This window comes from Helicobacter sp. MIT 00-7814 (assembly GCF_003364115.1).
Taxonomy (GTDB): Bacteria; Campylobacterota; Campylobacteria; order Campylobacterales; family Helicobacteraceae; genus Helicobacter_F.
On record NZ_NXLL01000009.1, the window covers coordinates 1 to 57,671 of the forward strand.

Annotated in this window: 49 protein-coding genes and 1 tRNA gene (1 of these 50 running past the window's edge); 30 read left to right on the forward strand and 20 right to left on the reverse strand. The window is 42.1% G+C overall.

What is annotated here, in order from left to right; all coding sequences use genetic code 11:
- From CQA49_RS10270 to CQA49_RS03980, 7 genes are all read left to right on the forward strand, one after another.
- On the forward strand, window positions 1-115 hold a 115-nt coding region (locus CQA49_RS10270; RefSeq protein ID WP_408938908.1), incomplete at its 5' end, for a hypothetical protein.
- 148 nt (window positions 116-263) lie between these two features.
- The gene (locus CQA49_RS03955; protein WP_258864180.1) at window positions 264-848 is read left to right on the forward strand and encodes a bifunctional 2-polyprenyl-6-hydroxyphenol methylase/3-demethylubiquinol 3-O-methyltransferase UbiG; all 585 of its coding nucleotides are present in this window, start codon (window positions 264-266) and stop codon (window positions 846-848) included.
- 24 nt (window positions 849-872) lie between these two features.
- Window positions 873-2,222, forward strand: coding sequence for an MATE family efflux transporter (locus tag CQA49_RS03960; protein ID WP_115574675.1), 1,350 nt, complete (start codon window positions 873-875; stop codon window positions 2,220-2,222).
- Window positions 2,223-2,390: 168 nt separating this feature from the next.
- Window positions 2,391-7,865 carry an alpha-2-macroglobulin gene (locus tag CQA49_RS03965; protein ID WP_115574676.1) on the forward strand — a complete coding sequence of 1,825 codons (5,475 nt, stop codon included), beginning with the start codon at window positions 2,391-2,393 and terminating at the stop codon, window positions 7,863-7,865.
- 183 nt (window positions 7,866-8,048) lie between these two features.
- The gene (locus tag CQA49_RS03970; protein ID WP_115574677.1) at window positions 8,049-8,738 is read left to right on the forward strand and encodes a prepilin peptidase; all 690 of its coding nucleotides are present in this window, start codon (window positions 8,049-8,051) and stop codon (window positions 8,736-8,738) included.
- 12 nt (window positions 8,739-8,750) lie between these two features.
- On the forward strand, window positions 8,751-9,770 hold the full coding sequence (locus tag CQA49_RS03975) for an LptF/LptG family permease (protein WP_115574678.1): 1,020 nt from the start codon (window positions 8,751-8,753) through the stop codon (window positions 9,768-9,770).
- Window positions 9,770-10,720, forward strand: a complete 951-nt coding sequence (locus CQA49_RS03980; protein WP_115574679.1) for a hypothetical protein — start codon at window positions 9,770-9,772, stop codon at window positions 10,718-10,720. The genes CQA49_RS03975 and CQA49_RS03980 overlap by 1 nt, the downstream gene beginning before the upstream one ends.
- Here the strand turns inward: CQA49_RS03980 and CQA49_RS03985 are convergent.
- The 3 genes from CQA49_RS03985 to mltG are packed head-to-tail and all read right to left on the reverse strand — an operon-like array spanning window position 10,717 to window position 13,444.
- On the reverse strand, window positions 10,717-11,883 hold the full coding sequence (locus CQA49_RS03985) for an MBL fold metallo-hydrolase (protein WP_115574680.1): 1,167 nt from the start codon (window positions 11,881-11,883) through the stop codon (window positions 10,717-10,719). The two genes, CQA49_RS03980 and CQA49_RS03985, sit on opposite strands and share 4 nt — an antisense overlap.
- 50 nt (window positions 11,884-11,933) lie before the next feature.
- Window positions 11,934-12,488 (reverse strand): redoxin family protein, encoded by a 555-nt coding sequence (locus CQA49_RS03990; protein WP_115574681.1) that lies wholly within the window; start codon window positions 12,486-12,488, stop codon window positions 11,934-11,936.
- Window positions 12,489-12,514: 26 nt separating this feature from the next.
- Window positions 12,515-13,444 (reverse strand): endolytic transglycosylase MltG, encoded by a 930-nt coding sequence (gene mltG / locus CQA49_RS03995; protein ID WP_115574682.1) that lies wholly within the window; start codon window positions 13,442-13,444, stop codon window positions 12,515-12,517.
- Here mltG and CQA49_RS04000 point away from each other — a divergent pair.
- A complete protein-coding gene (locus CQA49_RS04000; protein ID WP_115574683.1) occupies window positions 13,443-16,850 on the forward strand; it encodes a DUF3971 domain-containing protein in 3,408 nt (1,135 codons plus the stop codon). The genes mltG and CQA49_RS04000 overlap by 2 nt on opposite strands.
- 57 nt (window positions 16,851-16,907) lie before the next feature.
- Here CQA49_RS04000 and CQA49_RS04005 read toward each other — a convergent pair whose 3' ends face one another.
- The 8 genes from CQA49_RS04005 to CQA49_RS04040 form a co-directional block, all read right to left on the reverse strand.
- The gene (locus CQA49_RS04005) at window positions 16,908-17,369 is read right to left on the reverse strand and encodes a Sua5 YciO YrdC YwlC family protein (protein ID WP_115574684.1); all 462 of its coding nucleotides are present in this window, start codon (window positions 17,367-17,369) and stop codon (window positions 16,908-16,910) included.
- Complete coding sequence (locus CQA49_RS04010; RefSeq protein ID WP_115574685.1) at window positions 17,347-19,725, reverse strand: ribonucleoside-diphosphate reductase subunit alpha; 2,379 nt, start codon at window positions 19,723-19,725, stop codon at window positions 17,347-17,349. The genes CQA49_RS04005 and CQA49_RS04010 overlap by 23 nt, the downstream gene beginning before the upstream one ends.
- A 14-nt stretch (window positions 19,726-19,739) precedes the next feature.
- Window positions 19,740-20,363, reverse strand: coding sequence for an NAD(P)H-dependent oxidoreductase (locus CQA49_RS04015; RefSeq protein ID WP_115574686.1), 624 nt, complete (start codon window positions 20,361-20,363; stop codon window positions 19,740-19,742).
- 125 nt (window positions 20,364-20,488) lie between these two features.
- Window positions 20,489-21,070, reverse strand: coding sequence for a hypothetical protein (locus CQA49_RS04020; protein WP_115574687.1), 582 nt, complete (start codon window positions 21,068-21,070; stop codon window positions 20,489-20,491).
- A gap of 13 nt (window positions 21,071-21,083) precedes the next feature.
- Complete coding sequence (locus CQA49_RS04025) at window positions 21,084-21,905, reverse strand: 4-(cytidine 5'-diphospho)-2-C-methyl-D-erythritol kinase (RefSeq protein WP_115574688.1); 822 nt, start codon at window positions 21,903-21,905, stop codon at window positions 21,084-21,086.
- A gap of 9 nt (window positions 21,906-21,914) precedes the next feature.
- Window positions 21,915-22,145 carry a carbon storage regulator gene (locus CQA49_RS04030; protein ID WP_115574689.1) on the reverse strand — a complete coding sequence of 77 codons (231 nt, stop codon included), beginning with the start codon at window positions 22,143-22,145 and terminating at the stop codon, window positions 21,915-21,917.
- Window positions 22,129-23,082 (reverse strand): tRNA pseudouridine(55) synthase TruB, encoded by a 954-nt coding sequence (gene truB, locus CQA49_RS04035; RefSeq protein ID WP_115574690.1) that lies wholly within the window; start codon window positions 23,080-23,082, stop codon window positions 22,129-22,131. The genes CQA49_RS04030 and truB overlap by 17 nt, the downstream gene beginning before the upstream one ends.
- Before the next feature lie 124 nt (window positions 23,083-23,206).
- Window positions 23,207-24,826: a DEAD/DEAH box helicase gene (locus tag CQA49_RS04040; protein WP_115574691.1), complete on the reverse strand. Its 1,620-nt coding sequence runs from the start codon at window positions 24,824-24,826 to the stop codon at window positions 23,207-23,209.
- Window positions 24,827-24,939: 113 nt separating this feature from the next.
- Here CQA49_RS04040 and CQA49_RS04045 point away from each other — a divergent pair, with 113 nt between their 5' ends.
- From CQA49_RS04045 to CQA49_RS04090, 10 genes are read left to right on the forward strand one after another with little or no spacing between them, the layout of a single operon-like run.
- Window positions 24,940-25,665, forward strand: coding sequence for a cytochrome c biogenesis CcdA family protein (locus CQA49_RS04045; protein WP_115574692.1), 726 nt, complete (start codon window positions 24,940-24,942; stop codon window positions 25,663-25,665).
- Between the two features lie 51 nt (window positions 25,666-25,716).
- The gene (gene leuS / locus CQA49_RS04050) at window positions 25,717-28,185 is read left to right on the forward strand and encodes a leucine--tRNA ligase (protein ID WP_115574693.1); all 2,469 of its coding nucleotides are present in this window, start codon (window positions 25,717-25,719) and stop codon (window positions 28,183-28,185) included.
- 6 nt (window positions 28,186-28,191) lie between these two features.
- On the forward strand, window positions 28,192-28,803 hold the full coding sequence (gene lptE, locus CQA49_RS04055; protein ID WP_115574694.1) for an LPS assembly lipoprotein LptE: 612 nt from the start codon (window positions 28,192-28,194) through the stop codon (window positions 28,801-28,803).
- A complete protein-coding gene (locus tag CQA49_RS04060; RefSeq protein ID WP_115574695.1) occupies window positions 28,800-30,098 on the forward strand; it encodes a hypothetical protein in 1,299 nt (432 codons plus the stop codon). The genes lptE and CQA49_RS04060 overlap by 4 nt, the downstream gene beginning before the upstream one ends.
- A complete protein-coding gene (locus CQA49_RS04065) occupies window positions 30,095-31,393 on the forward strand; it encodes a bifunctional folylpolyglutamate synthase/dihydrofolate synthase (RefSeq protein ID WP_115574696.1) in 1,299 nt (432 codons plus the stop codon). The genes CQA49_RS04060 and CQA49_RS04065 overlap by 4 nt, the downstream gene beginning before the upstream one ends.
- A gap of 23 nt (window positions 31,394-31,416) precedes the next feature.
- Window positions 31,417-32,337, forward strand: coding sequence for a M23 family metallopeptidase (locus tag CQA49_RS04070; RefSeq protein WP_115574697.1), 921 nt, complete (start codon window positions 31,417-31,419; stop codon window positions 32,335-32,337).
- Window positions 32,338-32,358: 21 nt separating this feature from the next.
- The gene (locus CQA49_RS04075) at window positions 32,359-33,303 is read left to right on the forward strand and encodes a M23 family metallopeptidase (protein WP_115574698.1); all 945 of its coding nucleotides are present in this window, start codon (window positions 32,359-32,361) and stop codon (window positions 33,301-33,303) included.
- A complete protein-coding gene (locus CQA49_RS04080) occupies window positions 33,213-33,626 on the forward strand; it encodes a polymer-forming cytoskeletal protein (RefSeq protein WP_115574699.1) in 414 nt (137 codons plus the stop codon). Before CQA49_RS04075 ends, CQA49_RS04080 begins: the two co-directional genes overlap by 91 nt.
- Window positions 33,627-33,632: 6 nt before the next feature.
- Window positions 33,633-36,926, forward strand: a complete 3,294-nt coding sequence (gene mfd / locus CQA49_RS04085) for a transcription-repair coupling factor (protein ID WP_258864181.1) — start codon at window positions 33,633-33,635, stop codon at window positions 36,924-36,926.
- 3 nt (window positions 36,927-36,929) lie between these two features.
- Window positions 36,930-37,217 carry a hypothetical protein gene (locus CQA49_RS04090; protein WP_258864182.1) on the forward strand — a complete coding sequence of 96 codons (288 nt, stop codon included), beginning with the start codon at window positions 36,930-36,932 and terminating at the stop codon, window positions 37,215-37,217.
- A gap of 96 nt (window positions 37,218-37,313) precedes the next feature.
- Here the strand turns inward: CQA49_RS04090 and CQA49_RS04095 are convergent, their stop codons facing one another.
- The gene (locus CQA49_RS04095; RefSeq protein ID WP_115574700.1) at window positions 37,314-38,054 is read right to left on the reverse strand and encodes an outer membrane beta-barrel protein; all 741 of its coding nucleotides are present in this window, start codon (window positions 38,052-38,054) and stop codon (window positions 37,314-37,316) included.
- A 510-nt stretch (window positions 38,055-38,564) separates the two neighbouring features.
- Between CQA49_RS04095 and CQA49_RS10460 the strand changes: the two genes are divergently transcribed.
- Window positions 38,565-39,461 carry a hypothetical protein gene (locus CQA49_RS10460; protein ID WP_258864183.1) on the forward strand — a complete coding sequence of 299 codons (897 nt, stop codon included), beginning with the start codon at window positions 38,565-38,567 and terminating at the stop codon, window positions 39,459-39,461.
- A gap of 32 nt (window positions 39,462-39,493) precedes the next feature.
- Here the strand turns inward: CQA49_RS10460 and CQA49_RS04105 are convergent, their stop codons facing one another.
- Window positions 39,494-40,339 (reverse strand): non-canonical purine NTP pyrophosphatase, encoded by an 846-nt coding sequence (locus CQA49_RS04105; RefSeq protein WP_115574701.1) that lies wholly within the window; start codon window positions 40,337-40,339, stop codon window positions 39,494-39,496.
- 41 nt (window positions 40,340-40,380) lie between these two features.
- Window positions 40,381-40,457: transfer RNA gene (locus tag CQA49_RS04110), tRNA-Arg, on the reverse strand.
- A gap of 138 nt (window positions 40,458-40,595) precedes the next feature.
- Between CQA49_RS04110 and gap the strand changes: the two genes are divergently transcribed.
- The 9 genes from gap (at window position 40,596) to CQA49_RS04155 (ending at window position 48,512) form a co-directional block, all read left to right on the forward strand.
- Window positions 40,596-41,579: a type I glyceraldehyde-3-phosphate dehydrogenase gene (gene gap / locus CQA49_RS04115; protein ID WP_115574702.1), complete on the forward strand. Its 984-nt coding sequence runs from the start codon at window positions 40,596-40,598 to the stop codon at window positions 41,577-41,579.
- 16 nt (window positions 41,580-41,595) lie between these two features.
- Window positions 41,596-42,861: a glucose-6-phosphate isomerase gene (locus tag CQA49_RS04120; protein ID WP_115574703.1), complete on the forward strand. Its 1,266-nt coding sequence runs from the start codon at window positions 41,596-41,598 to the stop codon at window positions 42,859-42,861.
- Window positions 42,858-43,760: a menaquinone biosynthesis prenyltransferase MqnP gene (gene mqnP, locus CQA49_RS04125; RefSeq protein ID WP_258864184.1), complete on the forward strand. Its 903-nt coding sequence runs from the start codon at window positions 42,858-42,860 to the stop codon at window positions 43,758-43,760. Before CQA49_RS04120 ends, mqnP begins: the two co-directional genes overlap by 4 nt.
- Window positions 43,750-44,304, forward strand: coding sequence for a hypothetical protein (locus tag CQA49_RS04130; RefSeq protein WP_115574704.1), 555 nt, complete (start codon window positions 43,750-43,752; stop codon window positions 44,302-44,304). The genes mqnP and CQA49_RS04130 overlap by 11 nt, the downstream gene beginning before the upstream one ends.
- A gap of 18 nt (window positions 44,305-44,322) precedes the next feature.
- Complete coding sequence (locus tag CQA49_RS04135) at window positions 44,323-44,847, forward strand: hypothetical protein (RefSeq protein WP_115574705.1); 525 nt, start codon at window positions 44,323-44,325, stop codon at window positions 44,845-44,847.
- Between the two features lie 201 nt (window positions 44,848-45,048).
- Entirely contained in the window at window positions 45,049-46,290 is a 1,242-nt protein-coding gene (locus CQA49_RS04140; RefSeq protein WP_181882602.1) for a murein transglycosylase domain-containing protein, read from the forward strand.
- Window positions 46,290-47,015, forward strand: a complete 726-nt coding sequence (locus tag CQA49_RS04145) for an arginyltransferase (protein WP_115574707.1) — start codon at window positions 46,290-46,292, stop codon at window positions 47,013-47,015. Before CQA49_RS04140 ends, CQA49_RS04145 begins: the two co-directional genes overlap by 1 nt.
- Window positions 47,005-47,652, forward strand: a complete 648-nt coding sequence (locus tag CQA49_RS04150) for a thiamine phosphate synthase (protein ID WP_115574708.1) — start codon at window positions 47,005-47,007, stop codon at window positions 47,650-47,652. The genes CQA49_RS04145 and CQA49_RS04150 overlap by 11 nt, the downstream gene beginning before the upstream one ends.
- Window positions 47,649-48,512 (forward strand): hypothetical protein, encoded by an 864-nt coding sequence (locus tag CQA49_RS04155; protein ID WP_115574709.1) that lies wholly within the window; start codon window positions 47,649-47,651, stop codon window positions 48,510-48,512. The genes CQA49_RS04150 and CQA49_RS04155 overlap by 4 nt, the downstream gene beginning before the upstream one ends.
- A gap of 9 nt (window positions 48,513-48,521) precedes the next feature.
- Here CQA49_RS04155 and CQA49_RS04160 read toward each other — a convergent pair whose 3' ends face one another.
- From CQA49_RS04160 to glnA, 6 genes are all read right to left on the reverse strand, one after another.
- Complete coding sequence (locus tag CQA49_RS04160; protein WP_115574710.1) at window positions 48,522-49,436, reverse strand: radical SAM/SPASM domain-containing protein; 915 nt, start codon at window positions 49,434-49,436, stop codon at window positions 48,522-48,524.
- Window positions 49,429-50,367: a S1 RNA-binding domain-containing protein gene (locus CQA49_RS04165; RefSeq protein ID WP_115574711.1), complete on the reverse strand. Its 939-nt coding sequence runs from the start codon at window positions 50,365-50,367 to the stop codon at window positions 49,429-49,431. Before CQA49_RS04165 ends, CQA49_RS04160 begins: the two co-directional genes overlap by 8 nt.
- 14 nt (window positions 50,368-50,381) lie before the next feature.
- A complete protein-coding gene (locus CQA49_RS04170) occupies window positions 50,382-51,665 on the reverse strand; it encodes an aminofutalosine deaminase family hydrolase (protein WP_115574712.1) in 1,284 nt (427 codons plus the stop codon).
- A gap of 3 nt (window positions 51,666-51,668) precedes the next feature.
- The gene (mscS, locus tag CQA49_RS04175) at window positions 51,669-52,706 is read right to left on the reverse strand and encodes a small-conductance mechanosensitive channel MscS (RefSeq protein WP_115574713.1); all 1,038 of its coding nucleotides are present in this window, start codon (window positions 52,704-52,706) and stop codon (window positions 51,669-51,671) included.
- 9 nt (window positions 52,707-52,715) lie between these two features.
- Window positions 52,716-53,957, reverse strand: coding sequence for an amidohydrolase family protein (locus tag CQA49_RS04180; protein ID WP_115574714.1), 1,242 nt, complete (start codon window positions 53,955-53,957; stop codon window positions 52,716-52,718).
- 190 nt (window positions 53,958-54,147) lie between these two features.
- Window positions 54,148-55,581, reverse strand: coding sequence for a type I glutamate--ammonia ligase (gene glnA, locus CQA49_RS04185; RefSeq protein ID WP_115574715.1), 1,434 nt, complete (start codon window positions 55,579-55,581; stop codon window positions 54,148-54,150).
- Window positions 55,582-55,772: 191 nt separating this feature from the next.
- Between glnA and lepA the strand changes: the two genes are divergently transcribed.
- Both lepA and CQA49_RS04195 read left to right on the forward strand, forming a co-directional pair.
- Window positions 55,773-57,566 carry a translation elongation factor 4 gene (gene lepA, locus CQA49_RS04190; RefSeq protein WP_115574716.1) on the forward strand — a complete coding sequence of 598 codons (1,794 nt, stop codon included), beginning with the start codon at window positions 55,773-55,775 and terminating at the stop codon, window positions 57,564-57,566.
- Window positions 57,567-57,584: 18 nt separating this feature from the next.
- Window positions 57,585-57,671, forward strand: the 5' end (the start) of a protein-coding gene (locus CQA49_RS04195) for a molybdopterin-synthase adenylyltransferase MoeB (protein WP_115574717.1). Its footprint extends 717 nt past the window's final position; only the first 87 of its 804 coding nucleotides appear in the window; it begins with the start codon at window positions 57,585-57,587; its stop codon lies off the right edge, out of view.

Consider the following 57,671-nt stretch of genomic DNA (forward strand, 5'->3'; position numbering starts at 1 on the left):
TGAAACTCTTACACAAGAAAATGTAGAAGTAGCTAATGCTACAAATACAATTACTCAAAGAGTAAATGGTATAGCAGAAGAGATATTAGAAGATGTGAATAAGAAGAGGTTTTAGGGGGGATTTTTAGAGCTTTAGAATCCAAAATTCTAATCAACCAAAAAGCGCAGAGTATGCGCGTGAAGCAAAGCTAACTAGGACTTTGTGGTGAGTGATACAATTTAGCAAAATAAGGATTCTCTATGCTTTTTAAAGGGAGGCAAGGGTGAAAGAAGACGCATTACGCTGGAATATGCGCTACAAAGATAACACTATGCCTACCATTCCTAGCGCCTTGCTCCTTGAATGCGAGCCGTTTTTGCGCGAACTTTTGCAAAAAGATCAAAACAAAGCTCTAGATATCGCCTGTGGCAATGGGCGCAATAGCAAGTTTCTTTCCTTACTGGGCTTTGAAGTGGATTGTGTGGATATTTCAGAGATTGGCTTAAGCGCGCTTGCAAACTACCCACATACAAATGCGATTCTCGCGGATTTAGATACTTTTAGTATAGATTTGCGCTATGATGTGATATGCGATTTTTATTTCCTTGATAGGCGGTTTTTCCCGCAAATTAGGCGCGCGTTGAATGTCGGTGGGATATTTATTTTTGAGAGCTTTTCTCAAGTGCCAAAAGATTTTTTCTTGCAAGACACAAAGCTTTTAAGCTCTAATCGCAGTTTAGAATCTAGCGAGCTAGCAAAGGAATTTGAAGGCTTTAAGATACTGCTTAATGAGTATAAATGCGTCTTTAGGGAGGGTTTGCCCCATTGTGTGCAGATGTTTGTCGCGCAGAAAGTATTTGATTCTTAAAAATTGTAAAAAAAGAGTTTTGAAATGCAATACACATTTTCACAAAAATGCAAGAAAATCTTTTCTATCGCCCTGCCTAGCGGGGCAAACTCACTTTTAGATACGCTTAATCTTCTTGTTGGCTGGTATTTCATCTCTCAAATTTCTAAACAACACATTATCGCGCTTGGCGTGAGCTTAAACTATATTATGATTTTATTTGCCATCACAGCGGTGTTTTTCATCGGCACAAGCTCGCAAGTGGCGCGCTACTTTGGCGCACATGATTTTAAATCGATTAAAGAAGTGATGGGGACGAACCTCTTAAGCTCACTTTTTCTTTCAATTCCCGTGTGCGTGGTGTTTTTCCTTTGCATTGACATGTATTTTGACTGGATGGGTAAGGGTGTGGATTTGGAATCTAGAGCGCTTGGGCGAGAATATTTGCATCTTGTGCTTTTAGGCGTTCCGGCATTGATGGCAAAGACGATTTGCGTGGCTGGGCTTTCCGCGCTTGGCGATACAAAGCGCATTATGTATGTGAAAATTTTCACCACCACGTTTAATGTTATCTTAAATGTCGTTTTGATTGCGGGCTGTGATTTTGGGATTTTCCATATTCCCGCGCTTGGTATTGCAGGTGCGGGCTTGAGCAATCTTATTATTACGATTGTAGAGTTTGTGTTGCTTTTGTTTGCTATTGCTTTGAGTGATATTAAGCTTAAAATCGCGCTAGTTTTTCGCACCTTGTATCTTAAAAGAATGCTGGCAGTTGGGATTCCAGCGGGGATTGAGCGGTTTTTGAGTATTTTTTCGCTTATTCTTATTCAGAAGTTTGTGAGCTCCTATGGTGGCGATACGCTTGCGGGATTTCAGATAGGCACAAAAGTTGAGGCGTTTATTTTAATGCCGGGCTTTGGATTTCAAGTAGCGGCAATGGCGCTAGTTGGGCAGAGTTTAGGGCGTAAGCGCTTAAGTTTGGCGTATGATTTTTTGAAAACCTTGCTTTTTGTCGCAAGCCTTGTTATGGGGATTTTGGGGATTCTTATTTGTATTTTTGGCTTTGAGCTTTCAGGGATTTTCAGCACAGAATCTAAGGTGCTAGAATACAGCTTTTACTACATTCTTGCAGTTGGGCTTTCTCAAGTGCCGCTTATTTGGGTATTTTGCCTTGATGGTGCGTTGCGTGGTGGTGGCGCGACGAAGCTTTCACTTTTGCTAAATTCCGCAAGCATTTGGCTTGTAAGAATCCTTCCAATGTATTTGTGCGTGCATTTTGGACTTAGTGTAATGCTCCTTTTTGTCATCATTTTTGCCGAGACTTATTTACGCGCTGTGCTTTTTGGGCTTATGTTTAAATATAAAATTTGGGAAAAATTTATTAGCAGATTTTAAAAAATTTGCCTCACAAATTTTTATTCCATTTTATTTGAATTTTGCAGTGCAAAATCTCGGTTTGTGTGGGGTATGGATTGCTTAGATTCTCTTTAAGAATCTTTTTTAAAAGAAAGTGCTAAAATCTAGGCTTTTTTACAATCTCATTTATTTTTAAGGAGTACGAGAATGTGGGGCAGGGGATTTGAGCTAAAATGGCTTATAGGCGCATTTTTAGGTGCTTTGATGCTGTTTTTTAGCGCATGTGGCGATGAGGAAAAAATCTTTAGAAAAACGCAGGGCGTTATTGACACGGATTCTATCGTTAGCATTGAGCTAAAAGAGCCGATGTGGAGCGGTGCGGTGCAAAGGCGCGAGATTAGCAAGAGCAAAGAGGCTTTCAAGCTCAATGGCAACGCGATTGAAAATGTGGCGTTTGCTTTTAGAGATTCTACGACTTTAAATATGTATCCAACCGCAGATGGTTTGCACTTAGAGCCTAGCAAGGACTACACGCTTGAGATTGATTTTAAGGCGCTGGAAAAAGAGCTTGGCGATTCCCTTAAATCCCCGATAAAAAATGCCACACTTAAATTTAGTACAAAGCCTATCGAGTTTGAGTTTGAATTTGAGGGATTATCGATTTTGCAAAATGGCGATAAAAACGCTATCTCTGCTGTTGTGCTCACTTCGCAAAAGATTTCTTTAGAAAAGGCAAAAAGCCTTATTTCTCTGCAAGATGCGCAAGGCAAGAGCGTTAATTTTCACTTTAATATTGTTGGTGGCGATGAGTCGCGGGTATTTTCACGCCGTTTTGAGATTGTTTCAGAGGAGATTACGCCACGCGTTGATGAGGATTTGCTTTATACAATCACGCTTGATGGTGCGAAAATCGGCGCAAAGGACGAAAAGAAAAAGCTTGATGTGCGTATTCCAAAAATTTCAGATATCACTTTCCTTGAAGCGATGAGCAAAGAGAGTGGCGATAAAACAAGCATAGTGCTAAGATTCTCACAAGAGCTGGCAAAAATGCCAAATCTTAAAAGCTACATTCAGATTCAGCCAAATATGAACTTCAATGTCTCTCAAGCAGGCAATGAAATCACGCTCACAGGGAATTTTAACTTCCAAACGCCTTATAAAATTCATATTACAAAAGGGCTTGTTTCCCCAAATGGCGCTATGCTCAAAGAAGATATTAGCGCAGAAATCGCTATAAGCGCGCTTCCACCGGCGATTAGCTTTTCATCAAGTGGCGTGTTTTTGCCAAATGGTGCAAATAAAAAGCTCGCCTTCAAAAGTCGCAATGTCACGGAAGTAAAGCTCACGCTTCACAAAGTCTATGCAAATAACCTTACGCAGTTTCTTTATGAGAAGAATCTTATCGGGCAAACACAAGAAAATAGCGCAAGAGTGAGCGAATGTGAGGGGTATGACGATGATGACGATGAGTATGGTTGCAGTTATGGGGTGGATTTGAGCCGTATCGGCGATAAGGTGCTGGAGAAAACCTTTAAAATCGACACTGAGAAAAATCAGTGGATTCAAAATGAGCTAGACTTTAGCGAGCTGGGGGATTTGAAAGGGATTTTCTTTGTAAAGTTAAATATAGAAAAAGTGGATTATGACTTCCCGAGTGATTGGAGTGATTGGCGCAAAAATGACTTTTTATCAAGGCGAGGCACTATCTCAAAACATCTCATTTTTTCAAACACCGCGCTTTTGGCTCAAAGTGTCGGCTCGCAGTTTATCCTCACAGCGATGGATATTTCAAAAAACACGCCGATTGCTGGAATGTCGATTGTAGCGGTGGATAAGAAAAATCAAGTTATTGAATCTCAAAACACCAACGCTAATGGCGATGCGACTTTCACAAAGGCAAATGCAAAAAACACGCTGTATTTTATGGCAAATAATGCCAGCGGTATGGCGGTGCTAAAGCTTGGCTCCTCGCTTGTGTCTGTCGATGGCTTTGATGTGGAAGGCGTGATGAGTGAAGGCGGAATGCGCGCGTTTATTTACACCGATAGGGGCGTGCATAGACCGGGTGATAGTATTTATTTTGATGCGATTGTGCGCAACCTTGATAAAGCGCTAGATCCTACGCATCCGGTATTTTTGACGCTCAAAACTCCGCGTGGTAAGGTGTTTTTGGACAAAGTCCGCTTAGAATCTAAGGGCAATGGATTCTTTCATTATGAAATAAAAACGCCAAAAAGCGCTGATACAGGCGTTTGGGAAGCGTTGCTAAAGGTTGGGGACTTTACATTTAGGAAAGAGCTAAGTGTTGAGGCAGTGGTGCCAAATAGAATCGCGGTAAATATTACGACAGATTCTGTGCTTGAAATGCCAAGTGATGAGCTTTCTTTTGAGCTTAAGGCAAAATATCTCTTTGGCGCGCCGGCAAAGGATTTAGAATACAGCGTGCAAGCTAATATCAAGCTTTTGAAGTTTAGCCCAAGCAATTTTAAGGGCTACACTTTTGATACGCCTAGCTCGCTTAATTACGGCAGAATACGCTCCACAGAAGGGAATCTAAACGCACAAGGAGAGGCAAAAGATTCTATTAATTTAGAAAGTGTCGAAAAGCTAAACTCAAACTTGATAGCAAATATCACCGCGCGCGTTGATGAAAATAACGGCAGAAGTGTCACTGCGCGCAAAAGCGTGGATTTGGTATTTTACAAAAGCTTTGTTGGGGCGAAATTCCCAGAGCAGCGCTATGTGCAGGCGGATTCTAAAATCTCCATGCCTGTGGTTGTGGTGGCAAATGACGGCAAAAGCACGCTTGCAGGTAAAAATGTGAGCTACACAGTCTATAGCAATCAATACAGCTGGTGGTGGGACTATGACAGCTACTCGGAATATTTGCGCTCTTTTAAAAGTGATAGAAATACAAAGATTCTCGCGCAAGGAAGTTTGAAAACAAAAAAAGAGCCGGTATTGTTTGAATACACGCCTGCGCAAAATGGCGAGCTTTATATTGAATTTGTCGATGAGGAAAGTGGCGCAATGGCGGGTGGCGCGCTGTATGTCTCTGGCTATGGCGAGCCTTTGAATGCACAAAAGGTAAATTCTCTTAAAATAAGATCTGACAAAGAGCAATACGCCATCGGGCAGGAAGCAAAGGTAAGCTTTGAATCTACGCCAAATTCTAAAGCCCTTGTCATCATCACAAAGGAAAATAGGGTGCTTAAGCGCTTTTGGGTGGATACAAAGGGAAACAACACAAGCCTAACTATTCCTATCACAAGCGAGATGAGCCCGAATGTCTATGTAAGCGTGGCGTTTTTGCAAAACTACACAAACACGCCAAATGATCGCTCCTTGCGCCTGTATGGTGTCGTGCCACTCAAGGTAGAGGATAAGGAAAGCAGGCTTACTTATGAGATTGACGCGCCAGAATCTATTTTGCCAAATAGTGAATTTGAAGTGAAAATCTCCACAAAAGAGGGCTTGCCATCAACTTACAGCCTAGCAGTTGTAGATGAGGGCTTGCTGGGGCTAACTAATTTCCAAACGCCAAATCCGTGGAAATATTTTTACTCAAAAATCGCTCTAGGCTTAAAGCTCTATGATACTTATGACTTAATCATCGCAAAAAGCTTTGGCAAAGTGCAAAAGGTGCTAAAAGTCGGTGGTGAAGGAGTGATGGACTCAGAATCAAGAGCCGCGCGTCAAAAATCTGATGAAAAAGCCGAGCGCTTTAAACCCGTGGTGCTCTATCAAGCCCCAGCAAACACTGATGAAAAGGGCAATGCGCGCATAAAGCTTAAAATGCCCGGCTACTTTGGCAGTGTGCGCGTGATGGTGGTAGGCGCGAAAGAAAAACGCTATGGTTCAGCGAGCAAAAATATCCAAGTAAGCGCGCCTGTGGTGGTAATGCCTACAATTCCGCGCTCACTTAAAGTCGGCGATACCTTCCAAATGCCAATCGAGCTTTTTGCCACTAAAGGCGCAATAGATGCCAAAGTGAGCGTCTCTACAACAAAAGGCATTGTGAATTTCAAGCAAGCAAGCCAAAATGCGAGTATTAAAGGCGAAGGGGATTCTCAAACGCTCATTTTTGAAGGCGTCGTAGGACAGGAAGTGGGAGTAGAGAATATCGCTATAAGCGTGGATTCTAAGAGTTATAAGAGCAAAGAAATTGTCGAAATTGACATAAAAGCGATAAATCCTTTCATTAGCACTTCTGAAAGTCACACGCTCAAGGCAAAAGGCACCCTCACGCTTAGCGCGCCAAAAAGCTTTGTCAAAGGCACAAACAGCGGGCTTATTAGCATTAGCACCGATCCGCTTTTAAATATCTCTCATCGTGTGAAATGGCTCATACATTATCCTTATGGCTGCGTAGAGCAGACGACTTCAAGTGTCTTGCCACAGCTTTATTTAGACAGATTAGGAAGCTTTAAAATCGATAAAAAAGAAGTGGTGGAGAATATCAACGCAGGCATTACGCGCTTAAGTGGCTTTGTAACACCAAGCGGGGGATTAGCATACTGGCAAGGGGAGAGCATGCCAAGTGCGTGGGGCTCAAACTACGCGGGGCATTTCCTCGTGCTAGCTAAGAAGCTAGGCTATTATGTGCCAGATTCTCTTTATAGTGGGTGGGTTGCGTATGAGAAAAACCTTGTGCGCTCTGATGAAAACGCCAATATCAAGGCTTATGCGCTCTATCTTTTAGCCCTAGCAGGTGAGCCAGAAATCGCAGTGATGAATAGCCTTAATGAAAAATCCTTGCGCAATCTCAACACCACCGCGCAATGGCAACTTGCCGCAGCCTACAAGCTCGCAGGCTTTGAGGAAAACGCAAAGGCTATCGCAAATACGCTTAGCATTAAGCCAGATTCTGATGAGCAGTATAGGCGCTATAGCTTTGGCTCAAATTTGCGCGATGAAGCGATGATTTTAGAAGCGTATAAAACCATTTATGGTAAGCCACAAGAGACACTTTTTAATAGCATTAAGGCGCATTTGGAATCTGATGAGTGGCTTAGCACGCAGACAAGTGGCTATGCGCTTTTAAGCATGGTAAATAGCAAGGATAGTGCTGAGCCAAAAGAGATAGAGGGTGTAATTGAGCTTAATGGTGAGAAGCAGAAGTTTTCAGAATCTGCGCGTATGCTAAATTTTGAGCTAGATTCTGGCAGTGCAAAGATAGAAGCTAAGGATTCTCCGCTTTATGTGATTTACGCGTGGGAAGGGATTCCGACAGATTCTATTATTAAGCCAATAAGCAAAAAAATGCGAATAGAGCGTAGATTCTTAGATGAAAATGGCAATAGCATAGACATTAGCAAAATCGCCTCTGCGAAGAGCTTTTGGATACGCCTTGATTTGATAAAAGATGAAAGCGCGCTAGTGGAAAATGTCGCGCTCACCCAAAGCCTGCCAAGTGGCTGGGAGATAGAAAATACGCGCCTAAATGATGACAATTTACCCGAGTTTGTGAGTGAAAATGCAGACGCAACGCGCTATGTGGATATACGCGATGATAAGGTAATGTGGTTTTTTGATTTAGAGCGTGCGAAAAGCGTGTTTGTGAAGATTAATACCGTAACACCCGGAATCTACACGCTTCCGCCAGCCTATGCTGAAGCAATGTATGATAATTCCTACGAAGCAGCGAGTGAAAGCCAAAAAGTCGAGGTAACAGCGAAATAAGGCGCGTTTGTGAAGCTAGGAATGCGCCAATCGTTGCGAGGATTTTAAAAGAATCTTAAGCAACAAGCCAAAGGCGCAGAATCTATCATTGCAAGGAAGCTTGCAGGTGTAGCAATCTACAAAGATTCTAAAAATGCAAAAGTGACGCGAAAGAATCTACAAAATAACACTAAGGAGCGCCCAATGCATGAGATTTTCACCACTTGCCTTTATGCGCTTTTGTGTGTTTGTGTTAGTTTCTTTTTTCTTAGGCGCTATTGTCATCGTGCGCGCTACCTAAGCATTTTTAGCGTTTTTCTACCATTTTTGAGCGCTTTTTATTTTGGTTATATTGCTTTTAGCGAATTTCAACTTGCCTTGCTTCTTACTTACAACGCGCTTCTTGCAAGCTTTATGCTTACGCTGCTTCTTGTTATGGCGGTGATTGATTTTTATTATTTTGCTTTGCCTAATGTGCTTTTGCTTCTCTTTATTGCGCTTTGTGTGGTGGGCAAGGTTGCTTTAATGCTACAAGGAAATTACGACTTTGAGCTTATCTCGCTTATGCATGGTTTTTGTATCATGGGTGGAATGTATCTTTTAAAGTTTATTTTAGAATCTATGCGTAAAAAGCCCATGCTAGGCGAGGCAGATATTTTGGTGCTTGGCGGACAAGGTATGATTTTTGGGATTGAAGTTACATTTTTCATTATTTTTCTTGCGAGTCTCCTTGCATTTGCGCGCTTTGGGCTAAGTGCGATATTTTATTTTCTCTCAAAAAAGCAAAAGCCCTTAAGCGTAAAATTTCCTTTTGTGAGTTATATTTTTACCGCGACAATTTTTTCTATGGTTTGTGTGCCTTTGGGGGTTTTCGTGCCTTTTGGCATTTGGTAGGGGAGTTTTTAAATGTTTAAGCGGTATTTGTTCCTTTCTTTTTCACAGCTTTTTTTTCCATTTTTCCTCGTGCTACTTTTTATCGCCTCTGTGGTGCTTCTTATCAGCATCGCGGCGAAAACCTATGTGGTGAAAATGGGCTTTTTGGATCTTTTTGCGCTATTTTCCTACTCGCTTCCGGGTAGTGTGTTTTTTATTATCCCCATCACTTTTTTTGCTTCTTTGGTGCTTGGGATTTCGCGCCTTGCGTATGATTATGAGTTGATGGTATTTTTTGCACTAGGCGTTAAGCCCACAGCGATTTTGAAGGCTTTTTTGCCTATTATCTTGCTAGCCACGGCGATTTTGCTTGTTTTTTCCCTTGTGATGGTGCCACTTTCCACAAGTGCTTCAAAAAACTTCATCGCCCAAAAGCGCGCAGATATCGATGTCAATCTTAAAGCCGGCGAGCTTGGGCAAAAGCTTGGCGATTGGCTCGTGTATGTCGATGAGGCGAAAAATCGGCAGTATAAAAATCTCATTTTGTATTCTCAAGAGCAAAAGGATTCTGAATCTTTCATCGTGGCGGAATCTGGGCGCACGCAAAATGCCAATGGGCTTTTTGAGCTTTTGCTTGAAAAGGGCGATGCGTATTTTGCGCATGAAAAGGAAATCCGCAAGATTCACTATCAAGAAATGAATGTGCGTCAAGTCGTGGGTGAGCCACAGCTTAGCGGGTATGATTTGTTTCATTATTGGCAGGAAGCCTTTGGCGGGAAGTCAAAGTCAAAGGAGCGCAAGTTTTCGCAAGCGATTTTGGTGTCGTTTTTCCCGCTGGCTTCGATTTTTTTTATTTTGGTTTTTGGCGTGGCAAACCCGCGCTTTAAGTCAAATATGTCGTATTTTTATGTCATTGGCGCGGTGGTGGTGTATTTCATCATGGTGTATGTGGCGAGCGAGAATTTCCCATTTTTGGGGATTTTGTGCATTCCGACTTTGTGGTTTGTGGCGGGCTATGTGCTCTATCGCAGGACGATTAAGCGCTATTATTGATGTTTAAGGTATTGGCAATCATCGCTTATGATGGGAGCGCGTTTGCAGGCTTTGCCCCACAGGCGCGAAACTCTGCGCGCAAGGACACAAGCGCACTTGGCGTGAGCGATAAAATCGCACTTGTGCTAAAAAGTGTCGGCGCAGTGTGTGAAAATATAGATTCTGATAAAAACACGCAATTTGCGAGCAAACTAGAATCCTACGATGACAAAACTAGCACGCGTTGCGAGGATTTGCAAAATTTAGGGCAATCCATAAAAAACAAAAATTTACTTCTTAGCGCCGGGCGCACGGATAAAGGCGTGCATGCGCGCAATATGCCTATTTGCTTTTTTCTCCCACAAAGGCGCGATTTGGGGAGATTGCGCGAGATTCTCAATGCCAAACTCTATCCGCATATTTTTTGCAAAGTCTTGCGCTTTGTAGCGCAAGACTTTCATCCGCGTTTTTTAGCACTCTCACGCACTTACTGCTACATTGCAAGCAAAACTGCACCAAATCCATTCTACGCGCGTTTTGTGGCATGGGAGGATTACGGCGAATTTGCACGCGTGAAAGAGGCGCTAGGATATTTTAGAGGCACGCATGATTTTAGGCTTTTTTGCAAAGGTGATTTGGAAAGTAAAAGCAGTGTGCGCGAGATTTTTAGCATTTATTGCAAAGAAACTAGCGGGAATCTTGCAAAGCGCGCGAGCTCTCAATCATCTCAATCAAGTCGGCTCCTTATCGTGCGAATTTGCGCGCAGGGCTTTTTACGCGCGCAGGTGCGCCTTATGCTAGGCGCGGTGTTTGCTTATGGGCGTGGGGAGATGAGTTTAGAATCTTTACGCGCGCAAATTGATGCCAAGATGCCAACTTCTAAGATTCCCGCTTCCAAGATTCCAATCTATCGCGTGCCTGTGAGCCCCAATGGGTTGTATTTTGAAAATGCGAGGTATGAAAAATACTAAAAATCATACCACCTTGTGTTTTGTGCTTTGGTGTTTAGCAGGTAGATTTCGCCGATTTGTGGGACATTGTAGGGGATATTTTCTTTTTGTGCGAGCTTGTTTAGAATTTCCACCGGCTCATTCCACGCGTGCGAGCCAGCGACGAAGCGCCCCCAATGGATAGGCTGAATAGCTTTTGCACGCAAATCTTTTGCCGCCTGCAAAGTTTCTTGCGGGAAGGAATGCGAGTATTTCCACGCCTTGTTGTATTGTCCATTTTCCATCACTGCTAAATCAACCCCGCCAAAATGCGCGCCAATCTCTTTAAAATGCGTATAGTAGCCGCCATCTCCGCTTAAAAAAAGCTTGAAAGGTTCAGAATCTTTCACCCCCTCAAGCTCCAAAACCACGCTAAACCACAGGCTTTCATTAGCGCCTATGCCTAGTCGGTTGGTGTTGTGCTGGGCTGGCGTGGTGTTTAGACGCAAGGCAAGATCCTTAAACTCCAAGCCCTCCCACCAATCAAGCTCGATAATTTTTTCTTCACTAATGCCAAAGTCCCTTAAAAATTGCGCTGTATTAAGTGGCACGACAAAGAGTTGCGCGCGGTCTTTGAGCGATTTAAGCGATTTTTTATCCAAATGATCATAATGCGAATGTGTGAGAATCACAATGTCAATCAGCGGGAAATCCTGCGCGCTAAAGGTTTTGTGCGCCTTGAAAGCGCGATTTATGAAAGGCATGGGCGAAGCGTAGGTATTAAAGAGCGGATCGATGAGGATATTTGCACCCTTGTGATAAAGATACAGCGAGGAATGCCCCAGCCACACGAGAAAGCTTTTATTTTTAAAGTTAGATTCTAAGTTTGTGAAAGTTTCGCGCGCTATGGGCAGGGGCTTTGGGGGCTTTGTGTCATAGGGCTTTTTGCTTGTGTAATATTCCCAAACATCGCCAAAACTCACATCTGGGGGCAGGCGCGCCTCTGGGTTGAGATTAGCAAAAATAAGCTTTTTGTTATGCAGAATCTGCGGGGCTTTGGGCTTGTGGTGAGAAAACTTTGTATAACGCATCGGCGTGTCCTTTGTGCTAGTTATTGGCTGTGTGGTGGTGCAAGCGCTCAAATAGAGCGCAAGGCTTGCAAACAGGCTAAATGTGCCTATGCGCCAAAGAAAAAGATTTTTCATAAATTATCTCAATTTCGTGCAAGAATTAAGAATCCTAAAAACCTAGAATCTCAAATCTCACGCAAAATTTCTTTTGCGCTCTCGCTACTCATCGCGCCCGGGGCTTTGTGGCGCACATTAGCTTTGGGATCCAAAAATAAATGCGTGGGGTAGCCAAAAATTTGCGCACGCTTTAAAATCGCACCCTGCGTGTCAAAAAGCACAATGAGATTCTTATACTCTAAGCCCTCAAACCATTCTTTAAACTTCTCCATCTCCTTTTCGCCGCGCTGATTTGGTGAAACCACGCTTAGCACGATAAAATCATCATTTTGCTCTTTGCTTAGAGAATCTAGCTCTTCCAAACTCGCCAAACAATACGGACACCACGACGCCCACGCGATAAGATAGATTTTTTTGCCCTTTGCAAGCGCGCTTAGCTTCGTTGGTTGAGATTGAAAATCAAGCAAGGTAACATTATCAAGGTTTAAGAGATTTTGAGAATCTTGCGCGTTTGTCTGCGATGCAGGCGTGCTAGATTCTGCATGTGTAGAAAAATGCGTGAAAAAATACGCGCCCAAAGCCACAAGAAGCGCAAACACAACCACAATAAGCCATTTTTTCATTTTTGAAACTCCTTAAAGATTTTGCGCTAAAAATTACTTTTATGCTCTTGGTAGGTTTTGGTGAAAGTGTGCGTGCCATTTGGATTGCGCACAAAATAGAGGTAATCCACATCTGCTGGCGCAATCACAGCTTTGAGAGAATCTATACTCACACTTCCGCTAGGATATGATGGAATGCCCTTGTATTTGTAGGTGTTGTATGCGCTTGTGTCGTTTCTTATACGCTCTGGCGTTACTTTTGTATGCGAAAACGCACCATAATTAAGCGATCCGTCCATTTGCAGCGGCATATTAAGCTTTAAGCGATTTTCAATCACTGCCGCAACGATTGGCATTTCCTCTTTATTTGCCGCTTCTTTTTGCACAATAGAAGCCTTGCGCACGAGGTAAAACCACGCCTCTTTGTCGTATTTCCCAAGCAATGTAATAGCCTGCTTTTCATGCCAGCTGTAAGAAAGTTGCGCAAGAAGCTTCATCAAAGAATCTTCATTAAGCCCTAGCGGGAGTTTATAAGTCTCTGCGACAATCACGCCATCAGGCAAGTCAAAATATTTTTCATACGCATTTTGGAGCTTTTGAGGATCTAGCTCAAATTTCTGCGCCAAATCTTGGATAAAAAAATGTAGCGTCTCGCCCGGAATAAGCGTAATTTCCTTTGTTGCGCTTTTTGCGGTGCTTAAGTAGCGTAAAAATGCGCCTTTTGTTAGGATTGTGTCTTTTGTGAGATTCTCACTTTGTGCGCTTTTTGTATCCTTTGTCGTTGTCGTGGCAGAATCTAGCGCGATTACACCGCTTTGAGGTTGCCAAAAAAGGCGCATAAGCCATTCATCAACCTTGCCAAATTGTTTATCCTGCGTATCGTCTATGGTATTAAGATATGTTATAATTGACTTTATTGAGCCTTTTGGGACATTGAGGACTTGAGGCATCTGCACTGGAGCGCGAAGATAAGACATGAGAAAAAAGCCTACACAACCTACCAAAACCAAAATACCAAAGCAAAAAAGAGCGAGGAGTCTTTTTGTCTTTTGCGGGATTCTCATTATTTTAGCCTTTCTTGGATATAAGATTCTCAACGAAGGGATTTACCACAGGCAGTTTTCCATCGCTGGGATTGAAGTGGAGGGATTCTATCTTAAGTTGGAAAATAAATTTATTTTAGATGTGCAAAAGATTGATCTCACAAATGCGAGCTTTTTTGCAGAATCTACAGATGAAAAAGACGCCACACAGGAAAAGCCCGCAGATTCTAGTCAGCTTTCGATTGATTTTGTCGTGGATAGTATCCAAAATGTGCTTTTTGTGCTTTCGTATTTTGAAAAGCTCAATATTCATAGTGTGATTTTACCCGATGGGCGCGAGAGAAAGCTACTTTATGATGGGCTAAGCTATGCTGTGTATGATCCAAATTTTGAGGCGCTTTTAAAGGTTGAGAATCTACAAAGCAAAATTTTGCTCACCATTCAAACCCTGCGTTTTTATCCATTTTTCTTAGAAAGTGAAGGGTATTTGGAATACTACACCGGAAAGAAAAATTTGGAATTTAACCTCACACTTTTGCATAATAAAAATTTAGAGCGTTTGCGCCACAAGCTCCCAGAGTATGAAAACGCGCAAGATTCTGAAATAAATACAGAATCTAACCCTACAATTTCACTTCGCGGAAGCACAAATTTTAAGCGCCTAAGCCTTCTTGCGTCTAGCTCAAAGCTAAAGGATATAAAGTTTTTGCAACCCTTTATAAAAATGTTACAAAATAAGGATTTGGAGGCGTGGCTGTTTAAGAAAATCTCATTTTCTAGCCTCACTTTGCAATCGCTTGATTTGCAAACTTCGCTTGATAAGGACATTGTCTCAAATCTGCAACGCTCAATCAAGGCAAATGCGCTCGTTGATGATCCAAAGATTTATTTAGATTCTAGCCTTACGCCAATTGTGGCTGAAGATGCGATTTTAACCTTGCGCGATGAGAATCTGCAGATAAATCTTAATAAACCAACCTTTGCAAATCACACTTTGGAAGGCTCTTCAGTGCGCCTGCAGTTGCCATTTTCTAAGCCGATAGAAATTTTTATCGCCCTGCGCTCGCAAAAAATTGCGCTTGATAAGCCATTGTTAGATTTATTGCATTTTTTTGGTATTGATTTACCGCTAAGAACACAAGGTGGCGCGCTAAAGGCTGCGCTTGATTTCCATTTAAAGATGGATAAAAAAGGGGATATTATCCCAAATGTCACAGGTGAAATAAGCACGCAGGAAAGCACGATCGTGTTTTTAGAGCAAAAGATTGACGCAAAAGAGGTGCGTGCAAATCTTTCCATCACGCCAAAAGCCCAAAATGTCAAGGTGAGTGCTAAAAGCCTGCAGTATGCGGATATTGCGGACTTGAAAGCTGAGCTTGATATTGATATTTTGGCAAAAAACCTGCAGGCAAATATTGATATAAATACACTTGATATTGCGCCTCAAAAGATTTTTTCGCAAAATACGCAAGCACTGCCACCGTATTTGGACATTAACAGCGCGCAGGATTTGATGACAAAAAACATTATAAAGGCGATTTTGGAGGAAAATACAAGCACGATTCCTAGTATTTTGCAAATAAAAGCGCCCAAAACGCCAAAAGTGCAAAATGTGGCGGCGCAAAATGGGAATTTGCAAGCGCAAGATTCTCAAAACTCTGTAGATTCTGAGGAAATTACAGAATCTACAGAATCCACACAAGAAACTACACAGGAAAACGCGCAACAAGGCACACGAGAATCCACACAAGAAACTACGCAAGAGACTGAAACAGATTCTGTAGATTTACAAACTAATGAAGCGCAAGAGGCGCAAGATTCCCAAATGCAAGAAGATTCTCAAAATGTCGTGGCGCAAGATTTGCAAACCCAAGATTCTCAAACACAAGAAGCCCAAGAAACAAAAGAGCAAGAAGTTACAGAATCTAAAGATTCTACCCAAGAAAGCCCCACTCAAAGCACAAAATCCCCGCTAAGCTCGCTTACATTGCAAGGCAACTTCAAAGATGGGAATCTAGAAATCACAATCCCTAAGCTTTCATTTTCTTTGAAAAAAGATGCTTCTGGTGCATTGAGCGTTGGCATCAAAGATGCAAGCGTGCTGTATCCGCACTCGCCACTTTTGCAATATTATGGCATAAGTGCGGGGAGCGTGGAGCTTAGCCAGAGTCCTGCTGCGCCGCTAGAATTTGGCATTAGCGCAAAGCTTAGCAATCTCAAATATCCCATTTATGACAAAAATAAAAAGCTTCTATCCGCGCTAAGTGTGCTTGGGAGCATTGATATTTCTAAGCCGATTGTTGAAGTTTCTTTGAGCAGCAAGGATAAGTCGCTTAGTATGCAAAAGCGCGGGAACTCTGTATTTTTTATGGTGAATGACTATGATGTGAATGTCGATGAGCTCTTTAGTAGCACGATTCCGATTTTGAGCGAGAGCTTTAAGGATACACATAAAGAGAAAAAAACCCTAACCCAAGAGCAAATCGAACAGGAAAATGCCTTCATCCGCCAAAAGCGCAAGTATGAGCGCGAGCATAATATCGAGCCACATATTTTTTATTTGGAATCTAATAATATGCAAATCTTTTTTGGGAATTATATTGTGCCTGCGGATTCTGCGACAATTACGATGCGCGATGGTAGGATTAACGCAAATGCTTCATATGGCAATGGCATCGCAAATGTGGATATCGTGCATGGCGAGGCGCAAATCACGCTTGATAACTTTAGTGCGAATTTCATCAATAAGGTGATGGAAAAAGAGCTGTTTGAGGGCGGGCTGTTTGACTTATCCGGAATCTTGCGCGATGGAATCTTGCAAGGTGAAGTGCGTATGCAAAACACTTTTTTTAAAGATTTTGTGTTGGTGCAAAATATTTTGGCGCTCATTGACACGATCCCTTCGCTTATCGTGTTTAAAAAGCCCGGACTCAATAATGAAGGCTATGAAATTAAAGAGGGCTCGCTAATGTTTTGGCTTAATAACGAGTATTTGGGGCTTGATAAGATTAATCTCATCGGCACGGCTATCGATGTGAGCGGAAATGGGCTTATAGATTTGGAGCACAAAAGCCTTAATTTGCTTTTGAGTGCGAGCACGATTAAGACGCTTTCAGATATTCTCTCTAGCATTCCAATTATTGGCTATCTTATTTTGGGTGATGATGGGAAAATAACGACAAATATCGTTGTGAGCGGAAGTCTAAGCAATCCAAAAACGGAAGTAAGCTTGCTAGAAGATGTGGTGACTGCGCCTTTTAAAATCCTGCGACGCGTTTTCACGCCATTTGATATGATTTCAGATGCGCTTTCAGAGAAAGATAAAGAGAAGCAAAAATAGCGCTGTAGTTATTTTGTGTAGCGTTTTTGTGGTGCTTTGGAAGCGTTTGGGTACTTTTTAGCGGATTTTGTATTTTTTGATTTTGCTAAGTTTGAAAATGCGCGAAGATTCCCTCTCGCTCAAATCTCTAGAATCTAGCATAAGTAAATCCGCGCACTGCAGGGCTTTTGATTTATCAAAATTTTGTTTATGCAAATTTGCCGAGGAGGAATAAAGCGGAGTAGGGAAAAGCTCTAAAAGTTCGTGGTGTGAGTGTGTGTGGCTAATCACACGAAAGGCGCAATTATTTGGATAGATAAAGGTTGTCTTTTTTGCACGTCGCACGAAGATTCTATGACTTTTGGGAATCCTTACAAAACTTTTAAGCGTTTGAAAACTTCCCGCTTCACGCAAAGAGGGCTTGTTTTCATCACGCTTTTTTGTGGCATTGAGAATCGCAGGATTTTCGCATAAAAATCCCGCTGTCGTGTCGCTCTGCGCGAGGATTAAAAGCGCGTTATTGGCAGTTGTAGCATTCAACGCTTCTATCCATCGTATCACTTTCGCTTGCAAGCTCTGGGCTTTGCGAGCGTAGGTAATAGGTGGATTTTAGCCCGAGCTTCCACGCGAGCATGTAGATGTCATTTAGCACCTTCCCGCTTACCTTATCAAGGCGCATGAAAATATTTGTGCTTTGTCCTTGATCCACCCATTTTTGGCGCACCGCTGCCGCGCGGATAATTTTTGTTTGATCAAGCTCATAAGCTGAAACATAGTAATTCCATGTATCAAGGTTGAGATTTGGCACAACCACAGGGATTAAACCACTTAGATTCTCTTCAAACCATTTGCGTTTATACACCGGCTCGATTGTCTGCGTGGTGCCTACAAGAATGCTAATTGAGCTTGTAGGCGCAATCGCCATAAGGTAGCCATTTCTTAAGCCTTGAGTCTTAACTTTTTCGCGCAAAGTGTTCCAATCACAAGGCGCATTAAACAAATCCCTATTGACAAGCTTTAACGCTTCTTTATTTGCCAAATCAATAGGGAAAATGCCCTTACTCCAATTTGAGCCTTCAAACTGCGGATATTTGCCCTTTTCCACCGCTAAATCACTACTTGCGCTAATGGCATTAAAGCTAATTATCTCCATAATCTCATCAATTTTCATCAAATGCGCTTCGCTACCCCATTCAATTTGCTTGCTTGCTAGCATTTCTGCCTCACCCATCACACCAAGCCCAATGGCGCGATTAAGGGTATTTGTGACTTTGACTTTTCTATTTGGGTAGAAGTTAAGATCAATCACATTATCAAGCATTCTTATAGCGATAGGCAGCACACGCTCGATATCCTCTTTCGTGTTGATTTTGCTTAGATTCACACTTGCGAGGTTGCAGACTGCAGTTTGCCCATCTTGTGAGATTCTGCTTGTGATAAAGATTTTTTTGCCATTAAGAGAATCTATGCTTGTGAGCTTGTTTGCCTTTTTTGTAACGCCACAGTCTGTGCACACTTCCTCATGCTCGCCAAACTCGCTAAAGCTCCCATCTTCAAACTCAACTTGCACTTTATAGTGATTTGGGCTTGTATTTTGAAAAATTTCTGTACAAAGGTTTGAGCTTCTGATAATCCCAGCATGCGCGTTTGGATTTGTCCTATTTGCAGAATCTTTAAAGCATAAAAACGGCAAGCCCGCCTCAAAGTAGTTGGTAAGAATTTTTTTCCAAAGCTCTTTTGCATTAATTTGCTCTTTGATGACATTTGGATCTTTCTCATATTCCTCATAGCGCTTTTCAAACGCTTCACCATAAAGCTCTGTTAAGTCACTACATTGATAAGGATCAAGCAGCGTCCAGTATTCATTCGCCTCAACGCGCTTCATAAAGAGATCACAAATCCAAAGCGCAGGGAAAAGATCATGCGCGCGCCTGCGCTCCTCACCGCTATTTTTACGCAAATCCACAAAGTCATTCACATCGCTATGCCACACTTCCAAATAAGTAGCAATAGCGCCTTTTCGCGTGCCTAGCTGATCTACAGCGATTGCGACATCATTTGCGATTTTCAAAAATGGCACAACGCCACCCGCAGCGTTTTTATGTCCATCAATAAAGCTCCCAAGCCCGCGCACACGGCTAAAATCCCAGCCGATACCACCGCCATATTTGCTCAAAAGCGCCATTTCTTTATACGCATCAAAAATACCCTCGATATTATCCGGCGTGCTTCCTACATAGCATGAGCTTAGCTGATGGCGTGTAGTGCGTGCATTTGCAAGTGTCGGCGTGGCGCAAATCACTTCAAATTTTGAAATCATATCATAGAACTTAATCGCCCACGCGTTGGGATCTTTCTCATTTTGCGCCAAAAACATAGCAATCGCCATAAACATATGCTGGGGCAATTCAATAGGTTTATTATCCTTATCTTTAAGTAAATATCGATCATACAGCGTTTTCACGCCCAAATAATTAAACTGCAAATCACGCGTTGGATCGATTTTAGAATCTAGCAATTCTAAGTCAAACTTTTGCTTCAAGCCCTTAATGAGCTTGCCCTCATTTTCCCCGCGCTCAAAATAATCCGCAAGCTTTTTATAGCCCGTGTAGCCAGAAACTTTGTGATATAAATCATACAAAAACAGCCTCGCAGCCACAAAAGTCCAGTTTGGCGTATCGACATCGATTTTATCCACAGCGGTTTTGATGAGGGTTTCTTGGATTTTTTCAGTGGAGATTCCATTTTTGAAGTGGATTTTCGCATCGACTTCTAGCTCGCTTTGACTCACGCCTTCTAATCCTGCTACCGCGCTTGAAGTATATTTTTGAATCTTAGAAATATCTAGCGGCTCTGTGCGCCCACTGCGCTTTATAACGGTGATTGTATCTAGCATAATCCTTAGTCCTCTCAAATAAATTTTACAAATTCATGGAAATCGATTCTATAGCGTTTGCTTTGTGGTTTCACGCGATAGCCAAGCGCTAGAAGAAGTGTGATTTGCTCTTTTTGAGAATCAATGCCAAAGTATTTTTCCAACGCATTTTTCTCAAACCCTTCTAGCATGCACGAATCAATCCCGCGATATGAAGCATAATCCATCATCGAAGTAGCGATAATATAGCTCTGTAACGCGCTCCAGTAGCCAATTGTATAATCATCAAGCCCACGCATATTTAAAAACGCGCCAAAACGCTCAATATACGCCTTTAGCTCCTCGCCACTTTTTTCTTTACGCTTGAAAACATCTTTGACATAATTTGTATGTGCTAGCAAGTCACTTTTGAGCGTTTTAAAAATTAGCAATTCCGATGCAGTGGTGATTTGCTCTTGATTCCAACAAAGTGGCTTTATCTCCTCGCGCACCTTTTTATTTTTCACAACCATCACACGCGTAGGCTCTAGCCCAAACGAGCTTGGCGCGACATAACCAACCTTTAAAATATTTTCAAACACATCATCTGGAATCTGCTTCTTTGCATCAAACACCTTGCACGCATGGCGCATTAGCGCACCTTCTAAAAATTTATCCATTTTTATTGTCTCCTTTTTGAAAATGAAAGCGCAATTTTACAGATTTTAACCTTACTAACTTATAATTTTCACGCCTAAAGTGAGTAAAATCTTACAATGCCCTTGTGTGCGTATTTGTGAAGTTTTCAAATCCCAAACTCACCGATTCCTAGCAAAATGCACTTATCAAAGCGTGGCAAAACGCATAGCGCATAGATTTCAGATTCTATGCCTAAGGTTTGTAAATCGCTCAAATAGCGTGAATCAAAGCTAAAAAACCTCTCACTTTCCGCGCCAATTTTCCCACCAACGCCAACACCGCCCAACTCGCTATATTTCATAAAACTTGCAAGGGTGAATCTGCTCATCACAAGCGCGCCTTGCAGGGCTTTTTTCTCTTGTGAATCTAGGATATTGTAGGCGCTATGTGTTATTAAGATTCTGCCTCGAAAGCGTGCATATTGCTTGTTTGCAGAGTTTTTTTCAAGCGCATTGTAAAAAAGCGCGAGTTTTTCTTTATGAAATGAGAGAAAGTAAAGCGCGTCTTTTTCCTGTTTGAAAGGCGCTTTGAAATTGCGCCCTCGCTCATCGCCCGCGCCAAAATCATAGTCTTTGTGAATCTTTGGCGGATAGAGTGAAAGTGTGCTGTCCTCGTTTGGATAGGCTAGGGAATTTGAAAAAAGCACGCTTAGCAAAAGCAAGATTCTAAATGTTAAATTTTTTAGCATTTTTGCACCTTTTTTAAGAATCCTTAAGGCGAAAAAAACTACTCCCGCTCCCGCTAAATACCCATTCCTCCCCAAGCTCATTTGCGATATTTTCAAGCTCTGGGGCAATCGCAAGCGCGCTTAAAAAAAGATCATTTAAGCGTGCGCGTTTGGCGTTTTTGCTCTCACCCTCTTTTTGTTCCTTTAGAATTTCCGCGCTTTGCATGGATTCTAGCCTTGTAACCTCGCTATTTTCTGCATATTGCGCGCCTTTTTCAATACGCAGAGCAAAGTTTTTATACACCTTTGGCGTGGCGCAAAACACCTTTGGCGTGAAAATCTCAAACGCATTTTGTGGCTCTTTAAATTCCTTAACAACCTCGCCAATCCCGCTAATATTTGCACTTGTGAAATTACTTAGGAAAAACGCCACATCTGCCCCGCTTTTTTGCGCGATATAGGCAAAGTCCGCCTTTGTGAGATTGAGCGCAAAAGCCTTATTGACACCAAGCACAAAGCCCGCTGCATTCGCACTTCCACCACCAAGCCCAGCACCCGTTGGGATGGCTTTTTGCACGCAAACCTTAAGAGAATCTAAAGGGCTAGATTCCCCGCGTGCGCTTAAAATCTCTTGCAACGCGCACTTTGCCTTGAAAATCGTGTTTTCCTCCATAGCACAGGAAAATGCACCTTCGATTTGAAAACGCTCGCTTGATTCTATGCTTAAAGTATCAAAAAGCGCGCCTTGCGCCAATACAAAGCGCGAGCTTAAGAGATGAAAGCCATCAAACCGCCTTTGAGTGATTTTTAAAAAAATATTTAGCTTTGGGTAGCAAAGAAGCTCGATATATTGCATTTTTTCTCGCTATTTTTTGAGTATTTTTCGCACTTCAGGCATTTGGAAATCCTCTTGTGGCGCTGAAGCCTGCTTATTTTGCAACGCAATTGCACTTTTAAGTTCGGAGCGCAAAATTAACATATTATTTGGCGCTTTAAACCCCAGCCGCACGCTACCTTTGTCAATTGAGATGATTTTTATTTCAATCTCATCGCCTATCATCACGCCCTCGTCTTGTTTCCTAGAAAGTATCAGCATATGGAATCCTATTGTAGAGATATGAGATTTCCCCGCCCTCACGCACTTGCACCAGCGAGAAAAAATCCTTAAAAAGCCATTTGTAAATGCCAGATTCTGTATTTGTCATTAGCATTTTTTTGCCATTGTAGGCGTCCTCCTGCGCGCAAGGTGCGATCACTCTGGGGTAGGGGAGGAGGGAGAGTGGATTTAGGTTAAAAAGCGGGTAGAAAGAGATTTTGTTGTATTGCGTATAACTTTTAGATTCCACAAAAGAATCTCGCAAATCTGATTTTTTATGAGAATCCACGCCATCAGCGCATAATGAAAGGAATTCCCCGCGCTCATTTTGTTCCAGCCTTAGCCTTCCTTCGCCCACGCGTTGCAAGGCACTTAACGCACCTTTCACGCCCAAACTTTCACACACTAGCGCGCCAAGCGAGCGCACATAGCCGCCCTCGCTTAGTGAGACTTCAAAATTCACAAATGGATGATTGTAATGCAAAAGTTTGAGCGCATACACTTGCATTTTTTGCTCTCTTAGCGCCACTTCCTTGCCCTCCCGCGCGAGCTTATAGGCGCGCACGCCATTGATGTGCTTTGCGCTAAAGCTCGGTGGCGTGTAGGTGATTTCACCTTTGAGGGAATCCAGCACGCGCGCAATTTGGGCTTTTTCAAAAGGCGCGATATTTTCCACGCTTTTCACACCCTCAATATCAAGCGTTTGGGAATCCGCACCCAGCCAAAGTGTCGCGCGGTAGGTTTTTGGGGATTTGGGTAAAAACGACAAAAGCTTCGTGTAAGCGCCAAATGCCACGATTAATAAACCGCTTGCAAAGGGATCAAGTATGCCACTAAAGCCGGCTTTTTGCTCGCCTATGCGCTTTTTGAGAATACTTAAAAAGGCGTTTGAGCTGATAAATGGTTGTTTGTAAGCAGCTATCAAGAGATTTTTCATTCGCGTCCTTGCTAGATTCTATTGCGCCTCATGCGCTTTTTAGAATCTTTAAAGCAAAAAGCTTGCCAAAATTTCCAAAAAAACTAAAATCTCTTTTAGATTATATATTGCAAAAAATTAGATTTTATCCCCAAATATTTTCGCCCATATTTCCGCTACCATGCCATTTACCCTTGTCTCTGCTTTGTGGTTTTTTACCAAATTTTGAATCCTTTACACCTCTGCCACCTTTAAAATCGCGTCCTTTAGAGTTAGAATCTCGTCCTCTGCGCCCATTGTTGCCATTGCGCGATTTAGATTCTGCGACATTATCCATACGCTCCAAGCGCGCGATTTCTTCTTTGTTAAGCCCGATAGTTTTGGTGCATTGTGCGTTAATATAGTAGCTTAGAAGTTTGAGACAAAGCTGTGTTGGATCGATTTCGGTTTTGGGCTTTTCAAGTGTTTCTAGCGCCTTTTGGGTGATTTCAAGCGAAGCGATTTTTGCTAGCAATTCATCAGAATCTAAAATCTCCCCACCGCCGATCTCGCAAAGCTCGATTTGCGCTTTTGTGCTTTGCTTGATTTTGTTAATCTCTTTAAACTCTAGCGGTGTGGCAAGTGTGATGGCAATGCCCTTTTTGCCTGCGCGCCCGGTGCGCCCGATTCTATGCACATAGCTTTCAGGATTTAGCGGAATGTGATAGTTAAAAACATGGCTCACTTCGCTAATATCAAGCCCGCGCGAAGCTACATCAGTGGCGACGAGAATCTCAATCTTATTTTGGCGAAAATTTGTAATGACGGTTTTTCTGTCCCATTGCTCCATATCTCCATGCAATGCCGCAGCGTTGAAGTTCGCGCTTTGAAGCTTTTGAGCGAGCAAATCAGCCTCTTTTTTGGTGCGGGTGAATATTATACTTTTGCTTGGATTATAAATCTCTAGTAGCCTTACAATCGCTTCATTGCGCTCATTTTCATTGATGATGTAGTATTTTTGCTCGATGTCTTTATTTGTGATATCTACAGGCGAGATTTTGACAAATTTTGGATTATTGAGAATCTTTAGTGCGAGTTTTTTAATCGCTTCTGGCATTGTGGCGGAAAAAAGGAGCGTTTGTTTGTTACTTGGCAAATAAGTAAAAATCTGCTCGATATCGTCCAAAAAGCCCATGTCAAGCATTTCATCAGATTCATCAAGCACCACCACACGCGGGGCAAAGTCGCTCAAGCGCCCATTCATAAGGTGATCTAGCAATCTACCCGGTGTAGCAATCATAACTTTTGGCTTATTTTTTAATAAATCGCATTGTCGTTTAATGCTTTGCCCGCCATACATACAAATGGTTTTAATGCGCGCAAAGCGCCCGAGCTTCAAAAACTCATCGCTTATCTGCATTGCAAGTTCTCTTGTAGGCGTGATGATGAGTGCTTCAATGTCGCTACTACGCGTGATTTTATTAAGGATAGGAATCGCAAAAGCGGCAGTTTTGCCTGTGCCAGTTTGTGCCTGTGCTATCAAATCATCGCCTGCAAGCACGATAGGAATGCTTTGCTCTTGTATCGGTGAAGGTGTGCTAAAGCCTAGCTCATTGATGCCTTTAAGTAAATATTCGCGCAAACCAAAGGAAGCAAAGGTTGTTTGTGATTTCTTTTGTGTTTGAGAATCTGTAGTTTGACTTTCTTTTTTCTGATTTTCTTGATTCTCCTGTGTGTGAGAGTTTGCATTTTGTTCTGAAGATGCCTCTTGTGTGTTTGTGTTCATCGTTAGGTAACCTTAAAATTTGATATAGAGCCAGCATTGTAGCAAAATAAAATAGAAAACAAAAATTTAGTTGTATAATGCGCAAAATCTTATATTTCAAGGCGCAGTTGATTATGGAAGAATTGCTTTATGATACGCTTTTTCAAAATGCCCCTTTGGTGGCGTGCTTTTTAGCTGGAATCTTGACTTTTCTAAGCCCTTGTATTCTCCCGCTTATTCCGGCGTATATTTCCTACATTAGCGGGGTTTCCTTGCAAGATATTAAAGAAAATCCCGCGCGCCACAGAATCCGTGTGTTTTTAAAATCACTTCTTTTTGTAGCGGGATTTTGCGGGGTGTTTGTGCTTTTTGCGCTTTTTTTTGGTAGCTTTTTAGGGCAATGGCTTAAAAGTGACGCATTTCGCTATATAGCGGGATTTGTGGTGATTATTTTTGGCGTGCATTTTGTGGGGATTTTTAGGATTGGATTCTTAAATCGCTTCAATGTCCGATTAAACCTCTCAAAAATTGAGCAAAATAAATTTGTCGCGGTGTTTGCGCCGTTTTTCTTAGGTATCAGTTTTGGGGCGTGCTGGAGTCCATGCGCTGGTCCGATTTTAGGCTCTGTGCTGGCACTTGGAGCGAGCAGGGCAGATTCTGCGCTTTCTCTTGCGCTTAGTTTTTCAGCAGGACTTGGAATGTCATTTTTACTCACCGCGCTTTTAGTCGAGCGCGCGCTAGAGTTTTTGGGCAAGATTAAAAGCTTTATGCGCGTGATTGAAATTCTGTGTGGCGTGCTATTAATCCTCATTGGGCTTTTAATTTTAGGCGACAAACTCAATGCCCTTGTGGGAATCTAAGCGGATTTTGCTATAATTGCGCAATTTTTTATTTCTTAAGGATAGTAAATTATGCAAGAATATAACCCAAAATCAATCGAGCAAAAATGGCAGGACTTTTGGCAAGAGCACAAGAGCTTTGAGCCTGAAGATTCCCAAAGCAAGGCAAAAAAATACATTCTCTCAATGTTCCCTTATCCTAGCGGGGCAATCCACATGGGGCATGTGCGAAACTACTGTATTGGAGATGCGCTAGCAAGGCATTATCGCCAGATTGGTTTTAATGTTTTGCATCCGATAGGTTGGGATTCTTTTGGAATGCCGGCTGAAAATGCTGCAATAAAACGCGGAATCCACCCAAAAACTTGGACTTACGCAAATATTGACACAATGCGAAAAGAGCTCGCAAGCCTTGGGCTTAGCTTTTCAAAAGAGCGCGAGTTTGCCACGAGCGATACAATTTATACGCGTTTTGAGCAGGAATTTTTTATTAAAATGTGGGAAAAGGGGCTAATTTACCGCAAAGAGGCGTTTTTAAATTGGTGTCCTAATGATAAAACCGTGCTTGCAAATGAGCAGGTGATTGAGGGGAAATGCTGGCGGTGCGATACGCAAGTCGTGCAAAAGCGTATGTTTCAGTATTACATAAAAATCACAAACTACGCAGAAGAGCTTTTGGCGGATTTGGAAAAGCTAGAAAATCATTGGCCCTCTCAAGTGCTCACAATGCAAAGAAATTGGATTGGGAAGTCGCGCGGGCTTGATTTTAGCTTTAAGCTTACTGCAGATTCTCAAGCAAAATGCGGAAGTGAGGGCTTTAGCGTTTTTACAACGCGTCCGGATACGATTTTTGGCGTTACTTACTGCGCGATTGCCCCAGAGCACGCTATTATAGATTCTTTACTTGCAAAAAATTTGCTCACGCCCACGCAAAAGGCGCATATTGAATCTATGCGCAAAGTCGCTTCAAAAGAGCGCGCTATGCAGGAAAAAGATGGCTTTGATTTGGGCATTAGGGCAATCCACCCATTGACAAAAGAGGAGATTCCCATTTGGGTGGCAAATTTTGTGTTGGTAGAATATGCTAATGGCGCGGTGATGAGCGTGCCAGCGCATGATGAGAGGGATTATGAGTTTGCTAAAAAATTTAATTTACCTATAAAAATCGTGCTAAAGCCAGCGCTTGAGAATCTGCCATTTTGCGATGATGGCGAGTTGGTGGATTCTGAAAAGTTTAGCGGTTTGCAAGGCGCACAAGCGCGAGATTCTATCATTAGCTATTTTGAAAAAAATAATTTAGGAAAAGGCATTATAAACTACCGCTTGCGCGATTGGGGCGTGAGTAGGCAGCGCTATTGGGGCGCGCCCATTCCGATGGTGCATTGTCAAAAATGCGGAATCTTGCCTGAAAAAATTGAGAATCTCCCCATCACACTTCCTGAAGATGTCAAAATCGATGGCGAGGGAAATCCGCTTGATAAGCACCCAACTTGGAAACACTGCACTTGTCCTAAATGCGGAAGTCAAGCACTGCGCGAGAGTGACACGATGGATACTTTTATGGAATCTAGCTGGTATTTTCTGCGCTATGCCACGCCGAGTAAGTTTTGGGAAGAATGCGCTTTTAGGCAAGAGGACATCGCGCAATGGCTGGCTGTAGATGAATATATTGGCGGGATTGAGCATGCGATTTTACACTTGTTATATGCGAGATTTTTTACAAAAGTTTTGAGGGATTTAGGCTATATGCGCTTAGATGAGCCTTTTGCAAATCTCATCACACAAGGTATGGTGCTAAAAAATGGCGCGAAAATGAGCAAGTCAAAAGGCAATGTCGTCGAGCCAAATGATTTAATTGCGCGTTTTGGTGCGGATACGGCGCGACTTTTTGTGCTTTTTGCAGCACCTCCGACGAAAGATTTGGAATGGAATGATTCTGCGGTGGAGGGCGCTTTTAGATTCTTAAAGCGCTTGTGGGATAGAAGCAAGGATATTATCCCAAGCAAAACTCTGCCAAAAATAGAATCTAGCGCGCTTAATAAGTCTCAAAAGCTCGCGCGCAAAAAGGTGTATGAAGCCTTGCAGAAATCCTATGATATTTTTAGCAAAAAGCAAGCAGGCTATGCGTTTAATACGCTGATTGCGGCGTGTATGGAGGCGTTTAATGCGCTAAGTGAGCAACTAAATGATGGAGATTCTCAAAAGCTAGCAAAAGAGGTGCTAAGTGAGGGTTATTTTATTATTTTGCATATTTTAGAGCCTATCGTGCCACATATTTGCTGGGAGCTAAGCGAGCAGTATTTTGGGCGAGCAAATTTCACAAAGTTAGATATTGATACAAATGCGCTCAAAAGCGATGATGTGACAATCGCCATTACGATAAATGGCAAAAAGCGCGCGCAAATTGAAGTGCCAAATAATTTGGAAAATAAAGAGGTTTTGCGTCTTGCTAAGGAAAGTGCTGGGAAATGGCTAGAAGGCGAGATTCTCAAAGAAATTGTCGTGCCAAATAAATTAGTAAATTTTGTCATAAAGCCTTAGTAAAAAATGAAAATAAATAAAAAATTTAGAATCCACCTTTGCACGCTATGCTTAAGCGCGCTTTTGCTGGCGTGCGGATATGTGCCTGTGAGTAAATATGCGGATTCTGTGTTTGCGCAGGGCGTGTATGTGGAGCTAACGATGAATCCACTTATGCCTGAAGCCTCTGTGGGTGCCAAAGATGCAATCAATCTTGCAGTTTTGACGCGCTTTAAAAATACGCTTGTGCCAAAACAGCGCGCGCATACAATTATCGATATGCGTGTGAATTCCGTGAGTAATTCCCCTATTGCGTATGATGAAAATGGCTTTGTGAGCTTTTATCGTGTCACTGTGAGCCTTAGTTTTGAAGTGAAAAATGACGGGAAAAGTGGCTTGAAAGTTAATAACACAGGCTATTATGACTATGCGGCGAACTCGACTTCAGCCGTTGTGATTGAAGATGCTAAGCTTAATGCTGTCACAAATGCCACAACTCAAGCGCTTGATAAGTTTATCTCGCAAGTAGCTTTCTATGGAAGTCAAATGGAAAGCAAAATGGAAGGCAAGACACAAGCTAATCAACCCCCAAAAAAGGCAAAATCTAAAACAGCGCAAGAGAAAAAGGATTCTAATTGAAAGATACTTATTCTCTTGTGTTTGAAGCGCTCAAAGTCGCTAAAACGCGCAATCTAGATTCCAAAGATACCGCCTTGCTTATCACCCAGCACCTCTACCAACAGCGCAAGCAAGAAAGTAGCGATTTAGAGCAGGCAAAAAATCTTAAAAACCTTTCAAATAACCTTAATGTCGTTTTAATAAAAATTATCCGCGATATCTTTTCCTTGCGCAATAAAGGTAAATACGAGCAGCTTTTCCGCATTGGCGCGCTGAACTCCACACAAGGACTAAAGGAACTGCAAGAGCATTGGAATGAATTTTACAAAAATAAAGATTATGTAAAAATCCAGCAAATGCTTACAAACTCTTTGTTAAAAGCCTTTAATTTAGGCATTTCACAAAACCCTGCCAAATTACAAGAGCTCATCGCTGCCATTACTGCGCACCCTGAAAATCTCGGCGATTTGGATTTTTTAGAGCGCATTAATGAAGCGCTGCAAAGCAAAAAAGAGCTAGAATCTAAGGAGCTAGAGAGTGTCGTTGAGCTTAGCCATGGCTTTTTTATGCAGCTTTTAAATGCAAAGATTAATGAAGAAAATATGAGTGTGCCTAAGAATCCCTTTAGCGAGCAAAAAAATAGGGCAGGGCTGTATGAGCTTTGTGAGCTGTGGCGCAAGGAATGCCAAAGCTTAAATTTAGACAAATATCTAGCCAAATATCCCCAGCTAAAGCCAACCGCACTTTCTCCTGCGACAACTTCCACAAAAACACTCAAAAAAACAAAAACCTTTAGCCTCAATCAAGCCCCAACCAACGCAAATGAAACGCAGGAAAAAGAACATTTCGAGCCAGCGCAAGAAGAGGAAAAAGATTTACTCCCGCTCACAATTCCTATGCTTGAGGCGCTCAATGCGCTTGAAGTAAGCCCGCTATGCGTGATACGGCTAAAAAATCATCAAAATATTTTCCACTCTTTTGGGCAAAGTGGCTATGTGCGCGTGAAAAATATGTTGCGCCTTATGTTTGTGGAAAAAATGCAAGCTTTTATCACGCAAAAAGATGTTTTTGAGCCATGCGAAGGTGTGTTTTACCTCCTTGCAAATGGTGATATGAAAGAGGTTACAAAGACATTTAATGCGTTTTTGCATTCCCTTAGCGCGCAGGTTTTTAGCTTTAGAGAGCAAAAGGAGGTGCTTGAGTTTGAAGGGCGCATTTTTGAAAAAAATGACTTAGAGGGCTTGCAGGAATTGCAGGATTTTATCAGAGGTGGCGCAAACACGCAAAATGACACAGCAAAGGCAAACGAGCAGTGAATCTAGAAAATTATTTGCAAAGCAAAGGCGCGGAAGTCGCACCTTTTGATCCCTTGCGCGCGAAGAGAATCTACGCAAAGCTTAAGCCACATTTGCGCCTGCCTGCGCATATAATCCACATTTTAGGCACAAATGGCAAAGGCAGCACGGGGCGCTTTCTTGCACTTGGCTTATTGCAAAATCAAAAAAGCGTTTTGCATTTCACCTCGCCACATTTATTTAGCTTTAATGAGCGCTTTTATCGCAATGGTGCGAATGTGGATTTTCCCACGCTAGAGCGCGCGCATGAGTTTTTACAGAAGTTTGATTTTGTGAGTGAATCAAGCTATTTTGAATACGCTACTTTTTTGGCACTCACTTTGGCGCAAGATTACGAATTTTTGGTATTAGAAGCTGGGCTTGGCGGGGAGTTTGACTCCACAAGCGCGCTAGATTCTGATTTAAGCTTTTTTACGCCTATCGGGCTAGATCATAAGGAGTTTTTGGGTGATAATATAGAATCTGTAGCTGGAAGCAAACTGCGCGCTATGGGGAAAAATGTCATTTTAGCAAAGCAAGAATTCCCCCAAAGTGTGGAAATCGCAAAAACAATCGCTATAGAATCTGGTGCGAAACTTTTTTGCCTTAGCACAATGCGTGATGAAAAAGAATTTATAGAGAATCTGCGCGCTTTTGATGAGCTTTTTAAAAAGCAAGATTCTTTTTGTGCTAACTCTATTTGCACGCCTACGCCTGAGCAAGTTTTTGAAAGCCTTAAAGCTTATTGCGCGCGCAATGAATATGCGCCATTTTTAGAGCAGAATCTTTTTGGTGCGCTTTTTGCTTTAAAATTTTTTGGGTTAGATTTTGATTTTAGCACGCTCAAAAAGCTTGATTTGCGCGCAAGGTGTGAGAAAATCGAGCCAAATATTTTGCTTGATGTCGGGCATAATGTGGAATGTGCAAAGGCGCTAAAAGTGGCGATAGAGAAATTTTTTAAGGGAAAAAAGCCAATATTAGTGTATAATACCTACTTTGACAAAGACGCTTCCACCATCATCAAACTGCTAAAGCCCTGTATTAGCGAGGTTGCGATTTTTAGGATTGAAGGAAATCCGCGCATAATGCCTTTGGGGGATTTGGAAAAAATTTTAGATGAGCTGGAAGTCAGCTTTAGGTATTTTGATTTTGCGGATTTAGATTCTGCAGATTTGTGCGGGGAGCGGTGCTATGTGGTATTTGGCTCTTTTAGCGTGGCGGAAGGATTTTTAAAGCAAAGAGATTCTAGGCAAACTTTAGAATCTAAGCGTTTTTGAGACTTTTCTTTAAGGAGTGGCTGGTGCAAAATAAACTTATGATTTCTATCGTTGATGATGAGGGTTCAAAGCAGTTTAGCATTCATCGCGTGATTAAAAAGGTGCTTTTTTATTTAGGCGTTGGCATTGTGGTGTTGCTTGTGTCGTATTTGCTAATGGTGAAACTCCTTATTAGCGAGCTTGATTCTCTTATCGCAGAAAAAAATGAGGTGCGCAATAAATTCCAAGAAATTTATGAAAAAAATAACGAACTCGCGCGCAATGTAGAATACAAAACAAACGAGCTTTTTAAAGCAAGTAGCAGGATTAACGAGCTGGAAAAAATTGTTAATATTTATAAAAATTCAGATTCTCTTATCGATGAGCAAAATTATGAGATTGATTTAGAGGATCTAAGCGATATACAAAAGCAAATCGTGCTAAAAATTATCCCAAATGGCGATCCGATAAGGGGCTATGATTGGGACAAGCACGCAAATTTGCAGTCTAAAAAAGCCGAGGCGTTTTTTTATGAGATTCCACAAGGCACGCCGATTTATGCCACTGCAAATGGCATTGTGGATAGCATAAGCAACGCAAAAGGCGGGACTTATGGCACTTATGTAAAACTCGCGCATTCTTTTGGATTTACTTCGGTGTATGCGCATTTGCAAAAACCGCTCGTGCAAAAGGGAGAATTTGTAATCAAAGGACAGCTCATAGGCTACAGCGGGCAGAGTGGGGCAAGCAAAAAAGAGGACTTGCTCTATGAATTGCGCTTTTTGGGATCGCCACTTTCCACAAGCGAATATGCGCGCTGGGATCTTAGCAACTTCAACGCAGTAACGCAAAATAAAGATCAAATCGACTGGAAAAGCCTTGTGTGGGCGCTTGATGACTTAGCGCAATTGCAAAGCTACCGCACCGCAAAAGCTGATACTAATCAAAACGAAATCCACCAATAAAAATTTATAGAATCCAGCCTCATGAGTAGTAAGCGCCTTATTTTGATGATAACCGACCAAGATGGGACGCGCTCTATTAATATCCACTCAATTTTCCGCCAAATCGGGCTTTATGCGCTGATTTTAATCCTCGTGCTTATCATTTATGGTATAGTTTCAATTAGAGCATTTAAAGAGGAAATCGTTAGCATCTCTTCGCTTAATGAAATCATCGCTCAGCAGTATGAAAAAATGCAAGAAAAAAACACCTACCTAAACTCGCAAATCCAGCAACGCTCGGAAGAAATTATGCTTGTGGGAGATAGAGTAGAGGATTTAGAAAGTGTGATAGGCGTGGATGAAGAGGCGCTTAATAATACAAAGGAGGATTTGCGCGAGCGCATCGATATAGCCTCTCTTACAGGTTCGCAAAAAGCCTTTGTGATGAAGTTTATCCCAAATGGCTATCCGCTTGATTATTATAAGCGCATTTCAGCGGACTTTGGCTATCGCATCCATCCTCTGTTTTTTACGAAGCATTTGCATACAGGCATAGATTTTGCCACAGATATCGGCACACCAATTTATGCCACAGCCGATGGAGTGGTGGAGTTTGCCCAGATGGGACATGATGGCGGTTATGGGAATCTAGTCAAACTCGACCACTCTTATGGATTTAGGACCTATTACGCCCATTTGAATAAAATTGTCGTCACGCGTGGCAGTTTTGTCAAAAAAGGGCAGGTGATAGCCTATTCTGGGAATAGTGGCGTTAGCACAGGACCTCATTTGCATTATGAGATAAGATTCTTAGGAAGCGTGCTTGATCCTAAGAATTTTATCGAATGGAAAATGAGCGACTTTTCCTCAATCTTTGAAAACGAAAGGAATGTATCATGGCAATCTTTACTAACGACAATAAACAATTTGATGGAGGAAGCACCTCTTCTGGAGGAGCAACAATCATCGCACAGGGAACAAGAATAAAGGGCGAAATAAACATCGATTGTCGCTTGCATATCGATGGCGATTTTGAAGGTGTGATTAACTCAAAAGACACCGTTATGGTGGGTAAAAGTGGCGTTGTGAGAGGCGAGATTCACACAAATGCGCTCGTAGTAGCGGGGAAATTTATCGGAAATTCTATCTCTAACTTTTTGGAGCTTAAGGCGCAAGGGCGTATTGAAGGCGTTATCACGGCAAGTGAGCTTGTGATTGAGCGCAAAGGTGTATTTGTAGGGGAAAGCAAAATTAAAGATTCTAAAACAAGCGCCCAACCTCAAGCTAAGCCAAAGGAAGGCAAGGAATAAGTAAATTTGCAAGAGTTACTTTACAATTCTTTTGATAAATTTGCCTTCAATTTTGCCTCTAATGGCGCAAATAGCACCGCTTGCGTGCTAGCATTAGCAGATTACAAAGAGGCGCTAAGCGCGTGGAATTTTTTTGATTTTTTTTACAATAACCCACAGCTTGCCCCAAATTTTGCGTCAAAAAATCCCAAAACTTCAGAATCTGCGCCAAAATCTAGTGATTTTTCTAGGGATTTTAAGCCACCAAAGCCTTTCTTGCTTCCGGAAGTGCGCGCGCATTTTGGCGAGGATTTGAGCCCTTATAGAGAGGATTTGCTTTCACTTTTTCAAACCCTGCGTGAGTTTTATGATTTTGGTGGTAAAAAGATTCTCTGCGCGCCGATTTCTAGCATTCTCTACCCACTGCCAAAGCCCGCGCTCTTAAGCTCGTTTCATATTTCAAAGCAAAGCACACTTTCGCCCCAAGCGCTTTTTGAGAAGCTCTTAGAGTTTGGCTATGAAAGCGTGGAAGTCGTGGAGCTAAGCGGTGAAGTAAGCGTGCGCGGGGAGATTATAGACATTTTTATGCCAAGCTTTGAGCTGCCTTATAGAATCTGCTTTTTTGGTGATAATATTGAGAGTATCCGCGTGTTTGAGCCAAGCACGCAAATCAGCCAAAAAGATGAGTTTGACGACTTGCAAATCCCGCCAAGTTTTTTTAATACCACGCCTTTGGGTGCGGTTTCTGATATGGATTCTGCTGACTTTCAAAATAGCGCACAAAGTTTGTGGAATCTCGGCGAAAATGGCGCGCTTTTGCTCACAAATTTCCCTAGCTTTATCACGCCTAGCGCACTTAGCGAGGCTAAGGAAATTGCAAGTTTGCAAAAAAGCATTGATGAAGCACAAGAGGACTTCACGCAAGAGAATTTAGAGCAAGAGGATTTGATACAAGAGAATTTTACACAAGCGCTAGATTCCAAAAACACGCAAGAATCTAGCGCCAAACCCCCTTGCGCGCTTGATTATCTTGCAGATTTTATACTTTTAGATTCTCAAAATACTAGTAAAAATAGTGAGAGCGCAGAAATCACCTTTTCGCCCAAAATGTTAGAATCCCTGCTGTCCTTGCATTCCCAAAAAGATATTATTTTGCTCGCGCCAAATATGGCACTTTTGAAATCCCATGGGCTAGATTTTTCGCAAATCCCGCCAAAGCTTGAGCCAAGATTCCAAAAATTAGGGATAAAAAATATCAAAGCCATCATTTGCCCCAATGTGCTTAATCTCCTTACGCCAACAAAGCTTTTTCTTTCTTTTAACACGCTAGAATCCACCAAAAAAGCGCGCAAAAGACATTCTAAGCTTCTGCTAAATGAACTTAATATCGGCGAGTATATAGTGCATAGCGATTATGGCGTGGGGATTTTTAAGGGGCTTAAGAGCGTGAGTGTGCTTGGTGTGGTGCGCGATTTTATTGAGATTGCCTATCAAGGCGAGGATAAGCTGCTATTGCCTGTGGATAGGCTCGAGCTGATTGAACGCTTTGTAGCGGATTCTGGCAGTGTGCCTGTGATTGATAGGCTAGGCAAGGGCAGTTTTGCTAAACTCAAAGAGAGCGTGCGTAAAAAACTGCTAGAAATCGCAAGCGGGATTATCGAGCTAGCCGCAAGGCGCGAGCTTACAAGAGGCATTAAGGTGGATTGTCAAAATGTGCTTTTGCAAAAATTCTTGCAAAGCGCACCTTTTGAGCTCACAGAGGATCAAGAGCGCAGTATTGATGAGATTTTCAAGGATTTAGAATCCGGGCGCGTGATGGATAGGCTTTTGAGCGGTGATGTGGGATTTGGCAAGACGGAAGTTGCGATGAGCGCAATGTGTGCGCTTGTCTTGCAAGGCTATCAATGCGCATTTTTAGCGCCCACCACGCTTTTGAGCTCGCAACATTTTAGCTCGCTTAGCACTCGCTTTGATTCTATGCTAAAAAGCAATGGGAATCCCGTGAGAATAGCAAAAGTAGATAGATTTGTAAGCGCGAAAGAAAAGACACGCATCGCACAAGAGCTAAAAAATGGAAAAATCGACATTGTCATCGGCACGCACGCACTTTTGGGATTGGAGTTTCACAATCTAGGGCTTGTCATCATCGATGAAGAGCACAAATTTGGCGTGAAGCAAAAAGAAAAAATAAAATCACTTTGCGCGGATACGCATTTGCTTTCCATGAGTGCCACGCCAATCCCGCGCACGCTAAATATGGCGCTTTCAAAGATTAAGGGCTTTAGCACGCTTCGCACACCGCCACTTATGCGTAAGGGCGTGCGGACATTTCTTAAACCGCATAATAACAGCCTCGTGCGCGAAGTCATTATGCGCGAGCTACGCCGTGGCGGGCAGGTGTTTTATATCCACAACAATATCGCAAGTATTGAATCTAAGAAAAAAGAGTTGCTCGCACTTTTGCCAAATCTTAACATCGCGGTGCTACATTCTCAAATCGATAGCGTGGATTCTGAAGATATTATGCAAGGATTTTTACAGGGCAAAAGTCAAGTGCTTCTTTGCACCAGCATTGTGGAATCTGGCTTGCACCTGCCAAATGCAAACACAATCATCATCGAAGAGGCAAACCGCTTTGGTATCGCGGATCTGCACCAATTGCGCGGAAGAGTAGGCAGGGGCGATAGAGAGGGCTTTTGCTATTTGCTTGTGAGAGATGAAGATTCTCTAGGTGATGAGGCAAAAAAGCGCCTAAGCGCGTTAGAGAAAAATTCCTACCTCGGAAGTGGGGAAAATCTCGCTTACCACGACTTAGAAATACGCGGTGGTGGGAATCTGCTCGGACAAGCCCAAAGCGGACATATCAAAAAAATCGGCTATGGGCTGTATCTTAGCATGCTTGAAGAATGCGTAAATAAGCTTAGCGGGCAAGGTGAAGAGAAAAAATCTCAAGTGGATTTGAAAATCAACCTAAGCGCGTATCTCAACCCCGAGCTTATCGCAAGCGACAAACTGCGCTTAGAGCTATACAGGCGACTTTGCCTGTGTGAGGAGCTTAGCGAAGTGTATGAGATAGAAGGCGAGATAGAAAATCGCTTCGGCAAAATCGATGAGCTAAGTCTAAGTTTCCTAGAGCAAATCAGAATCCGCGTGCTGGCAAACAAGCTCAAACTCAAGCAAATCACGCATTTTGGGCAAAATATTAGCTTCACTTATGAAAATGGTGAAAAAAAATCTTTCCAAAGTGCGAGCAAAGATTGGGACGATGTGCTGGGTTGCATTATGCAGGAACTGCGCAAAGAGCTTAAATTAAAAGAGTAGAGTATGCGCAGGAAAAGGCTTAGGGAGTTTGGCGACTTTGAAATGCCCAAAAAAAGGCGATGCGGGATTTGTGGGCGCTTGAAACTCAATGCGACAAATATTTTGCTTATTATTTTTGTGTGTGCGGTGATGTATGTGGCAAATCATTTTGAAATGAAGCAATACCGCGAGAAAAAAATAAAAGAACAAGAGACGCGCCAAAAGGCATTGCAGGATTTTGCGACATTGCAGGATAAATGCTTTTTGAAAAACGATCAAAAAGCCTGCGAGATTCTGAAAGGTTTTGAGTAAAAGTATTTGTTATAGTAAGTTTTATCTATCAAAATTTGCCCCCTCGTCAAAAACAAGAGGGGGGTTGGATTAAATTAAAAAGCAGAGTGGGGACTTTTAAAAAGTGTATTGATAAGAGAATCCATAAAAAGGTTTTAGCTCGTAGTAATACCCAGCAAAGTCACCATCAAGATAGTATTTTGTAACCAAAGGGATTTTGGAATAAAATTCCCAACGATGTTTGCCAGCTGTAGTGATTGCCACCCCAGCATTGAGAAATGCACTTATGCCATTAGCGCTTCCTTTGATAGAGCTTGACCATATATAATCAATATTATACTTCAAATTTCCTATACCAACGCCAAAGAATCCGCCAATATAACTAAAAGTTTTTGGTATATGCCATTCAACAAGTGCATCGATATTGATATTTTGTGTGTCAAAACGATGATTGAAGCTGTACGAATCTAAATCATACGAAAAAGTATAGTCGTAGTAAGCTCTTAATCCAAAAGGTGTTGTGTTGTTTTTAAAGTATTGATAGCCGATTCTAAAAGAGTAATATTGAGTAAAGATTCCGTCATTAGCGTTGGGTATCCCAAAGCCTATAAGCACGCCGCTACGATTTCTACCAAACCACCTCTTTTCCTCTTTTTCAAGCTCGCTTAATCGCTGATATTGAAGCTCTTTTTGTAGTTTTTGAAGTTCAGATTCTTTGTCTTTGTCCTCTAATTCTTTGCTTTTCACGTCTTGCGTTTGCGCGTTATTTTCTTGTGTGTTTTGAATTTGCGTGTTTGCATGATAATTTTCGCCATAGAGGCTAGTCAGCAAGAGAGCTGCAAGAATAAATTTTTTCATCGGATTTGTTCCTTTCGTGGTTAAGATAATAAAAACGCGCGGATTATACCCCCCCCCCTCATTAGACTATCCTTAAGGCTAAAATAAAAAAATTTAATAGTAGGTGGATAATAAGAATTTCATCATTTAATTTATGAAAACTGCACTTTTCAACTTTTTATATTTAGGAATGCCCTATGCCCTGTGCTTATCTTATTTTTTGTGTTTCTTATTTTGCAATATTTGAAATATAAGCTTGTGAATGCAAGAAAATTTAAGAGTTTTAAAAAAATCGTTGTATTAAATTTGGCTAATTTTTTAATGTTGTTTTAAAAAAAAATAGAATCCTTTTTGACATTTTTTTCATTTCTGCTTTACTTCTCCCTTTAGATTCTGTGTAACTTCGTAACTTTGTAAAAAAGTTTTTGATGAATTTAATGAGTTTCCTTGAAAAAAAAAAAAAACAATATCATTTGATTGTGCGCTTGAAATACGGCGTAAAAACAAAACAAAAAAAAAGGAGAAAACACAATGACAAAATACTTGAAAATTGCTTGTATTTTGGGAATCTTAGGATTAGGGTGCAATATAATTGCTGATGATATGCAAAAAGAGATAGAAGCTCTAAAGAAAGAAAATGAGCTTTTGGAATTAAAGAAAAAGAATGAGCAGTTAAAGGCTGGGAAAGAAGTAAAAGAATCTAGCGCAGAATCTGCTGTTGATAAAAGTGGATTCTTAGGATTCTGTAAAGGAGAGCATAAGAATACAGGTTGTTTTATAGGGGTTGAGTTGGGATATGCGCCGAGTGTGGAAAATTACATGAGTGTGGATATCCCACTTAATTACACAACCTTTAATCAATCCACCTACGCACTTCCCATCAATCTAGCTTTAGGCTGGCAATGGTATTATGCACAAAATGCAGGATTTCAGTTTAAGGGCTATGTGGGATATGCGAGCTACAATTCAAGTCAAGATGGGCAAGAGACAATTGATTCAAGTAGCGGGCAAACATCATATGCCCAAAAAACTGATTACCTTAATTCCTCCGCAGTGCATTTTGGTTTAGAAGCCTCATATCTTTATGATTTTATCTACAATGAAACGCATACCTTTGGTGCAAATGTAGGTATTGGCTATGAGTTTGGCGTATTTATGGGGCAAGGATACAAAAACGATGTTACAGGCTATAGCACAAATTCTATAGATTTTGATTCCTACTTTGGCTCAAGTTTTATTACAACCATTGGGATTCATTACTTCTATAAAAGTCATCATCAATTTGGGCTAAGCTATCGCTATAAAAGTGGCTATACAATAGGTGAAGGCGGAAGTCAAACAATAACAGACGCAGGAATAAACGCACCTGTCAAATACTCCACCACACCAAAAAGCGCGATAATGCTTTCATATCTTTATAGATTCTAAAAGTTTAGAATCCGCTAGCCCTTTTGAAGTGGCTAGCAGATTTCCAGCAAATATTTTATACATTTATCAAGTGCTTTTTTGCGGTGTGAAATCGCGTTTTTTTTCTCTATCTGCGCGAGTGTCTGCGTATAGCCATTTGGCATAAAAATCGGATCATAGCCAAATCCGCCATTTCCCAAAATCTCTCCAATCACCCTACCCTCGCAGATTCCCTCAAAGTGCCTAGCGACATTTTTAGAATCCAGCAAGCAAAGATTTGCCACAAAACGCGCTTTTGATTCTCTAACCCCAAGCGTTTTAAGCTCAAAAAGCACGCGTTCGACATTAAGCCTATCGGTGTTAAAATCCTTTGGTAAGCCCTTTTTGTAAGTGTTCCATGCGCTAAATTCCAAAGTTTCTAAATCTAAAAATCGCGCGCTATAAATCCCAGGACTTCCTCCCAGAATATCAATGCAAAGCCCGCTATCCTCACTTAAAATAAAAAAATCTCCATTTTGCAAATCCTGCAAATCTTCCGCTGAAGTTTTATGCAATAAAGCGCTATCTTTTAAGGTGCCACTTTTTAAGGATTCTTGCAAAGCCTTATAAATCGCCTCTGCTTTAATCCTTGCATTTTCTGCGAAACTACTGCCATTTTCTACGATTTCAAAAGGTGTCAAAAAATCGCTAAAACTTCGTATTTTAAGGCTTTGTAATGGATTTTTAGCAATTAGATTATTTAAGTGATAGTTTTGCTCTACTCTGCCCTTATTTAGGGAATCTTTGGTGTCACTACAAGAAGAATTTTTTAAAGATTGTGCTACGCTTAAAGATTCTGCAAAAATCGCCTGAATCTCTTTGACTTTGTGCAAGTTAGAAGTTGCTAGAATGAGGAGCATTTGGGTTTCCTAGTTTAGATTTTCCTAAAAAATAATAGAGGTGGTGTCCTCGATGCGATTTGAACGCATGACCTCTCGATTAGGAATCGAGTGCTCTATCCAGCTGAGCTACGAGGACTTAGCAATGCAATGTGTGAGAGAATGCTTTAAAAGGCGAGATTCTACTTAGATTTTCTACACAAATCAATAAATTTTTCATTTTTTTAGCGTTTTTTTTGTAAAATACGCGACTATTTTTGATAAAAAAGGGGTTTTTATGGCGGTAAAGGTAGCAATCAACGGGAGCGGGCGCATTGGCCTATGTAGCGCGCGCATAATAGGAAAGCGCGATGATATCGAGCTTGTGGCGTTTAATAGCACCGCGGATATCGATACTTTGGTGCATTTGTTGCGCTATGATTCCGTGCATGGGCGCTATGATGTGGAAAAGCTGGATTCTCACACCTTGCGTATTGGGAACAATAAATGCGTAAAAATTTTAAGCGATAGGGATCCTAGCAATCTTGATTTTGGCGACGCGCAGGCTGTGATTGAATGCACGGGGAAATTTAACTCAAAAACCGCTTCAAGCGCGCATCTTAAGGGCAATGTGAAAAGGGTGATTATCTCCGCACCCGCTGATGAGGCGCCGACCTTTGTCTATGGTGTCAATCACACAAGCTACGCGGGCGAGCCTGTGATTTCCAACGCTTCTTGCACCACGAACTGCCTTGCACCCATCGCAAAAGTCCTCAACGACGCCTACGGGATAGAATCCGCGCTTATGACGACAATCCACAGCTACACAAACGACCAAAATGTCCTTGATGTCAAGCATAAGGACATCCGCCGTGCGCGCGCTGCAGCGCTTAATATCATCCCCACAAGCTCTGGCGCGGCAAAAGCAGTAGGATTGGTAATCCCTGAGCTTAGCGGGAAGTTTAATGGCTTTGCCGTGCGCGTGCCAACGCCGGATGTGAGCCTTGTAGATTTGAGTGTGAATCTCAAAAAACAAGCGAGCAAAGAGGAAATTAACGCCCTTTTTGAAAGCGCGCAAAACACCACGATGAAGGGAATTATCTATGTAGATAATGAAAAGTGCGTCTCAAGTGATTTCATCGGCTCGCCTTATAGCGCGATTTTTGTGCCGGACAAAACGCTAGCCATCGGCAACAGCGCAAAAGTGCTGGCATGGTATGATAATGAAATGGGCTACTCTACGCGCCTTGTGGATATGAGCGTGTATGCAATCACACATTAGCAATCAAGGGGCAACAATGCTAACTTTTAGCCAAAACTTCGCTACAAAAGACAATAAAGCACAAAAAGACGCGCTTTTTTCGCAAATTCTTAAAGAAAAGCAAAACAAGGCAAGTGGATATTATGAGCTTCCATTCCAAAAGCGCGCATTGCAAGATTCTAAGGAATATCTAAACGCGCATAAAGAGCTTTTAAAAAACCTTAAAGATCTCGTCATTATCGGCGTTGGTGGTAGTTCGCTGGGGCTTAGAGCGGTAGATTCTCTACTTTCGCACACTAAAAATCGCAAAAATATCGCGCTTCATTTTTTAGAACATACGGATTCTATCGCTACCAACGCCACGCTAAAAAAGCTTAAATTTAAAAACACGCTTTTTGTAGCGATTTCAAAATCCGGCACGACGATTGAAACTTCCTCGCTGATGAAATATGTGCTGGAGCGCTTCAAGATTCTTGAAAACAAGGAATCTAAAAAGCACCTGCTAGTCATAACTGATGAAAACTCGCCCTTGCAGCAATGGGCGCACAAGGAGCATATCGCTGCGGTGTGCATTGATAAAAATGTCGGCGGGCGCTTTTCGGGGCTTAGCGCGATTGGCATACTGCCTCTAAAAATTCTTGGTTATGATACAAAGGCGCTTCTTAAAGGCGCAAGGGAGTTTGCGGAAAGCTTTTTTGCGCGCAAAGAAGAGCATTTGTTGCAAAAGGCGCTTTTTTTGGCGCAAAACTACAAGCGCTACCCGATTAATGTGCTATTCTCGTATGCAAGCGTTTTTAAGGATTTCAACGCGTGGTATGTCCAGCTGTGGGGGGAAAGTTTGGGGAAAATTGCGCAAAATGGCGATTCTATCGGGCTTACGCCTGTTGGGTTGGTTGGCAGTATCGACCAGCACTCATTTTTACAGCTTATCGTGCAAGGCGTGAAAGATAAAAGCGTAACTTTCCTCGCACTTAGCCCTAAGCTTTTTACAAAGCCCACAATCCCAAATCTTAAGCTTGAGTTTTTAGAATCTACAAATTTTGTCAATACGATGAGCTTCGCGCAGTTGCTCTACAAACAGCAACAAGCCACGATGCAAACGCTTCAAGCCCAAAATATCCCAACGGATTTTATCAAGCTAGATTCTCTTAGCGAATCGAGCGTTGGCGCGCTTATAATGTATTATGAGCTTTTGACTTCTGCGGTGGGTTGCTTGTTTGAGATTAACACTTACGATCAGCCCGGCGTGGAATTTGGCAAAAAGCGCTTGTTTGAGGACATTACCAAAAAGGCAAAAGCGTGAGAGATGGATTTTTAGCGAATCTTTTTCAAAAGTTTAAAAATTTCAATGAACTTGTGATGTTTCAGCACACCGCTTTTTCTGCGGCGTTTATCCTTGTGGCGATGGTTGTGGCGAGCTTGAAAGTCAATTTTGGCGTATGGGTGGGGACAAAAACCTTTCTTCTTTGCGCACTAGCGCTTATTAGCGCGCGAAATTTTGCCATGGCGTTTAATAGATTAGCAGACAGACGCTATGATATGCTAAATATCCGCACAAAGAGCCGTCCTAGCGTTGATGGGCGTATTAGCTTTATGGCGATGAGCGTGTTTTGCGCGCTTAATGCGATTATTTTCATCGTCACTTCGTATTTTATCAATCCCCTAGCCTTCGGGCTTTCTATCCCATTTTTATTTGTGCTTGGTGGATATTCTTTGATGAAGCGATTTTCCTACCTTGCGCATTTGGTGCTTGGGATTTCTTTGAGTTTGGCGCCGATTGCTGGCTGTATCGCAGTTTTGGGAAGTTTAGAAATGTGGTGTCTGATGCTTTCTATTGGCGTGATGTTTTGGGTGGCAGGATTTGACTTGCTGTATTCTTTGCAAGATATGGAGTTTGATTTAGAGCATAAGCTTTATTCTATCCCTTCGCGCTTTGGCGCAAAAAATACGCTGTATCTTTCAAGGATCTTTCATATCTGCACGCTACTTTTTTGGGGAGCTTTTATCTTTGAATCTAGCGTGCTTGGCGCTGTGAGCTATTTGGGACTTTTTGTCTGTGCGCTTATGCTACTTTATGAGCAATACCTTGTGCATAAGGATTTTAGAAACATTCCAAAAGCATTTTTTGCCACTAATGGCTATCTTGGGTTTATTTTCCTAGCATTTGTGCTAGCTGATGGGGTTTGGCACTATGGAATTTAGAGAGTTGCTAAAAAACTTTGGGATTGAAACGCGCCTTGGAGCGTGCCATCTAAATATCGCTTATGACTATCTTAGCAAATCTAATCAAGCGCGCTATGAAGCGGAGTTTGTGGGGTTGGCAAATATGAGCGATTCTCCGATGTCACGCTATATCAATGTTTTGCGTGCTAAAAATCGCGCTGAAGAAGGTGGCGAGGCGATTTTTGAGCTTTTAAGTGAAATATACAAAAAGCTTGATAATTTAGAGCGCCTTTTGAAGCAAGAAGATTCTGAACTGCCATCTTTACCTTATAATGCTAAACTTGCCTTCATCGGACACGACGCGCTTTGTTTAGAAAGTGAATCTTTCTTGCAACTTGATGCGCTATATATGCGCTTGTTTTTGCCAACTTTGCCACAGCATTATATTGGTATCTTTGCTAAAGCGCTAAATCCGCAAATCGCGCAAATTGAGAGAATACATATCCGCGAGAGGCAGGCGTATGATAGCTTTGTCGTGGAATGCGAGCGCACAATGATTTTGGATAAAAAAAGCCTACAATAACACCACAGAAGGAACACTATGTTTGGAATCCCCCTTACCACGATAAGCATTGTTTGCAGTCTTTCTTGTTTGAGTATTGTAATTTTGCTTATTTTGGCAAACTCACTCCGCTCTAATGATGTGCATAAGCGTATCGCGCATTTTGAGCGTGGGATTGAGGAACTTAATAAAGAGCTGTATAAAATCCGCAAGTGGATCAAAGACAACGAGCTAGAAAATCAATACAATAACACCGCTCTTGGCGCGAAAGTGAAATCAGAGGTGCGCGATGCGCTGGATAATGGGCTAATCAAGGTGTATAGGCAGATTGAGCTACTTGAAGCGGATATACAAAAGCAAAATGACTATACAGAGGAAAAAATGCTTCTTTTGGAAGAGAAAATGCGCGAGATTAACTTCACACCTTCAAATGGGAATCCAATCGATGAAAAGCGCATAACAACGCTTTTTAAAGAGGGTTGGAGTATGGATTCTATCGCAAGAGAAATGCGCCTAAGCAAGGGCGAAGTTGAGCTTATTTTAAAGCTTGCAAATATCCGCTAGCTTATTTCAATTATCCCTTCTGCGCGTGATTTAAAGCTTTTTACTTAAAAATATTGCTAGATTCTATCTCTTTGGCTAAATCTTACAAATCTCTTGGAATCTTTTTTGCTTTTATCCCTTAGAAATTTTGCCTAGATTCTAGAAAGGTTTGCTTTGAAGTATCTATCTTTTATAATTTTTACGCTTTTTATGGCTTCTTTTGTGTCTTTATTTCACGCTTGCAAAGCTGGCTACAATGGCTCATTTCAGCAACCTTTGCTTAAAGGTTCGGATTCTAAAATGTGGGCGCATGATGATGACGAAAATGAAGCAGTATCTAAAAAGCGAAAGAAGCCCACGCGTGGCGCGAATACATCATTTTTTGCACGCGATAGTATTTTGGAGCAATCAGACTTGGCACTTGAAAGCTCTTTGGATAATTCTGATTTTAGCAAACAAACAAAAGAAGTGCTAAAAAAAGCGCATAAAGCCTATAAACAGGATATTACAAACCTTAGTGGAAACATTACGAAAAATTGGGCGAATGATGAATTTGAAGTCTCTAGCACCAATAAAATGGTGAAATACAGCGATCATTATCTTTCAAAGTCAAGTATCGACTTCCAAAATGGAGTAATCCGCGTAGAAACCATTGATAAAAACAACCCCGAGCAAGCGCTCAAAAATGCTATCATAATGACTTTGCTCACGCCTCAAAATCCAAGCGGTGTGGATTTATACACAGATTCTGAAGTGAAGTTTAATGGCAAGCCGTTTTTAGCTGGACTTGTCAAGGATAATGAGGGGCAGGATATTTTGTATGAATGGCGGGCGAAAAAATATGCGGATTTTCTTTTACAAAATAATCTCAAAACGCGCACAGACGCCAAAGGCAATAAGGTGTATTTTGTAGATGTGAAAATGAGTGAAAATTACCAATCGCTTGCAGGCAACAGCTATCAAGCGCATGCGCAAAAATACGCCAAGCAATACAACCTAGAAGGCGCGCTTGTGATGGCGATAATCCACACGGAATCTAACTTCAACCCCTACGCGATGAGCCATGTGCCAGCTTATGGGCTTATGCAGATTGTCCCAAGCACGGCTGGAGCGGATTCTTATGAGCTTATCAATGGCAAGAAAGGTATGCCAAGCAAAGATATGCTTTTCACGCCAGAGACAAATATCCACTATGGAAGCGCGTATCTGCACATACTTTTTGAGCGCTATTTGAAGGGTATTACAAATCCGCTTTCTCACGAATACTGCGTGATCGCGGCGTATAATACAGGAAGTGGAAATGTCCTGCGTGCCTTTCACAGCGACAGGAAGCAGGCAATCAATGTGATAAACTCGCTCACTCCTGAGCAGGTGTATCATCGCCTCACTACGCGTTTGAACGATGAAGGCAGGCGCTATGTACAAAAGGTGACAAACTTCAAAAAGCAGTATGTAGGCATATAATGAGACTTTTTGAATTTACTTCAGAATCTAAGTCCTGCAGTTACATTCCCAGCGAGCGAAGCACTATGCGCTATTTTTACATACAGGATTGCTCGAATATTTTTTATTTAGGGTTATTAGAGCGCGGGTGGAGACGCTTTGGGAATCATTTTTTTGTCCCAGTGTGCGGGGATTGCAAAAAGTGCATTTCTATACGCACACTTGTACAGGAATTTAGATTTAGCAAAAACCATAAGCGAGTGCTAAAAAATAACCAGAATACCCAAATATACATACAAAGACCTACCATTAGCGAAGAGCATTTAGCACTTTATGACAAATACCATCGCCATATGCAGCAAAAAAAAGGTTGGGAATACATACCCATTACGCAAAAATCTTATATGGAAATGTTTGTCGATGGCGCACAGCACTATGGCTATGAGTTTTTGTATTTTGCAGATTCTCGACTTGTGGGCGTGGGGCTTGTGGATATTATCGAGCAAAGCATAAGTGCGGTATATTTTTTCTATGACCATGATTTTGAGCATTTGAGCCTTGGCACTTTTAATATTCTCACACAGCTAAAAATCGCACAACAAAAGAATCTGCGCTACTTCTACCCCGGCTATTGGATAAAGCAACACTTTTGCATGGGTTATAAAGAGCGCTTCAAGCCTTTTGAATACCTTCATAACGCGCCAGATATTTTTGAAGCCACAGATTGGAGAATGTATGAAGGCTAGCGCTTTGCAGGGGCTTTATGGGATAAGCGATACAATTCTTACACCTTATGAAACTCTAGAATTACAACTCAAAGATGCCATCAAAGGTGGCTTAAAAATCTTTCAATTAAGGAATAAAACTAGCGATGATGACGCACTTAGAGAGAAAATCTATCACTTAAGCAAGCTATGTGCTAAAAATAATGTTTTATTTGTGCTAAATGATCGCGTGGAGCTAGCCTCACGCCTTAAGATTCAAGCGTTGCATATCGGTAGAAACACGCACACGCAGACTTTAGATGATACGCACTATTTGGAATATTTTAGCAAAGTGCGCAAGCAATTTAGCGGGATTTTGGGCGCGTCAGCATATGGCGATATTTCACTTGCAAAAAAGCTAGAAAATCTCGGCGCGGATTATGTGGCATTTGGTGCGATATTCCCTTCAATCACAAAGCCTAAAGCGCCTTGTATAGGCGTTGAGACACTTTCTCAAGCAAAGGAGGTTTTGCGCATTCCCATTTGTGCTATCGGTGGAATTAGCAAAGAGAATATTAATCTGCTAAAAATCGCTGATATGTGCGCTCTTATCAGTGATTTATGGGATAAAAATCCACTTTTAAATGCTCAAATTCTTTTACAAAGGTGGCGCACATGAAATTTCCAAATATTTTTACACCGGTTTTAAGCATTTCACCAGCGGATTCTCACGCACTTAATTCCGCCCTATCGCATGTAAAAATAAAATTTGCCAACACAAATATTTTTCTCACAAACAAAGAGCTTGAGCTTATCCAGCCACTCACGCCCACAGATTCTAAGGATTCTAATCAGCATATTGAAATCTTGCAATCTCATCAATCAAAAAATTCAGAATATGTATGCGAAGCAGAGGCGAAGCGCGATTCACTCGCGCGAGACGATATAATTAATAATACAAGCCTAAACCCCAAAGCTTTGCTTATTTTTATCGGCGGTTTTATGGATAGTATGCATTTGGTGGTGTTTAGGCAGTTTGCCTTTTTTGCGCAGGGGGATTTTGTGCGTTTGCCAAATTTTTGTGCCAAAATGTATGCGACTTTTAATAGCAAAGCGCTTTTCTCCTCTCTACTGCCTGCACTTGTAGTACAGGGATATGAGCCTTATATTTTTGCGCATAGTTGGGGCTCGGCTAATATTTGCAAGGTGCTTCACAAGCTGGATTCTGCGCCAAATCCACTTCCAAAAGATTCTATAAAGCTTCTTGTTACGCTTGATCCTGTGGGTTATTGGAAACTGCACCAAAAGCCACAAAGTATTCAGCATTGGTGCAATATTTATATTGGGGATAAATTTTCTCATTTGAAATATTCAAATATTTGCACCTATTTTGGGCATGCGTGGAATCATTGTAGTGGCGCTGATAGCGAGATTATGCTTGATAATTTACACTCAAAGACTAAGAGTGCTAAAATAATACATCACGCAAGCATTAGCACTATGTTGCAGGCATTTAACACCGCTAATATTCCCTACTAACGCGATAAATTAGCTATGAAAAAGCGTCTTTGCATAGCCACAATTTTGACATTTTGGCAACAATGCTTTGCCTTGCTTAAAGCTTTGTGCTATTTGTATTACAAGGGGGCTAGATAGAATTTTTTTAAGAGAATCTTTCTTCGTATCACCTAGCGCAATTTCCCCAAAGCAATCGATACAGCAAGGCACAACAACGCCATTACTCAAAATCCCAAATTGCTTAATCAACCCATAGCAAAAAGTCTTTTGCGCTTTAAGGCGCCCTATCACGCCTTTTTGTGCACTTTTTTGCTCATTCTGCACCAAATCCTGCCCGGCGTTCCACTCATAATGTGGTGTGATACTTAGGAAGGTTTTATACGCAAGGCGCGCACTTTTCCTATCGCTAAAGCTTTGAAAAGTAAAATCTTTCAAGCCAAAAAATGCCTTTATTTGTTCCAGCATTTCGCGCGCTAGAGGATTTTCGCAGTGTAAATCCTGCAAGCGCAGATGGATAAATACTTCACTTCTTTTCTTGCGCGTAAACTCACAAAACTTGAGAATCTTATCCAAATGCCCAGCCTTAAAGCTCTGTGGGGAATCCACAAACGCACTTAGTGAAAAAGCGATTTGATTTATCGGCACACCACATAGCAGGCTAAAATTTTTATTTTCTAAGAATCTCCCGCTTGTAACGATATTTGCAGAGATTTTATAAATGTGCAAAATCTCCAAATACGCGCCCAAATCTTTCAATATAAGCGGATCACCCAAAATATGCAAATACACGAGCTTCCCTAGCCTATCGCGCGCGATTTGTGCGATGAGGCTTTCAAACAATGCCAGCTTCATCACGCCACGCGTTGTTTTGTTGTAAGAATGCGGGCAGAAGCTACATTCAAGCGCGCAACTATCGCTTAGCTCGATATAGATTCTTTCAAACATTTTTAAGCACAAGGGCTTTGCGCGTATCTCCCGCGTCTATAAACTCCGCTAGATTCTCGCGCACAAGCTTATTTGCAAGAAGTTTAAAATTCTTTTTACTCATTTTGAGAATCCGCACAATCTCTTCAGGGGAACTTTTAAAATCAAGCTCTATGCGCCCATTGTGTGTTTTTAGCAAATCTAGTAGGTGGTTGCTAGAATTCTCGCGGATAGGGCTTAAATCAAGCTTTCCATCACTTCGCAATTGTTTAACTTTCACTTGCAAAATCTCACCTATTTTAGGAACAAAAGCTAGCTCATTGTGATACAGCAAACCATAATACTGCCCTGCAATCACACAGCCAAATCCAAGTGGCGTTTTTTCAAACACGAGCGCATCTACATTCGCACCTATCAGCTTTTTGTCCGCGCAAGCTTGCAATCGCTCCTTAATGCCAAGTCTCCCAATGAGCCTACCTTGCTTATCTATGGTTAAAAACACAGCGAGCAATTTACCTAGATTCTCATTTTTTGGCATTTTTGAAGGGACAAAAAGCCCCTTATCCACGCCCAAATCCACAAAATAGCCATTTGACACGACATCTACAACTTTCAATGCACCAACCTCACCAACGCACAAAAGTGGCTTCTGCGTGCTAGCGACAAGCCTATCTTCAGAATCCGTATAGAGAAACACGCGCACTTTATCGCCCACTGCTAGAGAATCCGCCACAAACTTTTTAGGCAATAAAACGCTTTCTTGTGTTTGCAAATCTTGTCTTTGCGCGCCTTGCGGAAGCGATAAAAACGCACCATAAGGGCTTAAGCGCGCCACTTCAAGCTCGCAAATCTTCCCTACAAATGCTTGAAGTGCGCTTTGCTGTGGTTTTTGATTTGCACGATTTTTTTGCGTGTCTTGCGCCTTTTGCAAGCGCGCTCTAGATTGCATCATAAAATTAACCCTTTCTAAAACGCCTGCTTAGCGTTAATGTAGATTCTATGCGCGCTTTTTGCGTGCAGGATAAATTGCAGGGCTTCTTGTGTCGTTACTTTTTGCGTAGGTTGTGTGCTTGTTTGTGTCTTTTGTGAATCTGCACCCATTTGCACGACTTCTTTAAGTTTAAATAGCGCAATATCTGCGTTTTTACTAGATTCCAAACTTCCAGATTCCACGCCTAGCGCTTTTGCACCATTTTTTGTAAGCATTAAAAGAAGCTCTTCTGCAAGCGCATTAATCTCACTTTTTGGATAAGCAAAAAGCGCTGTGCGAAGCTCCTCTAGCATATTTAGATTTGCATTTGAGCTTTTCCCATCACTCCCAAGCGCGATATTTAGCGACTTTGCACGCTCTAAATTTAGATACTTCCCGCACAAAAGGCGATTTGAACGCGGACAAGACGCGATACTTAAATCATACTTTTGCATAAATTCCAGCTCCCTTTCTCCCGCTTCTAGGCAATGCGTCAAAACCGCGCGCCCTTCAAACTCCCTAAACTGCTCCAAAAATCCTTGTGTAGAAAAAAATGGCTTAGGATTTGGCACGCCAAAACCTTTATGAAAAAAATCATAAAAATACCCACTGCCAGAATCTAGCCATTGCCTCTCGTGTGTGGATTCCAAAAAATGCGCGCTTAAAGGCGCACTAAGCTTCATCGCCTCATTTAAAACATGCTTTGCAAACACGCTATGTAAGGAATAAGGCGAATGCAGTGCCACCGCTGGCGTGAAAAGCGCATTTTGCGCACGCTTAGATTCTTGCAAACGCACTTTGAAATTTTTATACAGCGCATCAATCGCGCTTGGATTGCTCCCCATAGCTTCGTTGAAAAACACTACTCTTAGCGGACTTTGAGCTAAAATTGGCAAATCATAGCCATAACTGCTAATAGCCCCGACAATCCCCACACCGCTTTGCAATTGCTCATTTATCGCGGATTGCATGGCGGATTCTTCACCTAGCACACCATCTCTTTTGGCAATTACAGAATCTAGCCATGCGCCAAAATCCCCATAGGCAAAGCTTGTGGCATTACTGCTAAACTCAAAATGAATGTGCGCGTTAATAAACGCTGGCAACATTACGCAGTCTTCAAAAAACTCGCGCTCCACATTTTTGTATTTTTCACAAAGCGCGCTAAAATCGCCATTCTCCACAATCTTGCCATTTTCTACAAATACGCCAAAATCGCGTCTAATGCTAAAATCCTCATCGCACACAAACGCCAAAGGCGCGCCAAGTAGCTTGCTCAAAACCTAATCTCCATTATCTTTCATACTAAATTTTAGCTTCTGTGTGATTTTGTCTAAAATGCTATTGTTTTCGCTCTCAATCCCTTGCTCTGCCCTTTTTTGCGTGCTTTTAGGCTTTTTAGATTCTGAAATATTTTCTCTCTTTGCACCTTTAGAATCAACAAAAACTATTCCCTTTAGCCCGCTTTCAAGCGCAAGTTTTTGGGAATCCGCCTCTTGTGCTTTATAAAGATTCACATCAAGTTTATTGAAAGGAATCTCAATATTATTTGCCTCTAAGTTTGCCAAAAGTAGCTCCAAAACGCTTGCCTTAGCCTCTATTAGCCCATATTTGATATCCACCCAAAAGCGCAAGATAAAATTAAGCGAGCTCTCTCCCAAATCCTGCAAACCGATAAAATACCCGCGCTCTAAATCCACGCACGGGCTGTTTTCAAGCACATTTATGGTGATGAGCTTGATAGAATCTACATTGCTCCCATATCCCACGCCAAAGACGACATCTAAGCGCCTTTTTGAAATATCCGTGGAGTTAATGACATTTGCCTTTGAGATGTTAGAGTTTGGGATAATGGCTAGCTTGCCATCAGGCAGGCGTATGGTGGTATTGAAAAGATTTATCGCCTCGACTTTTCCGGTGAGCGTGCCAAGCTCGATAGTGTCGTTATTTGCAAAAGGGCGCAAGATGATGAGGATTATCCCGCTAGCCACCGATGAAAGGGAATCTTTAAGCCCCAGCGCGACTGCCACGCCAGCTGTGCCAAGCACGGCGATAATAGAGTTTGTCTGCACGCCAAGAGTGCCCAGTGCAGCGATGATGATAGCGACATTAATGCCAATAAACGCCACTTGTGAGAGGAAATTTGCCAAAACAATGTCTTTAGATTCCAAAGCTTTTTTGATTTTCTTAGCCACAAAGCGCGAGAGATAATACCCCACCACAAGCAACAATGCGACTTTTAGCAAAATCAAACCAATATGCTCGATATTTGGCAAGATATTCAAAATAGTTGTTTTAAGTTCGCTCAAACCCTCTTGCATGCGCACTCCTTATTCCAATGTATGAAGCTTAGAATCCGCATACAGCGCGCTAACTCTTCCGCTCAAAGTCTCGCCATTATAGGGCGAGAAAGTATCATCTACGCGCACGCTAGATTCTGTATCAATAATCATAAAATCCGCTTTTTTGCCCACTTCCAAGCTTCCATTTTCTAAGCCCAAAATTTTTGCTGGATTGTGGCTAAAAAACCTTGAAAGCGTGCTTAGGTTTAAAATATTTGGCTTCACCAGCTTAGAATACGCTAAGCTAAAACCATACGCAATGCTATCAATCCCAAAGCTTGCAAGCTCAAAAACCTGATCTTTTTGCGAGTTGAAATCCGCGCACTGCAAGCTTGTCAGCACATCGATTTTATCATTTTGCAAAGCGTCCAAAAGCTCTAGGCGCTTAGATTCACAAAGCAAAGGCGGATTAATCTTGCCCGCGGTGTTGTAGTCCTCGCACGCGCTTTCATTCAAAATCAAATGATGCAAGCTCACTTCCGCATGCGCGCGCAAACCTTGCGCTTTGTATTGATTAACAATCTCAAGGCTTCGTGGCTCGCTAAGCGCGCTAAAAACCACTTCAACCTCGCTTCCCAAAAGCATTTCGCACATTTTGACGACTTCGATATTTTGCGCCTTTTCGCTAATGCTAGGAAGCCCAAGTCTGCTTGCAAACTCCCCTTCGCTTACCACACCTTGCGCGAGCGAGGCATTTTGCGCGAAACAAATAAGCGGGATTTTTAGCATTTTGGCGTATTGTGAGATTCTTAGCAAAAGATTGCCTTCAATGTCGCTTTCAAACGCGATTGCCTGCGCGCCTGCGGTGTAGAGCTTGCTTATATCAGTGAGCTTCACGCGTTCAGAATCTATAAAAGTTGGCTTAATGGAAGGCAAAATATGGGCTTCAAGCGTGGAATCTATGCTTTTAACAAGCTCAATAATCGCCTCGCTATCGATAGTCGGGCTTGTCTGCGGTAAAAGTAAAAGCGTGCTAAATCCGCCTCTAAGCGCTTTAAGTGAGAGCGTGCTAAGGCTCTTGCGTGAAAGCGTGCGCGCCTTTGGATAGATATTAAGATCAATAAATGCGGGCATCAAAAGCTTAGAATCTGCATTGATAACTTCTTCGTTTTCCTCTAGTGTGAGAGATTCTAAGTTTGGTGCAATATTTTGGATACGCCCATTTTTTACTTGGATACATTGTAGTTTTTCTCCCCGATAGTCGCAACAGCGCGCATTTGCAAAAACCATTCGCCCTCCTTTAGATTCTCATAGTTAGATTCTCATAATTTCCTAAAATGTTCGCGTTATCATAGCGTATTCTTATGGTGAGAATTTTTAAATCCTTGGGAATTATGCAAAAAGTGTGGGAAATTAAAGAATCTTATTTAAAAACCGAAGTGTGGGGCTTGTGCGGGCTTTTGCTCGCACAAGTGATTTGTTAGCAGCTATAAGTTGTGATAAACTCAAATGGGTGTGGGCGCCCTTCCCATGGCCAAATTTCTGTCTCAAACTTATATTGCTTGTAGGTTTGGATAAATTCTTCACTAAAGACATTGCCTTGCTTCAAATAGTCTTTATCCACGAGCATTTCTTCTATCGCGTGGCGCAAAGTGTGTGGAAGCTGTTTGATGCCTTTTTCGCGGATTTCATCAAGGGTAAGCTCGAAAAGATTCACTTCCATTGGCTTGCCCGGATCGATTTTATTTTGGATTCCATCAATTCCTGCCATGAGCATTGAGGCAAATGCTAGGTAAGGATTGCTCGAGCTATCTGGGAATCTAAATTCCATTCTCTTAGCTTTCTCACCGCTATTGTATGGGATTCTGATACTTGCGCTTCTATTTTGTGCAGAATATGTCAAAATACTAGGCGCTTCAAATCCGGGGATTAGGCGTTTGTATGAGTTTGTGCTAGGATTTGTAAATGCCGCAAGTGCGCGCGCATGCTTTAGTACGCCACCTAGATAATGCAACGCCATCTCGCTTAAGCCCTCATACGCATTCCCTGCGAAAAGATTCTTACCATCTTTCCAAATGCTCGTATGCACATGCATTCCGCTTCCATTGTCAGAATACAGCGGCTTTGGCATAAATGTCGCGCTCTTACCATTGAGATGGGCTACCATTTTGACGACATATTTTAGCTTTTGCACATTATCCGCTGCTTCTAGCATATCGCCAAATTTCACGCCGATTTCGCCCTGCCCTTGCGCGACTTCATGATGCACGACAAAGGTTTCTAAGCCCACTTGATTGAGCACTTTTACCATTTCAGCGCGCAAATCCATCATAGAATCCACCGGTGGCACCGGAAAATATCCGCCCTTAGTGCCCGGACGATGCCCGATATTCACACCTTCAAATTCTTTATCACGATTCCATTCGCCCTCTTCTGTGTCGATTTCATAATACTGACAATTTACAGAATCTTTGATTTTGATAGAATCAAAGACGAAAAATTCATTCTCTGGTCCAAAATACGCCACATCGCCTAGCCCGCTTTCTTGCAAAAACTTAGTCGCGCGTTTGGCAATAGAGCGCGGGCATTTTTCATAAGGCTCGTTTTTGTAAATATCCCAAATGTCACAAAACACCACCGCTGTGGTATCCGCGGTAAATGGATCTAAAAAATAGCGCACAGGATCTGGGATTAGCACCATGTCAGATTTATTCACCGGCTGCCATGCTGGAAGCGAGCTACCATCAAAAGGAATCCCTTCAAAACTCCCCTCATCAACCGCACTTGCTGAAAATGCCAAATGATGCCACACGCCTTTAATATCTGTAAAGCGAAAGTCGATAAACTCTACTTCATTTGCTTTGCAAAACTCAAAAAACTTCTTTACTGCTTGTTGTCTATCTTCTTTTTGCATACAATTCTCCCAAGGTTAAAATCGTGTTACCAAGCGTTGTTGTGTAACGCGGAATTATAGCAAGGAATGTGAAAAATACGCATAAAATCTCCAAAAACTTTTGCAAAAAATCTGCTTTTTAGCCTTAGTTTGCTAAAATTCGCGCCTAAAAAGTTTTATATTTTCTTAAAGATTCTCACAAAAGGTTTTGCATGCAAGAACTCATTCGCAATTTTTCTATCATCGCACATATCGATCATGGTAAATCAACGCTTGCCGATAGGCTCATACAAGAATGTGGTGCGGTTAGCCAGCGCGAGATGACAAGCCAAATCATGGATACGATGGATATAGAAAAAGAGCGCGGCATCACCATAAAAGCGCAATCTGTGCGCCTAGAATATCCGCACAATGGCAAAACTTATATCCTAAATCTCATCGACACGCCCGGACATGTGGATTTTAGCTATGAAGTCTCGCGCTCGCTTAGCTCGTGTGAAGGCGCGCTGCTTGTCGTTGATGCCTCGCAAGGTGTGGAAGCGCAAACAATTGCAAATGTGTATATCGCGCTTGAAAATAACCTTGAGATTCTGCCTGTGATAAATAAAATCGACTTGCCAGCTGCTGATAGTGAGCGCGTCAAAGATGAGATAGAATCTAGTATCGGACTTGACTGCTCAAACGCGCTAGAAGTGAGCGCAAAAAGTGGCATTGGCATTAGCGCGCTTTTAGAATCTATCGTTGAGAAAATCCCCGCGCCAAATGGCGAGCCAAACGCGCCAGCAAAGGCACTCATTTATGATTCGTGGTTTGATAATTATCTAGGTGCGCTAGCGCTTGTGCGGCTAAAAGATGGCGCGCTCAAAGTCGGGCAAAACGCGCTTATTATGAGTAGTGGCAAAAAGCATGAGATTTTGGGGCTTTACTATCCTCACCCCGTGCAAAAAATCCCTACCAAAAGTATCGAGTGTGGCGAAATAGGCATCGTGTGCCTTGGGCTAAAAAGCCTTGATGAGCTAGCTGTGGGCGATACGCTCACAAATGCCGAGAATCCAACAGCTGAAGCGATTGAGGGCTTTAAGCCGGCTAAGCCTTTTGTCTTTGCAGGGCTTTATCCGATTGAGACGGATAAATTTGAAGAGCTTCGCGAGGCGCTAAAAAAGCTAAAGCTAAATGATTCTGCGCTTAGCTTTGAGCCTGAAACTTCTGTGGCACTTGGATTTGGATTCCGCGTGGGATTTTTAGGGCTTTTGCATATGGAAGTGGTGAAAGAGCGCTTGGAGCGTGAGTTTGGGCTAAGTCTCATCGCCACAGCGCCAACGGTTATCTATGAAGTCTATGGCACTGATGGCTCATTGACGCTTGTGCAAAATCCCAGCCAGCTTCCAGAAGTGCAAAAAATAGAAAAAATTAAAGAACCATTTGTCCGCGCGCATATCATCACGCCTAGCGAGTTTTTGGGCAATATCATCACGCTTTTAAACAACAAGCGCGGCGTGCAGGAAAAAATGGAGTATATCAACCCACAGCGCGTGAGCTTGCAATACGCGATTCCGAGTAATGAAATTGTAATGGATTTTTATGATAAGCTAAAATCCTGCACCAAAGGTTACGCGAGCTTTGATTATGAACCTATCGAGTATCGCGAAGGCGATCTCATCAAACTAGATGTGCGCGTGGCAGGCGAAGTCGTCGATGCACTATCTACAATTGTTGAGCAAAGCAAGGCATATGAAAAAGGGCGCGCACTGGTTGAAGCGATGAAAGAGCTTATCCCGCGACAGCTTTTTGAAGTGGCGATTCAAGCAAGTGTGGGGAATAAAGTCATCGCGCGCGAAACCGTGAAATCTATGGGCAAAAATGTGACTGCAAAGTGCTATGGCGGGGACATCACGCGCAAGCGCAAATTGCTTGAAAAGCAAAAAGAGGGCAAAAAGCGTATGAAAGCCATCGGCAAAGTGGAATTGCCACAAGAGGCGTTCCTTGCGGTGCTAAAAATTGACTAAAACTTTAAAGGCTAAACAATGCTAGAATTTAATGATTCTCAAATGAAGCGCTATTCACGGCATTTGATTTTGCAAGGTGTGGGCGTCGCGGGGCAAAAAAAGCTA

Excerpts from the sequence above, each read along its gene's own strand:
- CQA49_RS03960 (WP_115574675.1), top strand. The coding sequence starts at position 873 with ATGCAATACACATTTTCACAAAAATGCAAGAAAATCTTTTCTATCGCC.
- CQA49_RS03965 (WP_115574676.1), top strand. The coding sequence starts at position 2,391 with ATGTGGGGCAGGGGATTTGAGCTAAAATGGCTTATAGGCGCATTTTTA.
- CQA49_RS03970 (WP_115574677.1), top strand. The coding sequence starts at position 8,049 with ATGCATGAGATTTTCACCACTTGCCTTTATGCGCTTTTGTGTGTTTGT.
- CQA49_RS03975 (WP_115574678.1), top strand. The coding sequence starts at position 8,751 with ATGTTTAAGCGGTATTTGTTCCTTTCTTTTTCACAGCTTTTTTTTCCA.
- CQA49_RS03980 (WP_115574679.1), top strand. The coding sequence starts at position 9,770 with ATGTTTAAGGTATTGGCAATCATCGCTTATGATGGGAGCGCGTTTGCA.
- CQA49_RS03985 (WP_115574680.1), bottom strand. The coding sequence starts at position 11,883 with ATGAAAAATCTTTTTCTTTGGCGCATAGGCACATTTAGCCTGTTTGCA.
- CQA49_RS03990 (WP_115574681.1), bottom strand. The coding sequence starts at position 12,488 with ATGAAAAAATGGCTTATTGTGGTTGTGTTTGCGCTTCTTGTGGCTTTG.
- CQA49_RS04000 (WP_115574683.1), top strand. The coding sequence starts at position 13,443 with ATGAGAAAAAAGCCTACACAACCTACCAAAACCAAAATACCAAAGCAA.
- mltG (WP_115574682.1), bottom strand. The coding sequence starts at position 13,444 with ATGTCTTATCTTCGCGCTCCAGTGCAGATGCCTCAAGTCCTCAATGTC.
- CQA49_RS04010 (WP_115574685.1), bottom strand. The coding sequence starts at position 19,725 with ATGCTAGATACAATCACCGTTATAAAGCGCAGTGGGCGCACAGAGCCG.
- CQA49_RS04015 (WP_115574686.1), bottom strand. The coding sequence starts at position 20,363 with ATGGATAAATTTTTAGAAGGTGCGCTAATGCGCCATGCGTGCAAGGTG.
- CQA49_RS04020 (WP_115574687.1), bottom strand. The coding sequence starts at position 21,070 with ATGCTAAAAAATTTAACATTTAGAATCTTGCTTTTGCTAAGCGTGCTT.
- CQA49_RS04025 (WP_115574688.1), bottom strand. The coding sequence starts at position 21,905 with ATGCAATATATCGAGCTTCTTTGCTACCCAAAGCTAAATATTTTTTTA.
- CQA49_RS04030 (WP_115574689.1), bottom strand. The coding sequence starts at position 22,145 with ATGCTGATACTTTCTAGGAAACAAGACGAGGGCGTGATGATAGGCGAT.
- truB (WP_115574690.1), bottom strand. The coding sequence starts at position 23,082 with ATGAAAAATCTCTTGATAGCTGCTTACAAACAACCATTTATCAGCTCA.
- CQA49_RS04040 (WP_115574691.1), bottom strand. The coding sequence starts at position 24,826 with ATGAACACAAACACACAAGAGGCATCTTCAGAACAAAATGCAAACTCT.
- CQA49_RS04045 (WP_115574692.1), top strand. The coding sequence starts at position 24,940 with ATGGAAGAATTGCTTTATGATACGCTTTTTCAAAATGCCCCTTTGGTG.
- leuS (WP_115574693.1), top strand. The coding sequence starts at position 25,717 with ATGCAAGAATATAACCCAAAATCAATCGAGCAAAAATGGCAGGACTTT.
- lptE (WP_115574694.1), top strand. The coding sequence starts at position 28,192 with ATGAAAATAAATAAAAAATTTAGAATCCACCTTTGCACGCTATGCTTA.
- CQA49_RS04075 (WP_115574698.1), top strand. The coding sequence starts at position 32,359 with ATGAGTAGTAAGCGCCTTATTTTGATGATAACCGACCAAGATGGGACG.
- CQA49_RS04080 (WP_115574699.1), top strand. The coding sequence starts at position 33,213 with ATGGCAATCTTTACTAACGACAATAAACAATTTGATGGAGGAAGCACC.
- CQA49_RS04090 (WP_258864182.1), top strand. The coding sequence starts at position 36,930 with ATGCGCAGGAAAAGGCTTAGGGAGTTTGGCGACTTTGAAATGCCCAAA.
- CQA49_RS04095 (WP_115574700.1), bottom strand. The coding sequence starts at position 38,054 with ATGAAAAAATTTATTCTTGCAGCTCTCTTGCTGACTAGCCTCTATGGC.
- CQA49_RS10460 (WP_258864183.1), top strand. The coding sequence starts at position 38,565 with ATGACAAAATACTTGAAAATTGCTTGTATTTTGGGAATCTTAGGATTA.
- CQA49_RS04105 (WP_115574701.1), bottom strand. The coding sequence starts at position 40,339 with ATGCTCCTCATTCTAGCAACTTCTAACTTGCACAAAGTCAAAGAGATT.
- gap (WP_115574702.1), top strand. The coding sequence starts at position 40,596 with ATGGCGGTAAAGGTAGCAATCAACGGGAGCGGGCGCATTGGCCTATGT.
- CQA49_RS04120 (WP_115574703.1), top strand. The coding sequence starts at position 41,596 with ATGCTAACTTTTAGCCAAAACTTCGCTACAAAAGACAATAAAGCACAA.
- CQA49_RS04130 (WP_115574704.1), top strand. The coding sequence starts at position 43,750 with ATGGAATTTAGAGAGTTGCTAAAAAACTTTGGGATTGAAACGCGCCTT.
- CQA49_RS04135 (WP_115574705.1), top strand. The coding sequence starts at position 44,323 with ATGTTTGGAATCCCCCTTACCACGATAAGCATTGTTTGCAGTCTTTCT.
- CQA49_RS04145 (WP_115574707.1), top strand. The coding sequence starts at position 46,290 with ATGAGACTTTTTGAATTTACTTCAGAATCTAAGTCCTGCAGTTACATT.
- CQA49_RS04150 (WP_115574708.1), top strand. The coding sequence starts at position 47,005 with ATGAAGGCTAGCGCTTTGCAGGGGCTTTATGGGATAAGCGATACAATT.
- CQA49_RS04155 (WP_115574709.1), top strand. The coding sequence starts at position 47,649 with ATGAAATTTCCAAATATTTTTACACCGGTTTTAAGCATTTCACCAGCG.
- CQA49_RS04160 (WP_115574710.1), bottom strand. The coding sequence starts at position 49,436 with ATGTTTGAAAGAATCTATATCGAGCTAAGCGATAGTTGCGCGCTTGAA.
- CQA49_RS04165 (WP_115574711.1), bottom strand. The coding sequence starts at position 50,367 with ATGATGCAATCTAGAGCGCGCTTGCAAAAGGCGCAAGACACGCAAAAA.
- mscS (WP_115574713.1), bottom strand. The coding sequence starts at position 52,706 with ATGCAAGAGGGTTTGAGCGAACTTAAAACAACTATTTTGAATATCTTG.
- CQA49_RS04180 (WP_115574714.1), bottom strand. The coding sequence starts at position 53,957 with ATGGTTTTTGCAAATGCGCGCTGTTGCGACTATCGGGGAGAAAAACTA.
- glnA (WP_115574715.1), bottom strand. The coding sequence starts at position 55,581 with ATGCAAAAAGAAGATAGACAACAAGCAGTAAAGAAGTTTTTTGAGTTT.
- lepA (WP_115574716.1), top strand. The coding sequence starts at position 55,773 with ATGCAAGAACTCATTCGCAATTTTTCTATCATCGCACATATCGATCAT.